Origin of the sequence: Catenulispora yoronensis, from assembly GCF_039531695.1 — a bacterium.
GTDB classification, from domain to species: domain Bacteria; phylum Actinomycetota; class Actinomycetes; order Streptomycetales; family Catenulisporaceae; genus Catenulispora; species Catenulispora yoronensis.
In genome coordinates, this window is sequence record NZ_BAAAQN010000087.1 from 1 (window position 1) to 41565 (window position 41565).

Sequence of the window (41565 nt, forward strand, 5' to 3'; positions counted from 1 at the left end):
ACCCAACCGCAGCCCAACAACCATCACCGCAGCGGCATGGACTTGATACCTGGGCGGCGGTGCTGTACCCGTAGGGCTGCCGACGTGAGCGAGGAGAACAAACCCCCACCCCACAAACCGCCAGCGCAGAGACTAACCAGACCCCCCTATGGAGCAGCGCCAGTTCTCCGAGGGATCAGAGGCCCTCGCCGGAGGCGCCTGCCTTACCCAGCTTTTGGCCTTTAGCCTTTAGCTTTTGGCCTTCAGCCCTCAGCCCCCAGCCTCCAGCCCCCCACCAAAGCCTAAAAAACCCCCACCCCAGCCAAAACCACCAAAACCGCCGCCACCACAAACGGCCCCACCGTGTACCAAGTCCACGTCACCGTAGTCCCAGCCGCCTTCTCCACCGACGTGGAGCACGCTCGCTGACGGTCCCGCATCTCCACCACCGCCTGGTCGGCGAAGGCCATCGTCTCCAGGGGGTCCTGGCGCATGGCGCGGGGGCGGCCGTAGCCGGCTGCGCCGAGGGCTCCGCCTGCGATGTCGCCGGCGCTGGTGGCTTGCTTTGCGGCTTCGGACTTGATCTGGCGGATCTTCTTTGAGGCGGCGCGGTCGGATTTGCGGCGTTCGTGCATCGAGACGGGGATGGACCAGATGGTGAACTTGCGGGCTTTGCCCTCTTCGGGGACGGTCTGCACGACTGTGGACAGGCGGGCGGTCACTGAGTCGACGCGGGGCCAGGCGACCTCGATGCGGCGGAAGGGGTTGCGGATCAGGAGGTGGTCGGGGTAGCTGAAGGCGGCTGGGTAGAGGCCGCCGATGGTGCCGCCGACGATCATCAGGAGGCCGAGGGTGGCGCCGATCGGGTGCTTCTCGGATCCCAGGCTGAACGCGAACAGGAAGATCGCGCCGAAGACCACCAGCAGGGCGCCGGTTCCGAGGGAGCCGACGGTGCGGTAGGAGGTGGGCTTCTCGGCGGGCGACGCCGGGGCGTCGTTCGTCGACGGGGATTTGAGTCGCATAGACCCGATTCTGCCATCGGATGTCCCGACCGCTGGGACCGCGAACCAATCGTGACGAAGTAGTGATCGGCAAGACCTGCCATTTCTCCTGGCCGGAGCCCTTGGCTACCGTGGTCGGGTGACCGCACAACTCGCCCTCGACGACGCGGGCCTGCGCCGCCTCCTCCACGGCCTTGCGCCGGTGGACCAGGTGGGTGCCGACGCCCGGGCCGCCAAGCTGGGAACCCGATCGATCAAGACCACCGCGAAGGCCCGGGCCCTGGACCTGGCCGTGCGGATGGTGGACCTGACCACGCTGGAGGGTGCCGACACCCCGGGCAAGGTCCGGGCCTTGTGCGCCAAGGGCATCCGGCCCGAGCCCGCCCAGGAGGACTGCCCGAGCGTCGCCGCCATCTGCGTCTACGGCGACATGGTCGCCGCCGCCAAGGAGGCGCTGGCCGGCAGCGGCGTCAAGATCGCCGCGGTGGCCACCGCGTTCCCCAGCGGGCGGGCCCCGCTGGCGGTGAAGCTCGCCGACACCGTCGCGGCGGTGGAGGCCGGCGCGGACGAGATCGACATGGTCATCGACCGCGGCGCGTTCCTGGCCGGGCGGTACGCCGCGGTCGCCGAGGAGATCGCGGCGGTCAAGGCCGCGTGCCGCACCGGCGGCCACGACGCCCACCTGAAGGTGATCCTGGAGACCGGCGAGCTGGCGACGTACGACAACGTCAAGCGCGCCTCCTGGCTGGCCATGCTGGCCGGCGCCGACTTCATCAAGACCTCCACCGGCAAGGTGAGCCCGGCCGCGACGCTGCCGGTCACGCTGCTGATGCTGGAGGCGGTCCGCGACTTCCGGGCGCAGACCGGGCGGCAGGTCGGCGTGAAGCCGGCCGGCGGCATCCGGACCGCCAAGGACGCGATCAAGTACCTGGTGACGGTGAACGAGACCGCCGGACCGGACTGGCTGGACCCGGACTGGTTCCGGTTCGGCGCGTCGAGCCTGCTCAACGACCTGCTGCTGCAACGCCGCAAGCTCGCCACCGGCGTGTACTCCGGCCCCGACTACGTGACGGTGGACTGACCATGAGCCTGTTCGAATACGCCCCGGCGCCGGAGTCCCGGTCGGTCGTCGACCTCAAGCCGTCCTACGGCCTGTTCGTCGACGGCGAGTTCGCCGACGGCTCGGCCGGCACCTTCAAGTCGGTCAACCCGGCCACCGAGGAGGTGCTGGCCGAGGTCGCGCTGGCCGACGCCGCGGACGTGGACCGGGCCGTGGCCGCCGCCCGCCGCGCCTACGACGAGGTCTGGTCCCGGCTGCCCGGCCGCGAGCGCGCCAAGTACCTCTTCCGGATCGCCCGCATCATCCAGGAGCGGGCCCGCGAGCTGGCGGTCCTGGAGTCGCTGGACAACGGCAAGCCGATCCGGGAGTCCCGCGACGTCGACATCCCGCTGGCCGCCGCGCACTTCTTCTACTACGCGGGCTGGGCCGACAAACTCCCGCACGCCAACCTCGGCCCGGACCCGAAGCCGCTGGGCGTCGCAGGCCAGGTGATCCCGTGGAACTTCCCGCTGCTGATGCTGGCCTGGAAGGTGGCCCCGGCCCTGGCCTGCGGCAACACGGTGGTGCTCAAGCCCGCCGAGACCACGCCGCTCACCGCCCTGCTGTTCGCCGAGATCTGCCAGCAGGCCGATCTGCCCCCGGGCGTGGTGAACATCCTCACCGGCGCCGGCGCCACCGGCGCGGCCCTGGTCGCGCACCCGGGCGTCGACAAGGTCGCGTTCACCGGCTCCACCGAGGTCGGGCGACAGATCGCCAAGCAGGTCGCGGGGACCTCGAAGAAGGTCACCCTGGAGCTCGGCGGCAAGGCCGCGAACCTGGTCTTCGACGACGCCCCGCTGGAGCAGGCGATCGAGGGCATCGTCGACGGGATCTTCTTCAACCAGGGCCACGTCTGCTGCGCCGGGTCCCGCCTGCTGGTGCAGGAGTCGGTGGCCGAGGAGGTCGTGGACCGGCTGCGCGAGCGGATGCGGACGCTGCGCGTGGGCGACCCGCTGGACAAGAACACCGACATCGGCGCGATCAACTCCGCCGAGCAGCTGGCCCGGATCCGGACCCTCACCGAGGCCGGCGAGGCCGAGGGCGCGACCCGCTGGTCGCCGCCCTGCGAGCTGCCCGAGCGCGGCTTCTTCTTCGCCCCGACCGTCTTCACCGGCGTCTCCCAGGCCCACCGCATCGCCCGCGAGGAGATCTTCGGCCCGGTGCTCAGCGTCCTGACGTTCCGGACCCCGGCCGAGGCCGTGGAGAAGGCCAACAACACCGCCTACGGCCTGTCCGCCGGCGTCTGGACCGACAAGGGCTCGCGCATCCTGTGGCTCGCGCAGCGCATGCGGGCCGGGGTGGTGTGGGCCAACACGTTCAACCGTTTCGACCCGACCTCGCCGTTCGGCGGGTACAAGGAGTCCGGGTACGGCCGCGAGGGCGGGCGCCACGGTCTGGAGGCTTACCTCGATGTCTGACACGTCCCCGACCGCGCGCTCCGCGGTGCGCAAGACCTACAAGCTCTACATCGGCGGCGCCTTCCCGCGCTCGGAAAGTGGACGGAGCTACCCGGTGACCGCTCCCGGCGGCGAGTTCATCGCCAACGCGGCCCAGGCCTCGCGCAAGGACGCGCGGGACGCCGTGCGCGCGGCCCGCGCCGCGCAGCCGGGCTGGGCCAAGGCGACCGCCTACAACCGCGGACAGGTGCTCTACCGCGTCGCCGAGATGCTGGAGGAGCGGCGCGACCAGTTCGCGCAGCAGATCGCGAGCGTCGAGGGCGGACCGCTGGACGCCGCCCACGCCCAGGTGGACGCCTCGGTCGACCGCTGGGTCTGGTACGCCGGCTGGTCCGACAAGCTCTCCCAGGTCCTCGGCGCGGCCAACCCGGTGGCCGGCCCGTACTGGAACATCTCCTCCCCCGAGCCGACCGGCGTCGTGGCCCTGCTGGCCCCCGCGACGCCGACCCTGCTCGGCCTGACCTCGGTGATCGCCCCGGCGATCGTCGGCGGGAACACGGTCGTGGCGGTGGCCCCGGACGCCTGCGCGGTCCCGGCGGTGACCCTCGGCGAGGTGATGGCCACCTCGGACCTGCCCGGCGGGGTGGTGAACCTGCTCACCGGCTCCACGGCCGAGCTCGCCCCCTGGCTCGCCTCGCACCTGGACGTGAACGCCCTGGACCTGGCCGGCGTCGCGGCCGGCTCGGACCTGGCACGGGAGCTGGAGGTCGCGGCGGCGGAGAACCTGAAGCGGGTGGTGCGGCCGAGGGCGGCCCAGGACTGGAGCGCCGACCCGGGCCTGGGCCGGATGAAGCCGTTCCTGGAGACCAAGACGGTGTGGCACCCGATCGGGATCTGACCCGGGCCCCGGCCCGACACCGGACCCGACACCCGACACCCGACACCGGACCCGACATTAAATTCGGCGCGACACCGGACCCGACACCCGATCCAGCGCTCAGCCTATCAATACATTAATTCGAGAGCGGGTGCCCACGCCGTAACGGCGGGGCACCCGCCGTCGTTGTGCGGACATGTTCAAGAACCACCGAGCCACGACCCGCGCCCTGGGCCTGGCGACCCTGACCGGTATCGCGCTGGCCGGCGCTCCGGCGGCCCTGGCCGCCACCCACGCCCCGGACGACTCCGGCGGCTGGACCGCGGTCCCCGAGGCGCTCTCGGCCGTGTCCTCCCACGACGTGGCCGACGGGCTCGACTACATCAAGCTCTACCCGCTGGCCGGCGGCCCGCTGGACCTGTTGTCGAACACCGTCAGGGTGCCGGTCGGCGGAGCCCAGCTGTCGACGTTCCCGATCACCGCGCCCTTCCACGACGGCCTGCCACTGCGGGAAGTGCCGATCGTGCACTCGCTCCTGCCCTGATACCGCGAGAGAAACAGCGCTCGGCAGCTCAGAGTGAATTCAGAGGGACTGCCCACCGCGAGGAAATACCGGGCCGGCACAGCAGCAGCACAAAGGGGCCGGCCCGAAGGCCGACCCCTGGCAAAGCCCCGCCCACGGCGGGTCCTCGATCTGCGAACCCTTACTCGGCGGTCCAGTTGCCGATCGGCAGCCCGCCCTCGCCCTGCTGCGGCGGCTGCTGCTGGCCCGCCGGCGGGACGGTCGGGATGGCCTGCGTCATCATCGCGTCGGCGTCCGGCGACTGCTGCGGCTGACCCCACTGCGGCTGCGGCGGCGCGGTCTGCTGCTGCGGCGGCGGACCCCACTGCTGCTGCGGCTGCGGCGGCTGCTGCTGCTGGGGCGGCGGACCCCACTGGCCCTGCGGCTGCGGCTGGCCCCACTGCCCCTGCGGCTGCGGCTGGCCGTAGCCGCCGGCCGGGCGGACCGGAGCGTGCTGCTGGAAGTAGCCCAGGATCAGCCAGGACGCCACGCCGGCGACCGCGAGCGCGGCCACGGTGATGAAGAAGCTCTGGGTCTTGTCCCAGCCGCTGGGGCCGTCCGCGCCGAACCCGGCGAACAGGGCCACCACGCCGAACAGGTCGGCGACGCCGATCGCGATCAGCGCGATCAGCGACACGATCTTGGCGGTCTTCAGGGGCGTCTGCAGGTGCGCCAGCCAGACGGCGCCCAGCAGGGCGACGACGACCTCGATGCTCACCAGCGTGCCGGCGTTGAGGTAGGCACGGTCCGAGAAGGACGGCCCACCGCCGAACCCGTTGTTGTTCTGGCCCGGGCCGAACAGGAACGTGATCGAGTGGAACAGGGTGCTGATGGCGCCGAACGCGAGCAGCACAAAGGCCGCCGGTTCGCGCAGGCGCTGAGCTATCGGAGGCATAACCTCTAGAGCCCCTAACTGTGAGTCGGTCAGTCTTCGGCAGACAGCCTTCCATACAACCACGGGCGCGGGAACATAAAGCCGTCAGGTGATTGCGGAATCAGGCGATTGACGCCGGTTTGGCTTTACCAAGGAATTACCGACTCGGGTCGGCTCCGTAACCTACGACGGGTTTAGCGACAGTTCAGGCGGCGACAAGGTCCGCGTGCAAGGTGCGCACGGCCCCGTTCTCCCGCAGCTTGCGCAAGGCCCGCCAGAGGGTCGACTTGACCGTCCCGACCGACATGCCGAGCCGCTCGGCGATCTCGGAGTCGGTGTACGAACCGTAATAACGCAGCGCCAGAACCTGGCGGTCACGGTGCGGCAGCGCGGCCAGCGCGCGGTGCAGCACCGTGCGCAGCTCGACCCGCTCGGTGTCCAGGTCCCACACCGCGGCGTCCGGCAGGTCGTCAGAGGACGGATACTCCTCGACCCGGTGGCGGCGCCACTGCGAGATCTGGTGGTTCGACATGGTGCGCCGCACATACGCGTGCGCCACCCGCTTGTCGGCTATCCGGTTCCACGCCCCGTACACCTTCACCAGCCCCTCCTGCAGGAGGTCCTCGGCATCGGCGGGATTGGGCGTCAGCTGGCAGGCCGCGCGCAGCAGCGTCGACCGGCGGGCGGCGACATACTCCGAGAAGTCGTCGCGGGCGCCGATGGCGTCGGGGGCATAAGCGGTCATGAGTAGTAGCGTCGCGGCCACCGTTCCGTGCTTCGTCCCCGCCGTGTCACAGCCGTGCAACAGCCCGATCCTGAGGACTTCCTGAGAGCCGCCCAGGTCAAGGCACAATGTGACCATGCCGTCCCTGCTCCTGGTCGAAGACGACGCCGCCATCCGCACGGCGCTCCAGCTCGCCCTGACCCGTCAGGGCCACCAGGTCGCCACCGCCGCCAGCGGGGAGGAGGCACTGGCCGCCTACAAGACCGTGCGCCCGGACCTGATCGTGCTGGACGTGATGCTCCCCGGCGTCGACGGCTTCGAGGTGTGCCGCCAGATCCGCCGCACCGAGCAGCTCCCGATCATCCTGCTGACCGCCCGCAGCGACGACATCGACGTGGTGGTCGGCCTGGAGTCCGGCGCGGACGACTACGTCGTGAAACCGGTGCAGCCCCGGGTCCTGGACGCCCGCATCCGCGCCGTGCTGCGCCGCGGCGAGCGCGAGACCTCGGACGTGGCGGTGTACGGCGACCTGACCGTCGACCGCTCGGCGATGACCGTGAGCAAACGCGGCGTGCCGATCCCGCTGACCCCGACCGAGCTGAAGCTGGTGATGGAGCTGTCCCGGCACGCCGGCCAGGCCCTGTCCCGCCAGCAGCTGCTGCGCCTGGTCTGGGAGCACGACTACCTCGGCGACTCCCGCCTGGTCGACGCCTGCGTGCAGCGGCTGCGCGCCAAGGTCGAGGACCTCCCGGCCGAACCGACGCTGATCAAGACCGTGCGCGGCGTCGGCTACCGCTTGGACCCCCCGCGTGCTTAGGCCCGGACCCCCGCGCAGCCCCAAGGGGGCGAACCGCCCGGAGCTGCCCCGCCGGGCCGAGCGCGAACGGCAGCGGCACCGGCGCCCGCTGCGGCTCACCGGCCTGCGGATGCGGCTGCTGGCCGCGTTCGCCGCGGTGGCGCTGCTGACCTCGGCGGCGGTGACCGGCGTCTCCTACGTGCTGACCCGGACCTCGCTGATGAACCGGATAAACGAGACCTCGATGCAGCAGTTCAACGCCGCGGTCAACCAGAACCTCACCGACCTGCTGGACGCCAAGCCCTCCTCGTCGGCGAACCTGGTGAACCTGGCCGGCAACCTGGCGACCGCCGGGGGCAACGACTGGGTGCTGTACCAGGACCAGATGACGCCGGGGACGACCAAGCCCACACTCGGCTACGACTCGGTCCCGGCCAACCTGCGGGCGGCGGCGAAGAAAAGCGTGGCGTGGGAGCGCACCAAGGTCAACGGCGTGCCCTACCTGATCATCGGCAGCTCGGTGCAGCCCAACGGGCTGGAGGTCTACGACTTCGTGAGCCTGGAGCCCCAGCAGGAGGACCTGGACCGGCTGGCCCAGAACTCGGCCATCGCCTCGGCCGTGGCCATCGCCATCTCGCTGGCGCTGGGCCTGCTGGCCTCGCGCGGCGTGCTGCTGCCGTTGCGGCGCCTGGGGATCGCGGCCCGCCGGCTCGGCGCCGGCAGCCTGGACACCCGGGTCGAGGTGCGCGGCAACGACGAGGTCGCCGACGTCTCGCGCACCTTCAACGAGACCGCGGACGCCCTGGAGCGCTCCATCGCCGAGCTGCGCTCGCTGGAGGCCTCCTCGCGGCGGTTCGTCGCGGACGTCTCCCACGAGCTGCGCACCCCGCTGACCGCCATGACCGCGGTGACCGACATGCTGGAGGAGGCCACCGACGTCGGCGACGAGAGCGCGCCGGCGGCCCAGCTCATCGTCACCGAGACCCGGCGGCTGGCCCGCCTGGTGGAGGACCTGATGGAGGTCTCCCGCTTCGACGCCGGCACCGCCGAGCTGCGGCGCGAGGACGTCGACCTGGTCGAGCTGGTGCACGGCTGCCTGGACGCCCGCGGCTGGACCGGCCGGGTGGCGCTGAACGTGCCGGAGCAGCTGGTCGTCGCGGTCGACCAGCGCCGGATCGACGTGATCGTCGCGAACATGGTCGGCAACGCCATCAAGCACGGCGGGGACGGCCCGGTCGAGCTGGCCATCGGCGTGCGGCCGCCGAACCTGCTGCTGGAGGTCCGGGACCACGGCCCCGGCATACCGCCGGACGCGCTGGAGCACATCTTCGAGCGCTTCTACAAGGCCGACAAGGCCCGCGGCCGGTCCGAGGGCAGCGGCCTGGGCCTGTCGATCGCGTTCGAGAACGCCCACATCCACGGCGGGGAGCTCGGCGGCGGCAACCACCCCGAGGGCGGCGCGGTGTTCACACTGCGCCTGCCGCTCCAGGAACAGAAGGCACACGTATGAGGCGACCGGCTGCGGCCGTCATCCTGGCCGCCGGTCTGGCCCTCGCCGCGAGCGGCTGCGGCGTCCAGTCGACCGGGGTGAACACGTCCAAGACGGCGCCGTTCAGCACGACGGCCTCCAGCGGGTCGCCGTCCACACTGCCCTCCGAGGCCCGGTACCCGGTGCCGCTGGTGCTGTTCACCGGCACCAGCTCCAACGCCCGGGAGGTCACCTGCTACCTGCCCAAGGAGCCGAAGACCGTCACCGATCTGGTCCAGATGCTGGCCGGCGCCGACGAGGAGCAGTGCGGCGAGGGCTACGTCACCTACGTCCCGGCGGACCTGGCGCTGGAGAAGACCGACGTCGCGCACGAGTACCGGGTGACCAATCCGCTGAAGCTGCACCCGTTCGCCCTGCTGCAGCTCACCTGCTCCTTCGACCGGTACTGGCGCAACCACCCCGACGGCAAGGCCTCCTCCACCCTGTTCGACCTGCCCCTCGGCGGCTCCTCGCAATGGCAGGACTGCCTGTACCTGCTCGGCAGCCCGAGCGACCCGAAGCTGGTCGGCAAGCCGACGGCGGTCACCCCCAGCCCCGGCGCGGTCGGCAACTGACGCCGCCGGGCCCACAGCGCGGCGGCCGCGCGACTCCCCTTCGGGAATCGGCGCGGCCGCCGGAAAGAATCACCTATATCAACCGGCTGATCGCCGGAGTATGTCCGTGCCCTGATCGCACGGGTGGCATCCGGGCCGCCGGCTCTACCGGTCGGCGGCCCGGGTTCGTGGTTCGCAAAGCTTCGGGGCGGTACGGGGACGACAATCCCGACGGCCGCCGGACCTGATCGGTTCGATCGGCTCGATCGGCTCGGGCGCCACGACCGGTTCGATCAGTCGGACGGAGTTCGACGGGTTCGATGGATTCGACGGATTCGACGGGTTCGATGGATGCGATCGGCTCGGACGCCGTGACCGCTTCCCCCGGTCCACCCGGCGCGGCCGGCCCGGCCTGGTCAACCCAGCTCGGTCGACCCGGCCCGGTCGACCCAGCCCGGTCGGCCCGGCCCGGTCGGCCAGGTCAGCCCAGCCGGCCCGGCCCGGTCAGCCCAGGTGGCCCAGACCACCGGCCAGGCCGCCGACCGGCAGCGAGTCCAGCGGGCTGGCGCCGCCCAGCAGCGGCAGGTTGCCGGCCAGCCCGCCGACCACCGGCAGGTTGTCCAGCGGGCCGTTGGCCTTCGGCGGCGCCGCCGGCGGAGCCGCGGCCGGAGCCGGGTGCGCCGCGGCCTGCGCGGCCGCCGCCTGGATGATCTGCGCGGTCTGCGCGGCCGCCGCGCTGGGAGTGGCCGAGCCGTTCGGGAGCATGGTGCCCGGACCGCCGTGCGCCGGGCTCGGGCGGCCGGGCTCGGCCAGCCGGCTGCGCGTCTGCGCCTCCGGGCTCCCGAAGTCCATGCCGGACAGCCCCGGGACGTTCTGCAGGCCGGGGCCCGCCGCGTCCATGGCCTCCGGCAGCTGGGCCAGCACCGGCAGCCCGGCGATCGGCACGCCGGCGATCTGGCCGCCGTTGTGGGCGGTCAGGCCCTTCAAGGCGGACAGCGCGTTGGTCGAGAGCGGGAGGCCGCTGCCGAGCCCCGGCAGCCCGGCCGCGGCGCCGGCGGGCGCGGCGGCCGCGGCTCCGACGGCGGCCAGGCCGACAGTGCCGGCGGCGACGCTCAGAGCGCGCAGTGCGCTGGGGGTGACCTTCGACATCGGTGATACCTCGCGAGTTGTCTCAGGGGACCACGATCGCGGTGTGCGACGCGGCGAATACGCAAGGTACCGACAAACAGAAGGAGAATCCAAGGCCTCGTCCTCCGAAGAGGTGAGTTCCCCGCGCACCTAACAGAACCGATTCGGCGCGCATTCCGGCGTCCGTGTTCCGCCTTAAGCGGACAGTTCCGACGTCTCTTGACGCAACTGCTCATAGGCCGGCTTCACCAGGCCGTTGATCAGCTCCAGGCGCTGGTCGAACGGCAGAAAGGCCGACTTCAGGGCGTTTATCGTAAACCACTGCATGTCGTCCAGGGAGTAGCCGTGGGCCTTGTGCAACTCGGCGAACTCGCGCGTCATCGAGGTGGAACTCATCAGCCGGTTGTCGGTGTTCACCGTCACCCGGAAGTGCAATTCGCGGAGCACCCCGATCGGATGAGTTCCGTACGACGCCGCGGCGCCGGTCTGGAGATTGGAGGTCGGGCACATCTCCAGCGGGATCCGCTTGTCCCGGACGTACGCCGCCAGCCGACCCAGCGTGGCCCGGCCCTCGGCGTCGATCAGGATGTCGTCCATGATGGTGTTGCCGTGCCCGAGCCGGTCCGCGCCGCACCACTGCAGCGCCTCCCAGATCGAGGGCAGCCCGAACGCCTCGCCGGCGTGGATCGTGAAGTGGAAGTTCTCCCGGCGCAGGTACTCGAAGGCGTCCAGGTGCCGGGTGGGCGGATAGCCGGCCTCGGCCCCGGCGATGTCGAACCCGGACACGCCGCGGTCCCGGTGCCGGACCGCCAGTTCGGCGATCTCCTTGGAGCGCGCGGCGTGCCGCATCGCGGTGAGGATCGTGGTGACCTTGATCGGCCGGCCGGCCGCCGCGGCCCGCCGCTCCCCCTCGCGGAAGCCGGCGTCCACCGCCTCCACCACCTCGTCCAGCGTCAGCCCGGCCTCCAAGTGCTGCTCGGGCGCGTACCGGGACTCGGCGTACACCACGCCGTCGGCGGCCAGGTCCTCGGCGCACTCCGCGGCCACCCGGTACAGCGCCTCGGCGTGCTGCATGACGCCGACCGTGTGCGCGAAGGTCTCCAGGTAGCGCGGCAGCGACCCGGAGTCCGCGGCCGCGGCGAACCAGCGGCCCAGGCCCTCGGCCGTGCCGTCGAACTCCGGCAGTCCCTCGTATCCGAACCGGTCGGCCAGCTCCATGACCGTCCCGGGGCGCAGACCACCGTCGAGATGGTCGTGCAGCAGGGCTTTCGGAGCCCTGCGAATCAGCGCTTCGTCCATGCCGAGACATTACCCGGTCACGGCGACGACCCGGTCCAGGACAAGCGGCGGCGCAGTGAACTCCGTGCCCGGCGCGGCGATCTCGCAGGCCCCGGCCAGGCTCTCCAGCGCCGCCTCGAAGGTCTGCGGGGTGTCGGTGTGCAGGGTGAACAGCGGGGCCCCGGCGGTGACCGCGTCGCCGGGCACCGCGTGCCACTGCACGCCGGCGCCGGCCTGCACCGCGTCCTCCTTGCGGGCCCGGCCGGCGCCGAGCCGCCAGGCCGCCACCCCGACCCGGTAGGAGTCCATGCCGACCAGCACGCCGTCCCGGTCGGCGGTGACCACGTGGGTCTGCTTGGCCGTCGGCAGCTCGGCGTCCGGGTCGCCGCCCTGCGCGCCGATCATCTGCCGCCAGGCGTCCATCGCCGAGCCGTCGTCCAGCTTGGCCGCCGGGTCGACGCCGTCCAGGCCGGCCGCGGCGAGCATCTCGCGGGCCAGCGCCAGGGTCAGCTCCCGGACGTCGGCCGGACCGCCGCCGGCCAGCACCTCGACCGACTCGCGGACCTCCAGCGCGTTGCCGGCGGTGCGGCCCAGCGGATTGTCCATCGCGGTGATCAGGGCACTGGTCCGCACCCCGTGGTCGGTGCCCAGCGCCACCATGGTCTCGGCCAGTTCGCGGGCGTCGGCGAAGTCCTTCATGAACGCGCCGCTGCCGCACTTCACGTCCAGCACCAGCGCGCCGGTGCCCTCGGCGATCTTCTTGGACATGATCGAGGAGGCGATCAGCGGGATCGCCTCCACGGTGCCGGTGACGTCGCGCAGCGCGTAGAGCTTGCGGTCGGCCGGGGCCAGCCCGTCGCCGGCCGCGCAGACCACCGCGCCGGCCCGCTCCAGGACCGCGAGCAGCTCGGCGTTCGACAGCCGCGCGCGCCAGCCCGGGATCGACTCCAGCTTGTCCAGGGTGCCGCCGGTGTGGCCCAGCCCGCGCCCGGACAGCTGCGGGACCGCCGCGCCGCAGGCCGCGACCAGCGGGGCCAGCGGCAGCGTGATCTTGTCCCCGACGCCGCCGGTGGAGTGCTTGTCGACGGTCGGCCGGGACAGCGCGGAGAAGTCCATCCGCTCGCCGGAGGAGATCATCGCCTGCGTCCAGCGCGCGATCTCCCGCCGGTTCATGCCGTTCAGCAGGATCGCCATGGCCAGTGCGGACATCTGCTCGTCGGCCACCCGGCCGTCGGTGTAGGCGGCGAGGATCCAGTCGATCTGCTCGTCGGTGAGCTCCGCGCGGTCGCGCTTGGCCCGGATGACGGTGATGGCGTCCATGAACAGTCCCTAGCTGAGGTTGTCGGGGCCGAAGGCCCGCGGGAGGAGGTCCGACATCGTCGTCGGCTCCGCGTCGGGACCCAGGTCCACCAGCAGACCGGGGCCGCCGAACTCGAACAGCAGCTGCCGGCAGCGGCCGCACGGCATCAGCGCCGCGCCCGCGCCGTCCACGCAGGCGAACGCCACCAGGCGGCCGCCGCCGGAGGCGTGCAGCGCGGACACCAGACCGCACTCGGCGCACAGCGTCAGGCCGTAGGAGGCGTTCTCCACGTTGCAGCCGGCGACGATCCGGCCGTCGTCGGCCAGCGCCGCGGCGCCCACCGGGAATCCCGAGTACGGCGCGTACGCGCGCGCCATCGCTTCCCGTGCCGCCGTGCGCAGGGCGGGCCAGTCGATCTCCATGGCCGACAGCGTAACCGCTAGCCCTTGACGTAGGGCTTACCGTCGGCGGCCGGGGCCCGGACCCTGCCGATCAGCCCGGCGACCGCGAACAGCGTCGCCACGTAGGGCAGGGTGCTGAGCAGGTCCGAGGGGATCGGCAGCTGGAGCGAGGAGGTCTGGTTGGCCAGCGCGTCGGTGAAGCCGAACAGCGCGGCGGCGGCCAGCGCCCCGAACGGCGACCAGCGCCCGAAGATCACCGCGGCCAGCGCGATGAAGCCCTTGCCGTTGGTCATCGACTCGGTGAAGTTGCCGACGTTGCCGACCAGCCAGGCGCCGCCCAGACCGGCGAAGGCGCCGCCGAGCATCACGTTGCCGTACCGCAGTCGCAGCACCTTGATACCGACGGTGTCGGCGGCCGCCGGGTGCTCGCCGACCGCGCGGGTGCGCAGGCCCCAGCGGGTCCGGAACAGCCCGAGGTGCACCAGCACCACCAGCGCCACGGTCAGGTAGATGATCAGCGGCTGGTCGAACAGCACCGGGCCGACCACCCAGATCGAGGCCAGGCCGGGGATCCGGACCGTGCCGAACTGGGTGACGCTGTTGTAGGAGCTCTGGTTGGTCTGCATCAGCGACTTGTAGAGGAAGCCGGTGACGCCCAGGGCCAGCAGGTTCAGCACCACGCCGAGCACGACCTGCTCGATCAGGTAGCGGATGGCCAGCACCGCCAGCAGCAGGCCCATCAGGGCGCCGGCCAGGGTCCCGGCCACGACCCCGATGAACAGGTTCTTGGTGGCCGAGCCGACCAGCGCGGTCATGAAGCCGCCGAACAGCAGCTGGCCCTCGATGGCCACGTTCACCACGCCGGAGCGCTCGCCGACCACGCCGCCGAGCGCGCCGAGCACCAGCGGGACGGCGGCCACCACCATCGAGTTCAGCAGCGAGGGGATGATCAGCCGCTCGCCGCCCTTGGGGTCGGCCGCGCTCCAGGCCATGAAGGCGAAGGTGAAGCAGAACAGCACCAGCGAGGTGCTGGCCAGGCGCCAGGTGCGGGAAAGCCGCCCGGCCAAGCGGGCGATCCCGGCCAGCACGCAGACCAGGGCCAGCGCCACGACGGCCGGCCGGGCCGGGAACACCCAGTCCGGGACGTGGGTGCCGGACTTGGACAGCAGGGTCAGGCCGAAGGTGGTGTCGGCGCCGTGCGCGGTGCGGCTGCCCAGCCCGAAGGCGAACAGCGCCACCAGGCCCATGGCGATCTGCGCGGCGGCGGCGGTGTAGCGCCGGGTGTCGGTCTCCGGGGCGGCCAGGGCCGCGGGTGCGGCTATCGTCGCGACGGCCATCAGCAGACCTCCACCTTCGAGGCCGGGACGGCCGGGACGGGAACGTACGTCTTGGCGGGCCCGGGTGCGCCGGGGCGGTGGGGACGCATCAGAGCACCGGCTCCACGGCGGAGTCGACGGCCGTGGCCGGGGCCACCGAGGGCGCCGCCCCGGAGCCGTCGCGGCGGACGTCGCGCAACCGGAAGATCTCCTGCACCAGCAGCGGCGCGGCGACGAAGACCACGATGATGGCCTGCAGCACGGTCACCACGTCGTGCGGCACGGTGGGCTGGGTCGAGGCCTCCATCACCCGGCCGCCGGCGTTCAGCGCGCCGAACAGCAGCGCCGCCAGCGCCACCCCGACCGGCTTGCCGCGGCCCAGCAGGGCCACCGTGATGCCGGTGAAGCCGATGCCGTTGTCCAGGGTGTTGGTCATCGCGTGCGAGGCCGACAGGGTGCCGCTGACCTGGGTGACGGCCACCAGGCCCATCAGCGCGCCGGCGATCAGCATGGCGTAGACCTGGGTGCGGGTCACCGAGATGCCGGCGGTGTGCGCGGCGTCCGGGTTCGAGCCCACGGCCCGCAGCCGGAATCCGAGGGTGGAGCGGGACATCAGCCACCACACCGCGACCACCGCCACGATCGCCAGCAGCGTGGAGAGGTTGATCTCGGGGCTGCTGCCGTGGATGTGCGGCAGCAGCGCGGAGTCCTTGACCGGCTTGCTGATCGCGTCCTGGCGCTTCGGGTCGTGGAACGCCTTGGTGCTGATCAGCCAGGCCAGCACGCCCAGGGCGATGTTGTTCAGCATGATCGAGCTGATCACCTCGTGCGCGCCGAACCGCGCCTTGAGGAGCCCGATCAGACCGCCGACCAGGCCGCCGCCGACCATGCCGGCGACGATCACCAGCAGCACGTGCAGCGGCAGCGGGAGCGAGAAGGTGAAGCCGACCCAGGTGGCGCACACCGCGCCGATGATCAGCTGGCTCTGGCCGCCGATGTTGAACAGGCCGGCCCGGAACGGCACGGCGACCGCGAGCCCGGCGAACACCAGCGGGGTGGCGTTGACGATCGTGTTCTCGATCGGCCGCGCCGCCTGCTTGGCGCTCGGGTCGTAGATCGCGCCGTGGAACATGGCCACGTAGCCGTCGGCGACCTTGTGCCAGGAGTCCTTGAAGGCGTCGCCGGGCACGCTGGTGACGTAGCCCCACTCGTGCAGCAGCTGCTGGTCGGACAGGATCATCAGGATCCCGCCGATCACCACGGCCAGGACGAACGCCAGCACCGTGACGGTGACGGTGTTGGCCGAGGCGATCCCGACGAGTATTCGCTTAAGCCGGTTACTCATCGGCGGTCTCACTGCTCTCTTCGGCGGATGCTTCTTCGTCGGAGGCGGCGCGCGGTCCCGGAACGGCATCGGCCGAGTCGGCTTCGACGGCATCAACCGCTTCGACATCCGCCGCACCGGACTCCGCCGCCGCGGCCGCGTCCTCCGGATCGCTGCCGGCCATCAGCAGGCCGAGCTCCTCGTTGGAGGTGTCCGGCGGCACGACGGCCACGATCCGGCCGCGGTACATCACCGCGATCCGGTCCGACAGCGCGGTGATCTCGTCCAGCTCGGTGGACACGATCAGCACCGGCTTGCCGGCGTCGCGCTGCTCGATGATCCGCTTGTGGATGAACTCCATCGCGCCGACGTCCACGCCGCGGGTCGGCTGGGAGGCGATCAGCAGGCGCGGGTCGCGGTGCAGCGCGCGCGCCACGACCACCTTCTGCTGGTTGCCGCCGGACAGCGCGGCAGCCGGGGTCCGCGCGGACTCGGCACGGATGTCGAACTCGGCCAGCCGGTCGGCGCCGTTCTTGGCGATGGCGTCCAGGTCCAGCATCAGGGCACTGCCGTAGGGGGCCTGGCCGGCCGCGTCCAGCACCAGGTTCTCGGCGATCGAGAAGTCCGGGACCAGACCGTCGTGCCGGCGGTCCTCCGGAACGTGCCCGAGGCCCATCCGCAGCACCTTGCCCGGCGAGGCGCCGATCAGCTGCTGCCCGTGCAGCTCCGCCGACCCCTGGGCCGGGCGCAGTCCGGTGATGGCCTCGACCAGTTCGGTCTGGCCGTTGCCCTGGACCCCGGCGATCCCGAGGACCTCGCCGGCGTGCAGGTCGAAGGAGACGTCGTCCACGGCCAGACAGCCGCGGTCGTCGGTCACGGACAGGCCGCGCACGGCCAGCGCCACCTCACCGGGCCGGCGCGGCTCCTTCTCCACCACCAGGCGGACGTCGCGGCCGACCATCAGCGAGGCCAGCTCGCGGGCACTGGCGCCGGGATCGGCCTGGCCCACCACGGTGCCGCGCCGGATCACGGTGATCCGGTCGGCGACCGCGCGGACCTCGCGCAGCTTGTGGGTGATGAACACGACCGACTTGCCGGCCGCCTTCAGCCCGCGCATGACCGTGAACAGCTCCTCGGTCTCCTGCGGGGTGAGCACCGCGGTCGGCTCGTCCAGGATCAGCACCTGGGCGTCCCGCATCAGGGCCTTGACGATCTCGACGCGCTGCTGCACGCCCACCGGCAGGTCCTCGACCAGCGCGTCGGGATCCACCGGCAGCCCGTACCGGGCCGAGACCTCGGCGACCTCGGCCTTGGCCCGGCGGCGGTCCAGCCAGCCGAGCGGGCCGCCCCGGGCATCCTCGTGGCCCAGCATCAGGTTCTCGGCCACGGTGAACACCGGGACCAGCATGAAGTGCTGGTGCACCATGCCGATCCCGGCCGCGATCGCGTCGCGCGGCGACCGGAACTCGCGCGCCTCGCCGTCCACCACGATCTCCCCGGAATCCGGGGTCAGCAGACCGTAGAGGATGTTCATCAGGGTCGACTTGCCGGCCCCGTTCTCGCCCAACAGGCAGTGGATCTCACCGGGTTCGACGGTCAGGTCGATGGCGGAGTTCGCCGCCACCGACCCGAACGTCTTGGTGATGCCACGGAGTTCCAGTCGCATCAGGGGATTGCCGCTTCTCGAGGACCTACCTGGACTTGCCGGGACTTACTTGGGCTGGCTCGGCGAGTTGATCTTGATCGCGCCGGAGGTGATCTGCCCCTTCAGCGCCGCGATCTCGCTCTGCAGGTCGCTCGGGACCGCCGACCCCAGCTGCTTGCCGTAGACCAGGTCGGTGCCGCCGTTGGACAGGTCCAGGATGTCCTGGGTGCCGCCCTTGAAGTTGCCGGCCGCGCTGTCCTCGACGACCTTCTTCACCGCGGTGTCGATGCCCTTGGTGACCGAGGCCAGGAACACCGAGCAGTCGTCGGCGTCCGAGACGCAGCCGTCGGTGTCGACCCAGATCACCTTGGCCTTGCCGCCCTTGGCCGAGGCGGTGGCGCCGCGGCCGGCGCCGCCGGCGACCGGGAAGATGATGTCCGCGCCCTGGTTGATGAAGCCGTCGCTGAGCGACTTGCCCTGGTTGGTGTCGGTGAACGACTTGGAGAACGAGCCGCCGGCCGGGTTGGTCTCGTCCCAGCCCAGGACCTTGACGCTCTTGCCCTTGGCCTTGTTGTAGTACTGGACGCCCTCCCAGAAGCCGTCCATGTAGATGGTCACCGGCGGGATGTTCAGGCCGCCCCAGGTGGCCACCACGCCGGACTTGGAGCTGCCGGCAGCCAGGTAGCCGGCCAGGAACGCGCCCTGCGCGGTGTTGAACTGCAGGCCGTGCACGTTGGGCTCGGGCTGGTTGGTCTTGTCGCTGTTCGCGCCGTGGTCGACGATCGCGAAGTTCTGGCTGGTCTTGGCCTCGGCCTGGGCGTTGGTCGCGTCGGCCATCAGGCCGCCGACGGTGACGATCAGGTTGCAGCTCTTGGCCTCGAGCGCGGTGATGTTCGGGACGTAGTCGTTCTCGCTGGTCGACTGCAGGTACTGGACCTTGGCCTTGCCGTCCTTCTCGGCGGCCTGCATCCCGGCCCAGGCCGAGGCGTTGAACGAGCGGTCGTCGATGCCGCCGGTGTCGGTCACCATGCAGGCGTTGAAGTTCGCGGTCGCGGCGCCCGAGGAGGAACTCGACGACGAGGCGCCCGCGGACGAGCTGGACGTGCTCGCGGCGCCGGTGGAGCTGGACGAACCCGAGGCGGCGGGCGTGGACTTCGAGCCGCAGCCCGCGGCGGCCAGGGCCACCACGACAGCGGCGGAGGCGATCCTGGTCATGTTGGTGGTGCGCACGGCTCCCCCTCCAGATCTTTTCGATTACACAGCCACGATGTGGACAACGGTAGACAGCGTATGCAGGCGCGACCTACCGGTCAGTCAGTTCAGCGCTTGCGCGGCCACATCGCAATACACCTGTGATCCCGGATCCTGGCAACGTTTTCGTCATGATCGCACGACGCTTCCGCAGGATTACGGGGCGCACGCGTCGGTCACCGGCGAAGGCCGTGAAAGGGACATCGGGTACCAACCCGTGGTCGGTACCCGGCGGTCAGGGGCGATCGGCGGTGTTTTCCCGCCTTGTGCCCGTTGGATTCCGGTCGCGGTGCGGACGCGGTCCGGTCACCGGACCGGCCTTACCCGGAACAGGACTGTGCCGGGGCAAGCCTTCCCTGGGAGCAGCCATCCCTGGGAACAGCCCCGACGCACGGCCCTGACACCGCCGCGGCGGACGCCTCAGCCGATCCAGTCGACCAGCGCCGCGGTGGCGAGCATCCGCACCCCGGCCGCGATCGAGCCCTCGTCGGCCAGGAACGTGCCCTGGTGCAGGTCGCGCATCGCCTTGTCGCCGGGGGTGCGCACGCCCAGGCGGGCCATGGCGCCCGGGACCCGCTGCAGGTACCAGGCGAAGTCCTCACCGCCGAGCGACTGCGGGGTGCTGACCACGGCCTCGCCGCCCAGGGACCGGGAGGCGGCGGTGCGCAGCAGCGCGACCGACTCGGCCTCGTTCACCACCGGCGGGACGCCCTGCACGTACTCGATGGTGTGCTTGACGCCGTACTTGGCGGCGATCGCGTCGATCAGCTCGTGCACCACGTCCGGGGCCTGGTTCCAGGCGTCCTGGTCCAGGGTGCGGATGGTGCCCTTGGCGCTGCCGGCGCTGGGGATGGCGTTGGCCGCGCTGCCGGCCGCGATCTGGCCCCAGACCAGCGACAGACCGGCCCGCGGGTCGATCCGGCGGGACAGCGCGGCCGGCACCTCGGTGACGATCGAGGCCAGCGCGTAGACCAGGTCGGCGGTCAGGTGCGGGCGCGAGGTGTGGCCGCCGGGGCCGTCCAGCATCAGCGTGACCATGTCGCAGGCCGCGGTCAGCGGGCCGGTGCGCAGGCCGACGTGGCCGACGTCCAGCTTCGGGTCGCAGTGGATGGACAGGATCTTGCTGACCCCGTACAGCGCGCCCTCGGCGATCAGGTCCAGGGCGCCGCCGGGCATCGCCTCCTCGGCCGGCTGGAAGATCAGCCGGACCGGGCGCCGCAGATGGCCGGCCCGGGCCAGCTCGGCCAGGGTCAGGCCGGCGCCCAGCACCACCGCGGCGTGGATGTCGTGGCCGCACGCGTGCATCACCCCGGGCACCCGCGAGCGGAACTCCAGCTCGTTGTTCTCCTCGACCGGGAGCGCGTCGATGTCGGCCCGGAAGGCCAGGAACGGGAGCTTCTCGGTGCCGGGCGGGACGATGTCGCAGACCAGTCCGCTGCCCACGCCGCGCACCCGCGGGCTCAGTCCGGCCCGCTCCAGCCGGGCCGCGATCGCCGCCGTGGTCCGGAATTCGGCACGGCTCAGCTCCGGATTGGCGTGCAGGTCGCGGCGGAAGAGGACCAGCTCGGGTACGAAGTGCGCGGCGATGTCGAGGACATGCGCGTGCTGATCCGATGCCGGTGCCGGGTCGCTGGCGACCGGCGCTGCCTGAGCCAGGTCCATTGCCCAAGGGTAGGCCCGGGCCCTCGCGCCGCGCTGCAAGTCGGTCAAATGATGCGCTGATCGGGTGAAGAAGATCGAGTTTTTCTGACCCGATCGGAGGATTGCGGCATGGCCCAGGTGGGTAGGAAGGGCACTCGCACCGGCCCGCCTGGCAGGGTGGCCGGGTATGAAGACCCGCAGGCCCGCCCTCCCGCTGCCGCTGTCCGGCGTGCGCCGCCGCGCCGGAGCCGTGCGCGCGGTGCAGGCCTACGCCTCCCTCCCGAGCGCCCCGGCCGGCGGCACGATGGAATTCCGCGTCTCGGTCCCCGGCCGCACCGCCTGCTCGGTCGCGGTGCGGCGGATCGGGACCCCGGTGCCGACGCCCGCCGTGCGCTTCGCCGGCGAGGACCAGGACGGCGCCTCGGTGGCGTGGATGCGGATCGGGGGCGGGGCGGGGCGCGACAGGTTCGGGGCGTTCGGCAGCCGGTCAGGCAGCGGCTCGGACAGTGGCTCGGGCAGTGGCCCAGGCAGCGGGTCGGGCAGCGGGCTCGGCGACGGGGCCAGGAGCGGATCCGGCAGCCGTGGCGGGAATCCGTCGGATCGTGCGACCCGATCCGGTCGCGGGGCGGGCGGCGACGATCGTGACTCGACCGACAGCGGTGGGCAAGTCGGCGGACGCGCGCACTTCGGCGACGGCGCGCGGAGCGGCGGTCGCGAGCACGTCGGCGGTCGCGAGCAGATCAGCGGTCGTGGACCGGCCGCCGGCTGTTCCGACATCTTCGGCGAGCCCGTCCGCTCCGGCTCCGGAATCGGCAGCATGCTGCGCGCCGATCCGCTCGACGACGGGGTCGGGGTCCCGCTGACATGGTGCGACTGGGAGCCGTCACTGCTGCTCGACATCCCCGAGTCCTGGCCGCCCGGCCTGTATGTCGCGCGTTTCAGTGTCGAGGCGCCGCTGCTGTCGATGGTCGCGTTGCGCGGGCGCAGCGCCTACGTGCCCTTCGTCGTGCGCGCGCCGCTGGCCGCCGGGTTCCCGACGTTGACGATCCTGCCGTTCGCGGCCTACGCGGCGGCGAATCCGTGGCCCACGGCGGAGGTGCGGCGGGCCCGGGCGGTGTCGCTGGACCGGCCGTTCGCGGGCGACGGGCTGCCGCCCGCGTTCGCCGCCGACGCCGCGTTCGTGCAGGCGCTGGTGGACACCGACTTCGCGACCAGCCTGGACCTGCACGCCGGCCTCGTCGATCCGGGCGCCTACCGCCGGGTCCGGTTCCGGCCGGACGTGTGGTCGCCGCGGATGCGCGAGGCGCTGGAGCGGGCGTCGCTCCGCGGCACCGAGGTCGTCGGCCTGGAGCAGGTGCCGCCGCCGTCGGTCGGCTTCGCGGCGGGCCCGGACGGGCGTCCGGACCGGGTGCTGGTCCGCTGCTGATCGGGAGGCCGACAGGGTACTGATGCGCTCCCCTGCCCGTTCCTGGCCGAGGCACCGGGCCGGCCACTCGCCCGGGCGCCGGGCCGACTACTCGCCGAGCATCCTGGTCAACAGGTTCGCGGTCGCGCGCTGGATCCGCGAGTCGGCGATCCCGTGCGCGGACAGGCCCTTGGCCCAGTGGAACGTCCCGCCGTCGAAGACCAGGCCGCCGGCCGGGGTGCGGTGCAGGACCGTGTGCTGGATCCGCGGCTGCCCCTGGCCGAGGTACGGCGAGGCGGCCAGGATCTCCACCCCCTCGGGGCTCCGGACCCACGGCTGCACCTGGTCGCATTCGCCCCAGAGCAGCTCGGGAATGCGCTCGCCGTCGCGCACGCCGGTGCCCTCCCAGAACCAGTGGCCGGCGTTGTCGACGACCAGGGGCGCGGTGCCCTTCAGCGTCGAGACGTACTGCGCGCCGAGCACGGCCTGCTCGGGGCGTCCGGTCTGGCGCCACTGCGCGGTGCGCTCGTTCGCCGTGGCGGCTCCGGGATCGGGGCGGTTCTTGTAGCAGACGACGGTACGGCCGCCGTCCTCCAGCCGGATGCGCCAGTAGACGTTGTTCGCGGCCAGGAACGCGACGTGGGCGCCGTTGGCGATGGCCTTGTCCAGCGCGTCGCGCATCGGCGCCGACCAGTACTCGTCGTGCCCGGGGAAGATCAGGGCTTTGTGACGCGTCGGGTCGACGGTGCCGTCGTGCAGGTCCGCGCTGTCGGCGTACCCGACGGTCTTGCCGTGCGCGTCGGCCCAGAACTCGATCCACGTGGCGAACGCGGTGTCCAGGTCGAAGTTCGCGGGCAGGCCGGTGACGTGGTACGGCCGGTCGTGGCTGACCTTGGTGGCGGCCTTGCCCTCGGTGTGGATCTTGCCGTCTTCCCAGGCGTAGTAAAGGCTCGCGCCGGTCTTCTTGTCCTTGGGGTACTCGTTGTACGCCTGGTACGTCGGGAACGGCAGGCCGACGAGGATGTCGTGCGCCGCCGCGTCGTCCCGGACCACGAACGGGACACAGGTCTGCAGGCCGTCCTCGGTGCGCAGCTTGGCGACGTGGATGCCGCTGCGCCACTCGGCCGGGACGTCCAGGTGCCAGGTCGGGGTCCAGGAACAGGTGATGGTCCGGGTGGACAGGTCCAGCCGGGACCACTCCTGCGGCTTGCCCGACAGCGGTTCGGTCTTCAGGACACTGACATCCTCGGCACCGACCCGGAAGATCTCGACGGTGTAGGGCTGCGGCGGGTCGACCGAGACCATGAAGTCCAGTCCGGACCCCCGGTTCACGCTGGTCGCCGAGGCGTAGCCGCGGATCCGGCCCTCGACGTCGCTGCTGGCGCAGGTGCCGCCGGACTTGGGCGACCACACCGGCTCCCCGGCGGCGGCGACGTGCTCGGCCGGGGCGATTTCCCGGGGCGGCGGGACCGGGTGCCCGGGATCGTGCGGCTTGGCCCGGAACAAGCCGGTGACCTCCCGCTTGGCCTTCGCCGCGACGCGACGGCCGTACTTGCCGATCCCCTTGTTGACACCCATTCACGCCGCCGATCGGTGTGGAGCAGGCGCGGAACGCGCCGATCTGTGTGAGCAGCCCGATGTGAACCACTGATCTGCTTTCGCGGATCTGCCACCATGGTAGTCGCGGTCTCAGGCCAGTCGAGTTGGCCTGAGACCGCCCACGTGGCGGGTGTCCCGGGCCGGCGGGCCGGCGGGCCGGCGGGCCGGAACCGCCGGGGCGTGCGCTCAGAAGGCGTCGGCCGGCACGTAGGTGCCCCACACCTCACGCAGCGCGTGGCTGACCTCGCCGCCGGTGGCGCGGGCCGCGAGCGCCTCGCGCATCGGGTACAGCACGTTCTCCGCGGCGGTCTCGGCGGCGCGCTTCATCTCGTCCAAAGCCTTGGTGACCGCGACGTTGTCGCGCTCGGCGCGCAGTTTGGCGAGGCGCTCGGCCTGCTGGGCCTCGATCGCCGGGTCGACGCGCAGCGGCTCGTACGGCTCCTCGACGTCGATCGTGTACTTGTTGACGCCGACGACGGTGCGCTTGCCGCTGTCGATCTCCTGGGAGAACTGGTAGGCGGAGCGCTCGATCTCCTGCTTCTGGAAGCCGGCCTCGATGCCCGCGACGGCGCCGCCGAGGTCCTCGACCCGGGCCATCAGCTCCAGGACCGCGGTCTCGACCTCGTCGGTCATGGCCTCGATGGCGTAGGAGCCGGCGAACGGGTCGACGGTCTTGGTGACGTCGGACTCGTAGGCGATGACCTGCTGGGTGCGCAGCGCCAGGCGGGCCGCCTTCTCGGTGGGCAGGGCGATGGCCTCGTCGAAGGAGTTGGTGTGCAGCGACTGGGTGCCGCCGAGCACCGCGCCCAGGCCCTGGAGGGCGACGCGGACCAGGTTCACCTCGGGCTGCTGCGCGGTGAGCTGGACGCCGGCGGTCTGGGTGTGGAAGCGCAGCATCATCGACTTGGGGTTCTTGGCGCCGAACTCGTCGCGCATGACGCGGGCCCAGATCCGGCGGGCGGCGCGGAACTTCGCGACCTCCTCCAGCAGGGTGGTGCGGGCCACGAAGAAGAAGGACAGGCGCGGGGCGAAGTCGTCGACGTCCAGACCGGAGGCGACGGCGGCGCGGACGTACTCGATGCCGTTGGCGAGGGTGAAGGCGATCTCCTGCGCGGGCGTGGCCCCGGCCTCGGCCATGTGGTAGCCGCTGATGGAGATGGTGTTCCACTTGGGGATCTCGCGGTGGCAGTACTGGAAGACGTTCGACACCAGCCGCAGCGACGGCTTCGGCGGGAAGATGTACGTCCCGCGCGCGATGTACTCCTTCAGGATGTCGTTCTGGATGGTGCCGGTCAGCTTGCCGCTGGGCACCCCCTGCTCCTCGCCGACCAGCTGGTACATGAGCAGCAGCACCGCGCCGGGGGCGTTGATCGTCATCGACGTCGACACCTCGCCCAGCGGGATGCCGTCGAACAGCACCCGCATGTCCTCCACCGAGTCGATGGCGACCCCGACCTTGCCGACCTCGCCGCCGGCGATCGCCTCGTCGGAGTCGTACCCCATCTGCGTCGGCAGGTCGAAGGCCACCGACAGGCCCATCGTCCCGGCGGTGATCAGCTGGTGGTAGCGCCGGTTGGACTCGGCCGCGGTGCCGAACCCGGCGTACTGCCGCATGGTCCACGGCTTGCCGGTGTACATCGTCGGGTACACCCCGCGCGTGAAGGGATAAGCCCCGGGCTCACCGAGCTTGCCGGCCGGCTCCCACCCGGCGAGCGCGGACGGACCGTACACGGCCTCGATCGGCAGACCGGACTCGCTCAGCGATGACACCTTCGGGCTCCTTAAAGGCTACGGGCTCGCGGCAGAGGGGTGTACGCGGCCTCTTTCCGCAGGGTATTCCGTCCACCTTGAAGCCACCAACGGGCTGGGTTGAGGCGTGCGTCACTCCGCGTGATCAGTTTGGACTGCCTTTAGGTTACGGCGCGCGGCGGGGGATTCGGACCCCTATGAGCCCCAGTGCTTCCGCCCTACCGATACCGGACCGGGAGCGCCTTGATCCCGTTGATCCACGCCGAGCGCAGGCGGCGCAGATCGCCGTCCGGGGCCAGTCCGGGCGCGAGTTCGGCGAGGGTGTCGAACATCAGGTTGATCTCCATCTTCGCCAGGTTCGCGCCCAGGCAGTAGTGCGGGCCGCCGCCGCCGAAGCCGAGGTGGGGGTTGGGGTCGCGGGCGATGTCGAAGGTGTGGGGTTCGGGAATCACGGTCTCGTCGTAGTTGGCCGAGGAGTAGAGCATCACCACGCGCTGGCCGGCCTTGACCTCGACGTCGCCGACGGCGGTGTCGGAGACGGCGGTGCGCTGGAAGGAGATGATCGGGGTGGCCCAGCGGACGATCTCGTCGGCGGCGGTCTTGGGGCGCGCGGCCTTGTAGAGCTCCCACTGGGCCGGGTTGTCGAAGAAGGCGCGCATGCCGTGGGTGATGGCGTTGCGGGTGGTCTCGTTGCCGGCCACGACCAGCATCAGCACGAAGAAGCCGAACTCGTCGTCGTTCAGCTTCCCGAAGCCGTCGCCGCGGTCGGCCTCGATCAGCTTCGTGACGATGTCGTCCTCGGGGTGCTCGCGGCGCTGCGCGGCCAGGCCCATCGCGTACATCAGCAGCTCGATGGAGGCGTTGCGGCCGTCCTCCTCGCTGACGTTCAGGTCCGGGTCGTCGTAGCCGGTCATGGTGTTGGACCAGGTGAACAGCTTCCAGCGGTCCTCCTGCGGCACGCCGATCAGGTCGGCGATGGCCTGCAGCGGCAGCTCGCCGGCCAGGTCGGTAACGAAGTCGCCGCTGCCCTTGTCCACGGCCTCGCGCACGATGCGCCGGGTCCGCTCCTTCAGCACCGACTCCAGGGCGTTGATCGAGCGCGGCGTGAACCCGCGCTGGACGATGTTCCGCATCTTGGTGTGGTCCGGGGCGTCGGCGTTCAGCATGATGACCTTCTGCATGTCCAGGTCGGCCCGCGTCACCTGCGGCCCGTAGCGCACCAGCGCGGTGTTCGGGGACGAGCCGAACAGCTCCGGGTGCGTCGAGACGTACTTCACGTCGGCGTGCCGCGAGGCCACCCAGTACCCGTCGTCGCCGAACGGCTGCCGCGAGTCGGGCGTGGCGCACCACCACAGCCGCGCGGTGCGGCGCAGCTCGGCGAACTCCTCGAACGGCATCCGCTCCTCGTAGAGGTCCGGATCGGTGAAGTCCCGGTCCACCGGGATCGCGGGCTGGGTCGAGACAGACATGCGGGCGCCTCCCGGCCGTGGGTTCTGACGGTACGTCAGCTACGGATCGAGAGGCACGGTAGTAACGCGTTCTACTTTCCGCAATAGCCATCGCGCTCCCGGCGCGCGCCCGCCGGCCGGACAGCGGCGAGCCTCCGGGCGCACCGCGCTGACCGGCGAATTTAAGTGAACGGAATCGTTGGCAAATCCCTCACTTGGCCTAATGCCACTCGTTCGGCGCCGGCGCCCTGAGGAGTTGGTCACACTCGGCTTGCGAGTCCGTTTTGTCCACTTGATGATCGTTAGCATGACCGCTGGCACCGAATTCTGTCCGCATGTCAAGACCGTGCGCAGTATCGGCAGCCGTCTCGTCAGCTACTTCTCTTGAGAGGCTGGGCATGGCAAGCGGAGCAAAGGGCGCCAAGGGCACCCTCTACCGCGGCCGGGAAGGCATGTGGAGCTGGGTCGCGCAGCGCGTCACCGGCGTCCTCGTGTTCTTCTTCCTGTTCGCACACGTGCTCGACACGGCCCTGGTCCGCGTCAGTCCGCATACCTACGACCAGGTCATCGGCACGTACAAGAACCCGATCGTCAACCTCCTGGAGGTCGGTCTGGTCGGCGCGGTGATGTTCCACGCCTTCAACGGCCTGCGCCTGATCGCCGTCGACTTCTGGAGCAAGGGCCCGAAGTACCAGCGCCAGCTGCTCTGGGTGGTCGTCGGCGTCTGGGCGGTGCTGATGATCGGCTTCCTGGAGCCGATGATGCAGCACACCTTCCACGAGTGGTTCGGGTGGTGATCCGGTAAATGTCCCAGCACGTCGCACTCGAGCCGCCGCGCACCGGCAATCCGGGGCGGTCCCGGCGCATCCGCACCCGCAAGGGTCCGGGCCAGGTCACCCGGGGCAACTTCGAGCTCTACTCCTGGCTGTTCATGCGGGCCTCCGGGGTCCTGCTGGTCTTCCTGGTCCTGGGCCACCTGTTCATCATGATGGTGACCGACGGCGGGGTGGAGAAGATCGGCTTCGCCTTCGTGGCCGGCCGCTGGGCCTCCCCGTGGTGGCAGTTCTGGGACCTGCTGCAGCTCTGGCTCGCCATGCTGCACGGCACCAACGGCATGCGCACGGTCATCAACGACTACGCCGACAAGGACCGCACCCGCGCGATCCTCAAGGGGCTGCTGTTCACGGCGGCCGTGCTGACGGTCTTCCTCGGCACCCTGGTCATCTTCACGTTCGATCCGAACATCAAGGGCTAGGCGCACGCATGGCACCCCAGATCCACACTTACGACACCATCATCGTCGGCGCCGGCGGCGCGGGCATGCGCGCGGCCCTGGAGGCCTCCAAGCGCAGCCGGACGGCCGTGCTGACCAAGCTCTACCCGACCCGCTCCCACACCGGCGCGGCGCAGGGCGGCATGTGCGCCGCGCTGGCCAACGTCGAGGACGACAACTGGGAGTGGCACACCTACGACACGGTCAAGGGCGGTGACTACCTGGTCGACCAGGACGCCGCCGAGATCATGTGCAAGGAGGCGATCGACGCCGTCCTGGACCTGGAGAAGATGGGCCTGCCCTTCTCCCGGACCCCCGAGGGCAAGATCGACCAGCGCCGCTTCGGCGGGCACACCAAGGAGCACGGCAAGGCCCCGGTGCACCGCTCGTGCTACGCCGCGGACCGCACCGGCCACATGATCCTGCAGACGCTGTACCAGAACTGCGTCAAGCAGGACGTCGAGTTCTACAACGAGTTCTACGTCCTGGACCTGCTGCTACACACCGACGCCGACGGCACCCAGCACGCGGCCGGCGTGGTGGCCCTGGAGCTGGCCACCGGCGAGATCCACATCTTCCGCGGCAAGGCCGTCATCCTGGCCACCGGCGGGTTCGGCAAGGTCTTCAAGACCACCTCCAACGCCCACACCCTGACCGGCGACGGCATGGGCATCGTGTGGCGCCGCGGGCTGCCGCTGGAGGACATGGAGTTCTACCAGTTCCACCCGACCGGCCTGGCTGGCCTGGGCATCCTGCTCACCGAGGGCGCCCGCGGCGAGGGCGGCATCCTGCGCAACGCCGACGGCGAGCGGTTCATGGAGCGCTACGCCCCGACCATCAAGGACCTGGCGCCGCGCGATATCGTCGCCCGCTCCATGGTGCTGGAGGTCCGCGACGGCCGCGGCGCCGGTCCCAACAAGGACTACGTCTACCTGGACCTGACGCACCTGCCGGCCGAGCAGATCGAGGAGAAGCTGCCGGACATCACCGAGTTCGCCCGCACCTACCTCGGCGTGGAGCCGACCACGGAGCTGGTCCCGGTGTACCCGACGGCGCACTACGCGATGGGCGGCGTGCCGACCAACATCGCCGGCGAGGTGCTGGCCGACAACGACACCGTCGTCAAGGGCCTGTACGCGGCCGGCGAGGTGGCCTGCGTGTCGGTGCACGGCTCCAACCGCCTGGGCACCAACTCTCTGCTGGACATCAACGTCTTCGGCCGCCGCGCCGGCATCAACGCCGCCGAGTACACCGAGCAGGCCGAGCTCCAGCCGCTGCCCGGCGAGCCGGAGCAGGCCGTGGTCTCGATGGTCGAGGGCCTGCGCACCTCCACCGGCCACGAGCGGGTCGCGGCGCTGCGCGCCGAGCTCCAGACCACGATGGACCAGAACGCCGGCGTGTACCGCAACGACGAGACGCTGGCGCAGGCCGAGAAGGACGTCAAGGAGCTCCAGCGCCGCTACCGCGACGTCGCGGTCCAGGACAAGGGCAAGCGGTTCAACACCGACCTGCTGGAGGCCGTGGAGCTGGGCTTCCTGCTCGACCTGGCCGAGATCCTGGTGATCGGCGCCCGCAACCGGACCGAGTCCCGCGGCGCCCAGGCCCGCGAGGACTACCCGACGCGGGACGACGTGAACTGGCAGAAGCACACCATGGCCTACCGGGAGAAGGACGGGGACGGCGGCTACAAGATCCGCCTGGACTACAAGCCCGTCATCGTCACCCGCTACCAGCCGACGGAGCGTAAGTACTGATGAGCACCGCGACAGTGCAAGACAAGGTGGCGACGTCGGCCTCGGGCAAGGCCGGCGTGGAGCTGATGACCATCACGGTCCGGATCAAGCGCTACAACCCCGAGCTCGACGCCGAGCCGCACTGGGTCGACTACCAGGTCACCGCCGACCCGACGGCGCGCATCCTGGACTCGCTGCACGCCATCAAGTGGGAGCAGGACGGCTCGCTGACCTTCCGCCGCTCCTGCGCGCACGGCGTGTGCGGCTCCGACGCGATGCGCATCAACGGCAAGAACCGGCTGGCGTGCAAGGCCCTGGTGAAGGATCTGAACCCGACCAAGCCGATCACCGTCGAGCCGATCCAGGGCCTGCCGGTGCTCAAGGACCTCGTGGTCGACATGGATCCGTTCTTCCAGGCCTACCGCGACGTCAAGCCGTTCCTGATCGCGCACGGCAACGAGCCCACGCGCGAGCGCATCCAGTCGCAGAAGGACCGCGACCGCTTCGACGACACCACCAAGTGCATCCTGTGCGCGGCGTGCACCACGTCGTGCCCGGTGTTCTGGACCGACGGGCAGTACTTCGGCCCGGCGGCGATCGTCAACGCGCACCGGTTCATCTTCGACTCGCGCGACGACGCGGCCAACGAGCGCCTGGAGATCCTCAACGACCGCGAGGGCGTGTGGCGCTGCCGGACCACGTTCAACTGCACCGAGGCGTGCCCGCGCGGGATCCAGATCACGCAGGCCATCGCCGAGGTCAAGCGGGCGCTGATCACCCGAAGGGTGATCTGAGCCGATGCTTTCCCGACGGCCCGCCGGAGTCCTCTCCGGCGGGCCGTCGGCCGTTGTGGGGGCTGTTCGGGGGGCTGTTCGGGGGAGCTGTCGGGGGAGCTGAGACCCCCGTCGGCCGAAGGGCGGCCGGCGGTGACGACGAAGGGATCGATGATGCGCCGACTCGCGGCCGCCGCCTGCCCTGTGCTCCTGTCCGGGGCCGTACTCGCTTCGGGAGCCGCCGGTGCGCGGGCCTCCGTCCCGGCTCCCGGGAGCGTCTCGTTCCACGTGCTCGGCGGCTTCCACCTGAAGCGGGTCGAGACCAAGGACGGCAAGACCAGCACGGCGTTGCTGCTCTGCTCCTCCAACACCTTCGGCAACGGCGCGGCGACGATCCACGGCGTCGGCAATATGAAGGACCCGACCGCCGCCTGCGAGCAGCTGAACGCGGTGAACGGCGACCTCACCAAGCTGAACGTGCATCCGGCCTGGATGGCGCCGGCGTTGGTGGCGCAGGTCCACGTCGAGGCGCACGGCACGTGGAAGGGCGTCAAGATCGAGTACGCGCACGACTTCCATAACGGCGGCGCGCTGGCCAAGCAGACCGGCGACGTGTTCGCGCTCTGAGCCGGACCCGACCGGAGTTCACCCTTTCAGCTTCTTGATCCGCTCGTTCTCCTCGACGATCGCACGCTCCACGGCGGCCCGGTCGTCGGGGTCCAGGGGGCTGAACACGATCGGCTCGCCCGGCAGCTTCGTGGTGCCGGGCGAGGCCCGCAGGCCGTCCAACAGCAGGTGCACCAACCGGTCGGTGATGAGGTCCGGGTCGACCGTCGGCGGATAGGTGGGGCGGCTCATGGAGAGCATCCCGGCCAGCATCTGGATCTCCAGGAAGCTCACGTCGCCGCGCAGCTCGCCGGCGGCCTGCGCGCGCTCGTAGACGCCTTCGACAGCCGCGATGGCCTCCTGCATCGAGGCGGAGACTCCGGGATCGTCGATCAGGTCCAGCCGCTCCCGGAAGATGATCGGCAGCGCCGGGCCGATGCCGAGGCCGGCGACGGCGCGCACCAGGCGTTCCCAGCCGGGCCGTGCTCCCCCGGGCTCCTCGGCGGCGCGCGCGGCGGCCGTCATGCTCTCGAACAAGTCGACCAGGACGCCGCGCAGCAGCGCGTCCCGGTCCGGGAACCGGCGGTACAGGGTCCCGATGCCGACCCCGGCCCGCTTGGCGATCTTGTCGAGCGCGACGGACGTGCCCTCCTCGACGAAGACCTCGCGCGCGGCGTCCAGCAGCGCGCGGCGGTTGTCCTCAGCATCGGCTCGCATGGCGCGCAGCGTAGTGCCCGAACGTTAGTGGACGAAAATCCTCCGCTTACCTGGTACCGTAGCGGACGAAAAAGCTCCGTTTAACAGTGGGGGATCCCGGTGACCGACACCCTCCGGACCGCGGCCGGCGCCGACGCCGCCGTGCTGCACTCCGACGTTCTGAACTCCGACGTTCTGAATTCCGACGTTCTGCACTCCGACAAGGACCCGAGGCGGTGGAAGGCTCTTGTCTTCATCGCTTTGGCCCAGCTCATGGTCGTCCTGGACGGCACGATTATGAACATCGCGCTGCCTTCGGCCCAGCGCGACCTGACCTTCTCCGACGGCAGCCGGCAGTGGCTGATCACCGGCTACAGCCTGGCCTTCGGCTCGCTGCTGCTGCTCGGCGGCCGGATCGCGGACTACACCGGCCGCAAGCGCGCGCTGCTGATCGGCCTGGTCGGCTTCGCCGTCGCCTCGGCCGTCGGCGGCGTGGCGCCGGACTTCACGGTGCTGCTGATCGCGCGCTGCCTCCAGGGCGCGTTCGGCGCGCTGCTGGCCCCGGCGACGCTGTCGCTGCTGGCCACCACGTTCGTGGAGCCGGCCGAGCGGGCCAAGGCGTTCGGCATCTTCGGCGGGATCGCCGGCGGCGGCAGCGCCGTCGGGCTGCTGCTCGGCGGGTTCCTGACCGAGTACCTGAACTGGCGCTGGTGCCTGTACGTCAACATCCCGATCGCGCTGGTCGCGGTGGTCGGCGGGATGCGGGACATCCGCGAGTCGCGCGCCGAGGGCCGCACCAGGTTCGACATCCCGGGCGTGGTCCTGGTGGTCGCCGGTCTGGTGGCGTTGGTCTACGGCCTCGGCGAGGCGGCGACCAAGGGCTGGGGCTCGGGCACCGTGGTGGCGTGCCTGGTCGCCGGCACGGTGCTGCTGGTGGCGTTCGTGGCCGTGGAGGCGCGGGTCGCCGCGCCGCTGCTGCCCTTGCGGGTGCTGCTGTCCCGGGCCCGGGGCGGCGCGTACGCGGCCGTCGGCATCGCGGCGATCGGCATGTTCGCGCTCTTTCTCTTCCTGACGTACTACATGCAGGACGTGAAGGGCTACTCGGCGATCGTCACCGGAGTCGCGTTCCTGCCGATGACCGCAGCGATCATGGTCTCGGCGGTGGTGCTCGGCGGCCGGCTGGTGCCGAAGGTGGCGCCCCGGCTGCTGATCGTGCCGGGCATGCTGCTGGCCGCCGTGGGGCTGGGCCTGATGATGACGGTGAAGGCCGACACGTCCTACGTCCTGGGGGTGCTGCCGGTCCAGATCCTGGTGGGCCTCGGCCTGGGCTTCGTGATGGCGCCGGCGATGAACTACGCCACGCACGGCGTGCGGCCGGAGGACTCCGGCGTGGCCTCGGCGACGGTGAACACCTCGCAGCAGGTGCTGGCCTCGGTCGGCACGGCGCTGGCGAACACGGTGGCCTCCAGCGCGACCACGTCGTACCTGAAGTCGCACCGGCCCTCCCCCACCCTCGCCGACGACGCCGTGGTGCACGGGTTCGCGCAGGCGTCGGGGGTCGCGGCGCTGATCCTGGTGGTCGGCGCGGTCGTGGTCGGAGTCCTGATGAACACGCCGAAGCCGGACGCGGCGGCGTTCGCGGGCGAGCAGCCGATGACGGTGCACATCTGACGCAACCTTCGGCGTCCGCCGCTTCGTCAGTGGGGTGACCACGGAGGGGAGCGGCGGATGCGGAAAGCACAGGAACGCGAGTTCGACGAGTTCGTACTCGCACGACAGCAGCGGCTGTTACGCACGGCGTATCTGTTGTGCGGGGACTGGCATCTGGCCGAGGACCTGACACAGAACGTGCTGGCCAAGGTGTACATGGCGTGGGGGCGGATCCAGCGGGTCGACAACGTCGATCCGTATGTGCACCGGATCCTGTTCCGCACCTACATCGACACCTACCGGCGGCGGCGCAAGCGGGAGATCCTCAGCGCGGCGGTGCCGGAGGTCGCCGACCGGGCCGACAACGGCGAGGTCCGGATGACGCTGCTGGCGGCCCTGGCGCAGGTGCCGCCCCGGTACCGGGCGGTCCTGGTGCTGCGGTTCTGGGAGGACCGCAGCATCCCCGAGACCGCCGAGGCGCTCGGCATCACCGCCGGCTCGGTCAAGTCGCACACCCACCGTGGTCTCCACCAACTGCGCACGGTCCTCGGGGACCAGGTGCGGGAACTCGTGACGGGTTGAGGAGGCCAGTGATGCACGAGGACGACATCGGCAAAATGCTCGCCGCGGCGGCGCCGGAGACCGTGCCGGCGGTGCCGGATCTGCACCACCGCGCGCGGGCGATGGGACGGCGCAAGCGGACGTATCGCAATGTACTGACGGCCGGCGGGACCGCGGTCGCCGTAACCGGGGTGGTCGGCGCGGCGCTGCTGTTCGGCACCGGGAGCCGGACGGCCGACGGCGCGGGGGTGAACGCGGCGGCGGGGAAGGCCGCGGCGTCGCCGACGTCGCCGACAGGGACCGCGGGCACCAGCGCCGGCACGGGCGCGGTGAAGCCGGGCACCGGCGCGGTCGGGCCCGAGCAGGAAGGGCCCGCCACCTCGCTCCCCGCAGCGGCCGTGGACCAGGTGGCCCAGCGGGTGGCGGAGCTGCTGCCTTCGGGATACACCGTCAAGAGCGCGCACGGTTCCCATCTGGGGCCCAAAGCAGAGATCGAGATCCAGGTGGCCGATCCCACCGGCGCGTCGGTCGGCCTCATGCTGGAGATCCTGCCGGACGACGCCAAGACGTCCGCCTGCCCGTATCAGGACTGCGCCACGGGACACGCGCTGCTGCGCGGCCACACCGTGGACTGGTCGTACATCGCGCTGCCCACGAACCCGACCCCCGGGAGCCCGAACCAGGGGAGTCCGAGCCCGGATCCGGGCACCACGGCCACCGGGAAGCCGGCCAACCTAGGCGCACCCTTCGGGGCGCTGAACGTCCTGGACCCGGTCGACCACTTCCGGATCGAGGTGCGGAACCCGGCCCAGGCCCTGCCGAAGCTGCTGACGCAGGACCAGATCAAGCACATCGGGCTGGACGACGCGCTGGCAGCGACGCTGCTGTCCGTTCTGAGCTAGCGCGATCCGGCTGCTCCGGCTGTTCGGGCTGCTCCGGCTGTTCGGGTTGCTCCGGCTGTTCCGGCTGTTCAGACTGTTCCGGCTGTTCAGACTGTTCGGGCTGCTCCGGCCGGCCCGGCGGATCCGCGGTCCATCGGATTCCGCCGGGCCGTCACAGCCACCCGCGCTGCTGCGCCGCCTGGACCGCCTCCGTGCGGTTCCGGGCGGTGGTCTTCTGGATGCAGGCCGACAGATAGTTGCGGACCGTGCCCTCCGACAGGTGCAGGCGCTTGGCGATGTCGGCGATGGTCGCGCCGTCGGCGGAGGCGGACAGCACGTCGCGCTCGCGCGGCGTCAGCGGGTTCTCGCCGGCGGCCAGCGCGGCGGCGGCCAGGTCCGGGTCGATGACCCGCTCGCCGTTCAGCACCTTGCGGATCGCGGCGACCAGCTCGGCCACCGGCGCGTCCTTGACCAGGAAGGCCGACGCCCCGGACGCCATGGCCCGCCGCAGGAAACCGGGCCGCCCGAAGGTGGTGAGGATGACGATCTTGACCTCCGGCAGCACCCGGTGCAGCGCGTCGGCCGCGTCCAGCCCGGTCATCCCCGGCATCTCGATGTCGAGCAGCGCGACCTGCACCCCGGCGGCGCGGGCCGCGGCCACCACCTCGTCCCCGCGACCGACCTCGGCGACCACTTCCAGGTCGTCCTCAAGGTTGAGCAGCGTGGCCAGGGCGCCGCGCACCATGGCCTGGTCCTCGGCGAGCAGCAGGCGCACGACGGGCTGGTCGGTCATGGGGGCCAACCTATCGTCGATCGACAAGGCCCGGCTCCGCTTCGGGCACGGGGAGATCCGGGCGCGGAGAAGGGTTTTCGGGGCGCGGCGCGGGCGAGTCGGGCTGCCCGAGCGCGCACAGTTCGGAAGACTTCTGCGATGCTGGCGGCTTCGACAACTGCCGCGGCGCCGGCTGTTCCGGTACCGCCGCCGCCTCCGCCACCGTCCCCGGCGCCGGCTGTTCCAGTACCGCCGCCGTCTCCGGCGCCGCCGCGACCAACCGGAAGTCGCCGTCCGGCCCGCCGACCACGAGGCGTCCGCCAACCGCGTCGAGCCGCTCGCGCAGCCCGGTCAGGCCGTTGCCGCCGAAGTCGTCCGCCTCGTGCACCGCGGCCGCCAGTCCGCGGCCATTGTTGCGGACGCTCAGCACCACCTCGCCGTCGGTCCGGTCGATCCGCACGGTCACCGTGGTCGCGCCGCTGTGCCGGATCGCGTTGGTCACCGCTTCGCGCAGGCTCCACGCCAGCGCCGCCTCGGCCTCCGGCGCGAAGGTGCCGGAGGCCTGCGCCACCGACGGATCGGCGAGCAGCTTGATCTCGGCCGCCTCCAACGCCGCGGAGGCCGAGGCCAGCTCCACCGCGAGCGTCGCGCGCCGGTATCCGCTCACCGCCTTGCGGATGTCGGTGAGGGTCTCGCGGGAGACGTGCTCGATCTCGGCGACCTCGGTCAGCGCCGCCTCCAGGCGGGGATCGGGGTCGGCCGGCCCGGCCGTCCGGGCCCGCTGGAGCAGCCGTTGGGCCAGCTGCGCCTTCAGCGTGATCATCGACAGCGAGTGGCCGGTCAGGTCGTGCAGGTCCCGGGCCAGGCGCAGCCGCTCCTCGTTGGCGGCCAGCCGGGCGACGGTCTCGCGGGCCTCGTTCAGCTGGCCGATCACCAGCGCCAGCTGCCGGATGCCGATGGTCGACGCGCCGGCGAAGAACGTCGGCAGGATCAGCTCCAGCCAGTCGGTGTAGGAGGCGCCGGGGGCCAGCGCGACGCACAGCGTCATCAGGCCGACCACGACCAGCATGCCCCGCATCGCCTGGCGCCGCTCCAGCGGGAGGGACAGGCCGGCGCCGGTCCCGGTGAAGACCCACATCCCGGCCAGGTCCGAGTTGATCCACAGGCTGGTCGCGAAGGCGATCGCGCCCATGCCGATCAGTGCGGGCCGGGTCAGCCGGTGATCACGGTGCGGGGTGCCGATCGCCCCGGACCGCGGATACGCGGAGTACGACAGCGCGCCGTAGAGGAGGACGAACACGGTGATCGCCGCGTAGTTCAGCAGCTTCCACGGCAGGCCGTGGTCGGAGTGGATCACCTTCACCAGCGGATCCACCAGGTAGAACAGCCAGATCGCGGCGAACAGCCACTTGTAGCGGCCCGGCTGGCCGACCCGGGGGGCGTTCAGCCCGAGATCGGGCCCTGCCATGCTCCCGGGCGTCGTGCTGCTGTACGGACGCGGCACACCCCTCACCTCCCCAGCGGAACGCCGTCGGCCCCCCGGTCCGCCGAGGACCGGGGGAGCCGACTCGATCATGTCACTGCTCCCGGGCCGACCGGTACGAGACGACCGCCAGCGCCGCGAACACCGCGCCCCAGCCCAGCACGATCGCGATCGAGCCCATCGACACCGTGCCGCCGCTGATGATGTCGGTGCCCAGCTTGTGCGCCTGGTAGGTCGGGAAGAACTGCCCGATCTTGTCCAGGGTGCCGGACAGCGGGAACCACAGCCCGCCCAGGATCGCCATCGGGAAGAAGACCAGCATCACGGCCGGCTGCGCGGTCTCCGGGTCGAAGCGGTAGCCGATCGCCACCGCCAGCGAGACGAACACCATCGACGACAGCCACAGCACCACCGCGTTGGCGACCCACTTCCACGCGTCCATCTGCACCCCGAACAGGCCGGCGCCGAGCGCGAAGACCACCAGCACCGACGGGATCGTCGTCACCAGCGAGGTCACGACCTTGCTGAAGACGTAGCCGCCGCCCGGCAGCGGCGTCAGCCGCAGCTGGCGGGTCCATCCGGTCTTGCGCTCGGTGGAGATCCGGATCGAGTTGTTCATCAGCGCCCCGGCGAACGACCCGTAAGTGGCCATCGCCAGCATGTAGTAGGCCTTGAACTCCACGTCGCCGGTCAGCTTGTTGCTGTTGCCGATCGCGAGGTAGAGCACTGAGGGCATCGCGATCGCGAAGATCAGGTACCGCGTGTTGCGGATGACGCGCAGCACGTCCAGCTTGGTCAGCGTCCAGGTCGCGCTCATCGTCCCGCCTCCACCGCGTGGTTGTTGTCCTCCTGGGTGATGGCCAGGAACGCCTGCTCCAGGCCCAGCGCCTGGATCTCCAGATCGGCCGGCCGGTAGCCGGCGTCCAGCAGCGCGTACAGGGTGGCGTCCGAGTCCGAGGTCTGGAGCCGCACGACCTCGCCCTGCCGCTCCACGTTCACCAGGTTCGGCAGCCGGTACAGCACGGCGTCCTCCACCCCCGGCAGCCGGAACGACAGGCGCTTGGCCCCGGCGCTGGCCTTGATCTCGGCGGCGGAGCCGTCCGCCAGCAGCCGCCCCTTGTTGATGACGATGACCCGCTCGGCGAACTGGTCGGCCTCGTCCAGGTAGTGCGTGGCGAACAGCACGGTCTTACCCTCCAGCGCCCGCTCCCGCATGGTCGCCCAGAACGCCTGGCGGTTCTCCACGTCCATCCCGGTGGTGGGCTCGTCCAGGACGATCAGTGGACTGTCACCGATGATCGCCATCGCGAACTGCACCCGCTGCTGCTGGCCCCCGGAGAGCTTGTCCACCCGACGGTCGGCCAGGTCGGCGATGTTGGCCCGCTTCAGCGCCTCGGACACCGGGATCGGCCGCGGGTGCAGCTTCGCCCACAGCGTCACCTGCTCGCGCACCGTGACCTCGGCCATGAGGCCGCCCGACTGGAGCATCCCGCCCACCTTGCCGTGCTTGATGGCATCCCCGGCGCTGCCACCGAACAGGGCCACGCGCCCCGAGTCGGGCCGGCTCAGGCCCAACAGCATGTTCAGCGAGGTCGACTTCCCGGCCCCGTTCGGACCCAGGAAGGCGATGGTCTGGCCCGCCTCCATGGACAGGGTCAGCCCGTTCACCGCGTGCACCGGACCCTTGGGCGAGTGGAACGTCTTACTGACGTTCTCGAACTCGACCACCGCCCCGTCCGGGCCCCGTTCGTCGCGCATCATGTGTGAACTTCCTTCGGTTTCGGCCACTGGTTCCGCGTTCGCCACCCATGACACCACCGGCCGCGGCGCGCGGACCATTGTGAAACCTCGTGAACCCGGCATGACACCCGTCATGCCGGGCGCAATGATGAACCGCCTCACTACTGCGCGAGCAGCACTTCGCGATACAAGTCACTGATATGCGCCGCCTGCTCCGCGACCCCGTACCGCTCCAGGGTCCCCGGCGGCGCCGAGCGGTCCACCGGCCGCAGGCGTGCCGCGTCGCGGATCGCCAGGGCGAAGGCGTCCGGCCGGGACGGCACCCGCGCCGCCCGCGCGCCCAGCCCCGACAGGCCGTCCAGTGCCGGGGAGTCGGCGTAGACCGCGGGCAGCCCGCAGGCCACGGCCTCCAGCGGGGCCAGCCCGAACGTCTCCGACGGCGAGGGCGAGGCGAACACGTCCATCGCCGACAGCAGGTCCCTGATCTCCAGCACGCCGCCCCCGACGTCCCCCGCGAAATGCGCGCGCCCCGGGAGCAGGTCGGCCGCCATCCGCTGCAACCGGGCCCGGTCCGGGCCGGCCCCCACCAGCAGCAGGATCGCCCCGGCGATCCGGCTCACGGCCTGGATCAGCACCTCGAAGTGCTTGTCCGGGTCCAGCCGGCCGACGCCGCCGATCACGAACGCCTCGGCGTCCAGGCCGAGCATCTTGCGCACCAGCGTCCGGGCCTCGGCGTCGAACCGGAACTCCCGGGCGTCGATGCCGTTCTCGATCACCTCGACGCGGTCGATCCGCCAGGCCCGCAGGTAGTCCGCGACCGTCTGCGACACCGCGATCGTCACCCGGCCCATCCGCTCCGACGCCCGGTACAGGGCGCGGACGCCCAGCAGGTCCTTCGGCTTGCCCTCGATCTTGGTCCGCCCCAGCGAGTGCTCGGTCGCCACGATCGCCCGCACGCCCGCCATCCGGGCCGCTAACCGGCCGTACAGGTGCGCCCGGTACAGGTGGGTGTGCACGACGTCGAACCCGCCGTCGCGGATCAGCCGGACCAGGGCCATCAGGCTGGCCACGTCCCGGTTGGACGGCATCCGCAGGTCGTGGACCCGGAATCCCTCGGCCCGGATCCGCTCGCCGACCAGGCCGCCCTCGGTCAGGCACACCACCTCGCAGTCCTCGGGCAGGTGGGGCAGCAGCGTGGCCAGCTGGCGCTCCGCGCCGCCCGAGGCCAGGCCGGTGATGACATGCAGGACTTTGGTCATGCGGGGCCGCCTTCCTTCTCCCCCGCGCCGATGGGCGGATCCGGCGGCCGACCCGGCTCCACCGTCGCGGGCGCCGCCACGGGGACGGGCCGAGGTCATGGATCCGGGCCGCTTGGTCCGGCACTGGGAGGGCGCGCGCCGCCGCGCACGCCGGGGAGGCCCGCTGAGCCTTCGCGGGCTCGCCATTGGTGCGAACGCGCAGATCAGGGGCCGCGGTTCGACCGGCCCGGCAGCGGTCCGAGCTTTCGCGGACGCCGCCGCGGGGCGGGGCGCGAAGCGGGCTGTGGGCCGGGCTCCCGGTCGGTTTCCGGGTCGGGCGCGGAGTTGGGCGCCGAGACGGTTTCCAAGACGGTTTACGAGACGGTCGCCCGATCGGTCCCGGGATCGGTCGCCCGAGAGGCCCCGGGATCGGTCGCCAGACAGGACCCAGCGTCGGTCGCCGAATCGGTCCCGAGATCGGTTTCCGAGTCGGTTTCCGAGTCGGTTTCCGAGACGGTCGCGCGATCGGTCCGGGCGTCGGTCGCCCGACAGGGCCCAAGGCCGGTCTCCAAGTCCGCCACCGACTCGACTCCCGGGTCGGGGCCCGGCCGCGTCCTCGGGCGTCCGCCCGGTAAAACCGCCGGTCCCGGGCCGGAGGGCGGGCTCGCGCGGGCATGCGGCATGGGCGAACCACGCCCGTTGTTCCCCCCAGGATCCGCCGTCGGCCGTCCCCATAGCGGGATCCTAGGAGGCCGCTTTTAATGTGACAACGCCCGCGTCGGGCGACTGAACCGCTTCGTCCGATGTTCGGCTCATGTCAACCGATCCCCGCGCGTTCCGGCCACGCCGATCCCGCCACCCCGGCCGACGCTCGCCGCGCCGCTCGGGCAATTCCGCGGCGGCGCCGGGGCGCCGTCACCGGCCATCCCGCAGGCCCGATATCAGTTCGACCGAACCTCGACCAGCCCGAGGGAACCCCTACCGGTGCTCGATCCGGCCTCGACGGAGCCACCGCGGCCGCCCCGGCCGCCCCGGCCACTCCGGCCACTCCGGCCACTCCGGCCACTCCGGCCGCCACGGCTGCCTCCCTGGTCCCGCACCGACCCCAGCAGGTCCTCAGCGCTTGGACGCCGGCGCTCCGAGCAGTCCGCCCAGCAGCGACCCGTCCCAGCCCGCCGCCGGCGGACTGGCCGAGCCGGAGGTCGCCCCGCCGGTCGGCGTCCCGCCGCCGGTCGGCGACGGGCTCGTGGCGCCGCCGGCGGTCCCGCCCTCGCCGCCGGTGC

37 protein-coding genes are annotated in these 41565 nt (G+C 71.3%); 16 read left to right on the forward strand and 21 right to left on the reverse strand.

The window, feature by feature from the left end; all coding sequences use genetic code 11:
* Positions 1–281: 281 nt before the first annotated feature.
* Positions 282–1001: a hypothetical protein gene (locus tag ABD481_RS42510; protein ID WP_344671601.1), complete on the reverse strand. Its 720-nt coding sequence runs from the start codon at positions 999–1001 to the stop codon at positions 282–284.
* Positions 1002–1119: 118 nt separating this feature from the next.
* On the opposite strand from ABD481_RS42510, the gene deoC reads away from it, so the two are divergent.
* The 4 genes from deoC to ABD481_RS42530 all read left to right on the forward strand — a co-directional run bounded on the left by deoC (position 1120) and on the right by ABD481_RS42530 (position 4897).
* Positions 1120–2061: a deoxyribose-phosphate aldolase gene (deoC, locus tag ABD481_RS42515; protein ID WP_344671602.1), complete on the forward strand. Its 942-nt coding sequence runs from the start codon at positions 1120–1122 to the stop codon at positions 2059–2061.
* An 8-nt stretch (positions 2062–2069) separates the two neighbouring features.
* Positions 2070–3497 (forward strand): aldehyde dehydrogenase family protein, encoded by a 1428-nt coding sequence (locus ABD481_RS42520; RefSeq protein WP_344671636.1) that lies wholly within the window; start codon positions 2070–2072, stop codon positions 3495–3497.
* Positions 3490–4374, forward strand: a complete 885-nt coding sequence (locus ABD481_RS42525) for an aldehyde dehydrogenase family protein (protein WP_344671603.1) — start codon at positions 3490–3492, stop codon at positions 4372–4374. Before ABD481_RS42520 ends, ABD481_RS42525 begins: the two co-directional genes overlap by 8 nt.
* Positions 4375–4549: 175 nt before the next feature.
* Positions 4550–4897 (forward strand): hypothetical protein, encoded by a 348-nt coding sequence (locus tag ABD481_RS42530; RefSeq protein ID WP_344671604.1) that lies wholly within the window; start codon positions 4550–4552, stop codon positions 4895–4897.
* Between the two features lie 160 nt (positions 4898–5057).
* On the opposite strand, the gene ABD481_RS42535 is transcribed toward ABD481_RS42530, so the two are convergent.
* Together ABD481_RS42535 and ABD481_RS42540 are read right to left on the reverse strand one after the other, a co-directional pair.
* Positions 5058–5810, reverse strand: a complete 753-nt coding sequence (locus ABD481_RS42535; RefSeq protein ID WP_344671605.1) for a hypothetical protein — start codon at positions 5808–5810, stop codon at positions 5058–5060.
* A 184-nt stretch (positions 5811–5994) separates the two neighbouring features.
* The gene (locus tag ABD481_RS42540) at positions 5995–6534 is read right to left on the reverse strand and encodes a SigE family RNA polymerase sigma factor (protein WP_344671606.1); all 540 of its coding nucleotides are present in this window, start codon (positions 6532–6534) and stop codon (positions 5995–5997) included.
* Positions 6535–6649: 115 nt separating this feature from the next.
* Here ABD481_RS42540 and ABD481_RS42545 point away from each other — a divergent pair, with 115 nt between their 5' ends.
* The 3 genes from ABD481_RS42545 to ABD481_RS42555 are packed head-to-tail and all read left to right on the forward strand — an operon-like array spanning position 6650 to position 9412.
* On the forward strand, positions 6650–7330 hold the full coding sequence (locus tag ABD481_RS42545) for a response regulator (protein ID WP_344671607.1): 681 nt from the start codon (positions 6650–6652) through the stop codon (positions 7328–7330).
* On the forward strand, positions 7323–8819 hold the full coding sequence (locus ABD481_RS42550) for an ATP-binding protein (RefSeq protein WP_344671608.1): 1497 nt from the start codon (positions 7323–7325) through the stop codon (positions 8817–8819). The genes ABD481_RS42545 and ABD481_RS42550 overlap by 8 nt, the downstream gene beginning before the upstream one ends.
* Positions 8816–9412: a hypothetical protein gene (locus tag ABD481_RS42555; protein WP_344671609.1), complete on the forward strand. Its 597-nt coding sequence runs from the start codon at positions 8816–8818 to the stop codon at positions 9410–9412. The genes ABD481_RS42550 and ABD481_RS42555 overlap by 4 nt, the downstream gene beginning before the upstream one ends.
* A 483-nt stretch (positions 9413–9895) precedes the next feature.
* Here the strand turns inward: ABD481_RS42555 and ABD481_RS42560 are convergent, their stop codons facing one another.
* The 9 genes from ABD481_RS42560 to ABD481_RS42600 form a co-directional block, all read right to left on the reverse strand.
* On the reverse strand, positions 9896–10540 hold the full coding sequence (locus ABD481_RS42560) for a hypothetical protein (RefSeq protein WP_344671610.1): 645 nt from the start codon (positions 10538–10540) through the stop codon (positions 9896–9898).
* Positions 10541–10714: 174 nt separating this feature from the next.
* Positions 10715–11818, reverse strand: a complete 1104-nt coding sequence (locus ABD481_RS42565; protein WP_344671611.1) for an adenosine deaminase — start codon at positions 11816–11818, stop codon at positions 10715–10717.
* Positions 11819–11827: 9 nt separating this feature from the next.
* Positions 11828–13117 carry a thymidine phosphorylase gene (locus ABD481_RS42570; RefSeq protein ID WP_344671612.1) on the reverse strand — a complete coding sequence of 430 codons (1290 nt, stop codon included), beginning with the start codon at positions 13115–13117 and terminating at the stop codon, positions 11828–11830.
* Positions 13118–13126: 9 nt separating this feature from the next.
* Positions 13127–13519, reverse strand: coding sequence for a cytidine deaminase (locus tag ABD481_RS42575; RefSeq protein WP_344671613.1), 393 nt, complete (start codon positions 13517–13519; stop codon positions 13127–13129).
* A 17-nt stretch (positions 13520–13536) separates the two neighbouring features.
* Positions 13537–14835, reverse strand: a complete 1299-nt coding sequence (locus tag ABD481_RS42580; RefSeq protein WP_344671614.1) for an ABC transporter permease — start codon at positions 14833–14835, stop codon at positions 13537–13539.
* A gap of 88 nt (positions 14836–14923) precedes the next feature.
* A complete protein-coding gene (locus ABD481_RS42585) occupies positions 14924–16159 on the reverse strand; it encodes an ABC transporter permease (RefSeq protein ID WP_344671615.1) in 1236 nt (411 codons plus the stop codon).
* Positions 16152–17804 (reverse strand): ABC transporter ATP-binding protein, encoded by a 1653-nt coding sequence (locus tag ABD481_RS42590; RefSeq protein ID WP_344671616.1) that lies wholly within the window; start codon positions 17802–17804, stop codon positions 16152–16154. Before ABD481_RS42590 ends, ABD481_RS42585 begins: the two co-directional genes overlap by 8 nt.
* 45 nt (positions 17805–17849) lie before the next feature.
* Entirely contained in the window at positions 17850–19013 is a 1164-nt protein-coding gene (locus ABD481_RS42595) for a BMP family lipoprotein (protein ID WP_344671617.1), read from the reverse strand.
* Between the two features lie 441 nt (positions 19014–19454).
* Positions 19455–20696, reverse strand: coding sequence for an amidohydrolase (locus tag ABD481_RS42600; protein WP_344671618.1), 1242 nt, complete (start codon positions 20694–20696; stop codon positions 19455–19457).
* A 166-nt stretch (positions 20697–20862) separates the two neighbouring features.
* On the opposite strand from ABD481_RS42600, the gene ABD481_RS42605 reads away from it, so the two are divergent.
* Positions 20863–22101: a N,N-dimethylformamidase beta subunit family domain-containing protein gene (locus tag ABD481_RS42605; protein ID WP_344671619.1), complete on the forward strand. Its 1239-nt coding sequence runs from the start codon at positions 20863–20865 to the stop codon at positions 22099–22101.
* 87 nt (positions 22102–22188) lie between these two features.
* On the opposite strand, the gene ABD481_RS42610 is transcribed toward ABD481_RS42605, so the two are convergent.
* The 3 genes from ABD481_RS42610 to ABD481_RS42620 all read right to left on the reverse strand — a co-directional run bounded on the left by ABD481_RS42610 (position 22189) and on the right by ABD481_RS42620 (position 26897).
* The gene (locus ABD481_RS42610) at positions 22189–23658 is read right to left on the reverse strand and encodes a N,N-dimethylformamidase beta subunit family domain-containing protein (protein ID WP_344671620.1); all 1470 of its coding nucleotides are present in this window, start codon (positions 23656–23658) and stop codon (positions 22189–22191) included.
* Positions 23659–23865: 207 nt separating this feature from the next.
* Positions 23866–25449 (reverse strand): acyl-CoA mutase large subunit family protein, encoded by a 1584-nt coding sequence (locus ABD481_RS42615; RefSeq protein ID WP_344671621.1) that lies wholly within the window; start codon positions 25447–25449, stop codon positions 23866–23868.
* A gap of 197 nt (positions 25450–25646) precedes the next feature.
* Positions 25647–26897 (reverse strand): cytochrome P450, encoded by a 1251-nt coding sequence (locus tag ABD481_RS42620; RefSeq protein ID WP_344671622.1) that lies wholly within the window; start codon positions 26895–26897, stop codon positions 25647–25649.
* A 377-nt stretch (positions 26898–27274) separates the two neighbouring features.
* Between ABD481_RS42620 and sdhC the strand changes: the two genes are divergently transcribed.
* The 5 genes from sdhC (at position 27275) to ABD481_RS42645 (ending at position 31282) form a co-directional block, all read left to right on the forward strand.
* Positions 27275–27673, forward strand: a complete 399-nt coding sequence (gene sdhC / locus ABD481_RS42625; protein ID WP_344671623.1) for a succinate dehydrogenase, cytochrome b556 subunit — start codon at positions 27275–27277, stop codon at positions 27671–27673.
* A gap of 8 nt (positions 27674–27681) precedes the next feature.
* The gene (gene sdhD, locus ABD481_RS42630; protein ID WP_344671624.1) at positions 27682–28131 is read left to right on the forward strand and encodes a succinate dehydrogenase, hydrophobic membrane anchor protein; all 450 of its coding nucleotides are present in this window, start codon (positions 27682–27684) and stop codon (positions 28129–28131) included.
* An 8-nt stretch (positions 28132–28139) separates the two neighbouring features.
* The gene (gene sdhA, locus ABD481_RS42635) at positions 28140–29903 is read left to right on the forward strand and encodes a succinate dehydrogenase flavoprotein subunit (protein ID WP_344671625.1); all 1764 of its coding nucleotides are present in this window, start codon (positions 28140–28142) and stop codon (positions 29901–29903) included.
* Positions 29903–30676, forward strand: a complete 774-nt coding sequence (locus tag ABD481_RS42640; protein WP_344671626.1) for a succinate dehydrogenase iron-sulfur subunit — start codon at positions 29903–29905, stop codon at positions 30674–30676. The genes sdhA and ABD481_RS42640 overlap by 1 nt, the downstream gene beginning before the upstream one ends.
* 132 nt (positions 30677–30808) lie before the next feature.
* Complete coding sequence (locus ABD481_RS42645) at positions 30809–31282, forward strand: SSI family serine proteinase inhibitor (protein ID WP_344671627.1); 474 nt, start codon at positions 30809–30811, stop codon at positions 31280–31282.
* 18 nt (positions 31283–31300) lie between these two features.
* Here the strand turns inward: ABD481_RS42645 and ABD481_RS42650 are convergent, their stop codons facing one another.
* Complete coding sequence (locus ABD481_RS42650) at positions 31301–31978, reverse strand: TetR family transcriptional regulator (protein WP_344671628.1); 678 nt, start codon at positions 31976–31978, stop codon at positions 31301–31303.
* Positions 31979–32077: 99 nt separating this feature from the next.
* On the opposite strand from ABD481_RS42650, the gene ABD481_RS42655 reads away from it, so the two are divergent.
* The 3 genes from ABD481_RS42655 to ABD481_RS42665 are packed head-to-tail and all read left to right on the forward strand — an operon-like array spanning position 32078 to position 35070.
* On the forward strand, positions 32078–33628 hold the full coding sequence (locus ABD481_RS42655) for an MFS transporter (protein ID WP_425559411.1): 1551 nt from the start codon (positions 32078–32080) through the stop codon (positions 33626–33628).
* Positions 33629–33685: 57 nt separating this feature from the next.
* Positions 33686–34189 carry a SigE family RNA polymerase sigma factor gene (locus tag ABD481_RS42660; protein WP_344671629.1) on the forward strand — a complete coding sequence of 168 codons (504 nt, stop codon included), beginning with the start codon at positions 33686–33688 and terminating at the stop codon, positions 34187–34189.
* An 11-nt stretch (positions 34190–34200) separates the two neighbouring features.
* Positions 34201–35070 carry a hypothetical protein gene (locus ABD481_RS42665; protein ID WP_344671630.1) on the forward strand — a complete coding sequence of 290 codons (870 nt, stop codon included), beginning with the start codon at positions 34201–34203 and terminating at the stop codon, positions 35068–35070.
* Positions 35071–35221: 151 nt separating this feature from the next.
* Here the strand turns inward: ABD481_RS42665 and ABD481_RS42670 are convergent, their stop codons facing one another.
* The 5 genes from ABD481_RS42670 to ABD481_RS42690 form a co-directional block, all read right to left on the reverse strand.
* The gene (locus ABD481_RS42670; RefSeq protein ID WP_344671631.1) at positions 35222–35842 is read right to left on the reverse strand and encodes a response regulator; all 621 of its coding nucleotides are present in this window, start codon (positions 35840–35842) and stop codon (positions 35222–35224) included.
* Between the two features lie 10 nt (positions 35843–35852).
* Positions 35853–37289 carry a sensor histidine kinase gene (locus ABD481_RS42675; RefSeq protein WP_344671632.1) on the reverse strand — a complete coding sequence of 479 codons (1437 nt, stop codon included), beginning with the start codon at positions 37287–37289 and terminating at the stop codon, positions 35853–35855.
* A 109-nt stretch (positions 37290–37398) separates the two neighbouring features.
* A complete protein-coding gene (locus ABD481_RS42680) occupies positions 37399–38121 on the reverse strand; it encodes an ABC transporter permease (RefSeq protein WP_344671633.1) in 723 nt (240 codons plus the stop codon).
* On the reverse strand, positions 38118–39065 hold the full coding sequence (locus ABD481_RS42685; RefSeq protein ID WP_344671634.1) for an ABC transporter ATP-binding protein: 948 nt from the start codon (positions 39063–39065) through the stop codon (positions 38118–38120). The genes ABD481_RS42680 and ABD481_RS42685 overlap by 4 nt, the downstream gene beginning before the upstream one ends.
* A 140-nt stretch (positions 39066–39205) precedes the next feature.
* Positions 39206–40303 (reverse strand): glycosyltransferase, encoded by a 1098-nt coding sequence (locus ABD481_RS42690; RefSeq protein WP_344671635.1) that lies wholly within the window; start codon positions 40301–40303, stop codon positions 39206–39208.
* Positions 40304–41565 lie beyond the last annotated feature (1262 nt).

Coding starts and splice junctions, on each gene's coding strand:
- ABD481_RS42510 (WP_344671601.1), bottom strand. CDS start 1,001: ATGCGACTCAAATCCCCGTCGACGAACGACGCCCCGGCGTCGCCCGCC.
- ABD481_RS42525 (WP_344671603.1), top strand. CDS start 3,490: ATGTCTGACACGTCCCCGACCGCGCGCTCCGCGGTGCGCAAGACCTAC.
- ABD481_RS42530 (WP_344671604.1), top strand. CDS start 4,550: ATGTTCAAGAACCACCGAGCCACGACCCGCGCCCTGGGCCTGGCGACC.
- ABD481_RS42535 (WP_344671605.1), bottom strand. CDS start 5,810: ATGCCTCCGATAGCTCAGCGCCTGCGCGAACCGGCGGCCTTTGTGCTG.
- ABD481_RS42540 (WP_344671606.1), bottom strand. CDS start 6,534: ATGACCGCTTATGCCCCCGACGCCATCGGCGCCCGCGACGACTTCTCG.
- ABD481_RS42545 (WP_344671607.1), top strand. CDS start 6,650: ATGCCGTCCCTGCTCCTGGTCGAAGACGACGCCGCCATCCGCACGGCG.
- ABD481_RS42555 (WP_344671609.1), top strand. CDS start 8,816: ATGAGGCGACCGGCTGCGGCCGTCATCCTGGCCGCCGGTCTGGCCCTC.
- ABD481_RS42560 (WP_344671610.1), bottom strand. CDS start 10,540: ATGTCGAAGGTCACCCCCAGCGCACTGCGCGCTCTGAGCGTCGCCGCC.
- ABD481_RS42565 (WP_344671611.1), bottom strand. CDS start 11,818: ATGGACGAAGCGCTGATTCGCAGGGCTCCGAAAGCCCTGCTGCACGAC.
- ABD481_RS42570 (WP_344671612.1), bottom strand. CDS start 13,117: ATGGACGCCATCACCGTCATCCGGGCCAAGCGCGACCGCGCGGAGCTC.
- ABD481_RS42575 (WP_344671613.1), bottom strand. CDS start 13,519: ATGGAGATCGACTGGCCCGCCCTGCGCACGGCGGCACGGGAAGCGATG.
- ABD481_RS42580 (WP_344671614.1), bottom strand. CDS start 14,835: ATGGCCGTCGCGACGATAGCCGCACCCGCGGCCCTGGCCGCCCCGGAG.
- ABD481_RS42585 (WP_344671615.1), bottom strand. CDS start 16,159: ATGAGTAACCGGCTTAAGCGAATACTCGTCGGGATCGCCTCGGCCAAC.
- ABD481_RS42590 (WP_344671616.1), bottom strand. CDS start 17,804: ATGCGACTGGAACTCCGTGGCATCACCAAGACGTTCGGGTCGGTGGCG.
- ABD481_RS42600 (WP_344671618.1), bottom strand. CDS start 20,696: ATGGACCTGGCTCAGGCAGCGCCGGTCGCCAGCGACCCGGCACCGGCA.
- ABD481_RS42605 (WP_344671619.1), top strand. CDS start 20,863: ATGAAGACCCGCAGGCCCGCCCTCCCGCTGCCGCTGTCCGGCGTGCGC.
- ABD481_RS42610 (WP_344671620.1), bottom strand. CDS start 23,658: ATGGGTGTCAACAAGGGGATCGGCAAGTACGGCCGTCGCGTCGCGGCG.
- ABD481_RS42620 (WP_344671622.1), bottom strand. CDS start 26,897: ATGTCTGTCTCGACCCAGCCCGCGATCCCGGTGGACCGGGACTTCACC.
- sdhC (WP_344671623.1), top strand. CDS start 27,275: ATGGCAAGCGGAGCAAAGGGCGCCAAGGGCACCCTCTACCGCGGCCGG.
- sdhD (WP_344671624.1), top strand. CDS start 27,682: ATGTCCCAGCACGTCGCACTCGAGCCGCCGCGCACCGGCAATCCGGGG.
- sdhA (WP_344671625.1), top strand. CDS start 28,140: ATGGCACCCCAGATCCACACTTACGACACCATCATCGTCGGCGCCGGC.
- ABD481_RS42640 (WP_344671626.1), top strand. CDS start 29,903: ATGAGCACCGCGACAGTGCAAGACAAGGTGGCGACGTCGGCCTCGGGC.
- ABD481_RS42650 (WP_344671628.1), bottom strand. CDS start 31,978: ATGCGAGCCGATGCTGAGGACAACCGCCGCGCGCTGCTGGACGCCGCG.
- ABD481_RS42660 (WP_344671629.1), top strand. CDS start 33,686: ATGCGGAAAGCACAGGAACGCGAGTTCGACGAGTTCGTACTCGCACGA.
- ABD481_RS42665 (WP_344671630.1), top strand. CDS start 34,201: ATGCACGAGGACGACATCGGCAAAATGCTCGCCGCGGCGGCGCCGGAG.
- ABD481_RS42670 (WP_344671631.1), bottom strand. CDS start 35,842: ATGACCGACCAGCCCGTCGTGCGCCTGCTGCTCGCCGAGGACCAGGCC.
- ABD481_RS42675 (WP_344671632.1), bottom strand. CDS start 37,289: ATGGCAGGGCCCGATCTCGGGCTGAACGCCCCCCGGGTCGGCCAGCCG.
- ABD481_RS42680 (WP_344671633.1), bottom strand. CDS start 38,121: ATGAGCGCGACCTGGACGCTGACCAAGCTGGACGTGCTGCGCGTCATC.
- ABD481_RS42685 (WP_344671634.1), bottom strand. CDS start 39,065: ATGATGCGCGACGAACGGGGCCCGGACGGGGCGGTGGTCGAGTTCGAG.
- ABD481_RS42690 (WP_344671635.1), bottom strand. CDS start 40,303: ATGACCAAAGTCCTGCATGTCATCACCGGCCTGGCCTCGGGCGGCGCG.